Annotated in this window: 57 protein-coding genes and 1 pseudogene (1 of these 58 cut by a window edge); 25 read left to right on the plus strand and 33 right to left on the minus strand. The window is 63.7% G+C overall.

Going from position 1 to position 55,333, the window contains the following annotated elements:
* Positions 1-421 precede the first annotated feature (421 nt).
* Together leuB and NKI99_RS27680 are read left to right on the plus strand one after the other, a co-directional pair.
* A complete protein-coding gene (gene leuB, locus NKI99_RS27675; protein ID WP_023814440.1) occupies positions 422-1,525 on the plus strand; it encodes a 3-isopropylmalate dehydrogenase in 1,104 nt (367 codons plus the stop codon).
* 4 nt (positions 1,526-1,529) lie between these two features.
* Complete coding sequence (locus tag NKI99_RS27680; RefSeq protein WP_023814441.1) at positions 1,530-2,006, plus strand: GNAT family N-acetyltransferase; 477 nt, start codon at positions 1,530-1,532, stop codon at positions 2,004-2,006.
* Here the strand turns inward: NKI99_RS27680 and NKI99_RS27685 are convergent.
* Together NKI99_RS27685 and NKI99_RS27690 are read right to left on the minus strand one after the other, a co-directional pair.
* Positions 2,003-2,665: a DUF805 domain-containing protein gene (locus tag NKI99_RS27685; RefSeq protein WP_023814442.1), complete on the minus strand. Its 663-nt coding sequence runs from the start codon at positions 2,663-2,665 to the stop codon at positions 2,003-2,005. The two genes, NKI99_RS27680 and NKI99_RS27685, sit on opposite strands and share 4 nt — an antisense overlap.
* Before the next feature lie 63 nt (positions 2,666-2,728).
* Entirely contained in the window at positions 2,729-3,439 is a 711-nt protein-coding gene (locus NKI99_RS27690) for a DUF805 domain-containing protein (protein ID WP_128304295.1), read from the minus strand.
* Positions 3,440-3,621: 182 nt separating this feature from the next.
* Between NKI99_RS27690 and NKI99_RS27695 the strand changes: the two genes are divergently transcribed.
* On the plus strand, positions 3,622-4,989 hold the full coding sequence (locus tag NKI99_RS27695) for a glycosyltransferase (protein ID WP_352442591.1): 1,368 nt from the start codon (positions 3,622-3,624) through the stop codon (positions 4,987-4,989).
* A 98-nt stretch (positions 4,990-5,087) separates the two neighbouring features.
* On the opposite strand, the gene NKI99_RS27700 is transcribed toward NKI99_RS27695, so the two are convergent.
* Positions 5,088-6,962 carry a DEAD/DEAH box helicase gene (locus NKI99_RS27700; protein WP_128304293.1) on the minus strand — a complete coding sequence of 625 codons (1,875 nt, stop codon included), beginning with the start codon at positions 6,960-6,962 and terminating at the stop codon, positions 5,088-5,090.
* A 457-nt stretch (positions 6,963-7,419) separates the two neighbouring features.
* Between NKI99_RS27700 and NKI99_RS27705 the strand changes: the two genes are divergently transcribed.
* On the plus strand, positions 7,420-8,454 hold the full coding sequence (locus NKI99_RS27705) for an aspartate-semialdehyde dehydrogenase (protein WP_023814446.1): 1,035 nt from the start codon (positions 7,420-7,422) through the stop codon (positions 8,452-8,454).
* Between the two features lie 174 nt (positions 8,455-8,628).
* Here NKI99_RS27705 and NKI99_RS27710 read toward each other — a convergent pair whose 3' ends face one another.
* Positions 8,629-9,036: an ACT domain-containing protein gene (locus NKI99_RS27710; protein ID WP_128304292.1), complete on the minus strand. Its 408-nt coding sequence runs from the start codon at positions 9,034-9,036 to the stop codon at positions 8,629-8,631.
* A gap of 157 nt (positions 9,037-9,193) precedes the next feature.
* On the opposite strand from NKI99_RS27710, the gene NKI99_RS27715 reads away from it, so the two are divergent.
* The 3 genes from NKI99_RS27715 (at position 9,194) to NKI99_RS27725 (ending at position 11,041) form a co-directional block, all read left to right on the plus strand.
* On the plus strand, positions 9,194-10,123 hold the full coding sequence (locus NKI99_RS27715; protein WP_352612821.1) for a bestrophin family protein: 930 nt from the start codon (positions 9,194-9,196) through the stop codon (positions 10,121-10,123).
* A gap of 109 nt (positions 10,124-10,232) precedes the next feature.
* Positions 10,233-10,643: a DoxX family protein gene (locus NKI99_RS27720; RefSeq protein ID WP_128304291.1), complete on the plus strand. Its 411-nt coding sequence runs from the start codon at positions 10,233-10,235 to the stop codon at positions 10,641-10,643.
* Between the two features lie 134 nt (positions 10,644-10,777).
* A complete protein-coding gene (locus tag NKI99_RS27725) occupies positions 10,778-11,041 on the plus strand; it encodes a YMGG-like glycine zipper-containing protein (RefSeq protein ID WP_023811331.1) in 264 nt (87 codons plus the stop codon).
* Between the two features lie 81 nt (positions 11,042-11,122).
* Here the strand turns inward: NKI99_RS27725 and rpsP are convergent, their stop codons facing one another.
* The 7 genes from rpsP to NKI99_RS27760 all read right to left on the minus strand — a co-directional run bounded on the left by rpsP (position 11,123) and on the right by NKI99_RS27760 (position 18,120).
* Complete coding sequence (gene rpsP, locus NKI99_RS27730; RefSeq protein WP_023811330.1) at positions 11,123-11,524, minus strand: 30S ribosomal protein S16; 402 nt, start codon at positions 11,522-11,524, stop codon at positions 11,123-11,125.
* A 51-nt stretch (positions 11,525-11,575) separates the two neighbouring features.
* Entirely contained in the window at positions 11,576-11,902 is a 327-nt protein-coding gene (locus NKI99_RS27735) for a chorismate mutase (RefSeq protein ID WP_023811329.1), read from the minus strand.
* Positions 11,903-11,909: 7 nt separating this feature from the next.
* Positions 11,910-13,532 carry a signal recognition particle protein gene (gene ffh, locus NKI99_RS27740; RefSeq protein WP_128304290.1) on the minus strand — a complete coding sequence of 541 codons (1,623 nt, stop codon included), beginning with the start codon at positions 13,530-13,532 and terminating at the stop codon, positions 11,910-11,912.
* A 277-nt stretch (positions 13,533-13,809) separates the two neighbouring features.
* Entirely contained in the window at positions 13,810-14,760 is a 951-nt protein-coding gene (locus NKI99_RS27745) for a CPBP family intramembrane glutamic endopeptidase (RefSeq protein ID WP_352612822.1), read from the minus strand.
* A 171-nt stretch (positions 14,761-14,931) separates the two neighbouring features.
* Positions 14,932-15,531 (minus strand): DUF1236 domain-containing protein, encoded by a 600-nt coding sequence (locus tag NKI99_RS27750; RefSeq protein ID WP_023811326.1) that lies wholly within the window; start codon positions 15,529-15,531, stop codon positions 14,932-14,934.
* A 63-nt stretch (positions 15,532-15,594) separates the two neighbouring features.
* A complete protein-coding gene (locus NKI99_RS27755) occupies positions 15,595-16,692 on the minus strand; it encodes a zinc-binding metallopeptidase family protein (protein WP_128304288.1) in 1,098 nt (365 codons plus the stop codon).
* A gap of 177 nt (positions 16,693-16,869) precedes the next feature.
* Complete coding sequence (locus tag NKI99_RS27760; RefSeq protein WP_352555592.1) at positions 16,870-18,120, minus strand: flavin monoamine oxidase family protein; 1,251 nt, start codon at positions 18,118-18,120, stop codon at positions 16,870-16,872.
* 141 nt (positions 18,121-18,261) lie between these two features.
* Between NKI99_RS27760 and NKI99_RS27765 the strand changes: the two genes are divergently transcribed.
* Positions 18,262-19,059 (plus strand): lytic murein transglycosylase, encoded by a 798-nt coding sequence (locus NKI99_RS27765; protein WP_128304286.1) that lies wholly within the window; start codon positions 18,262-18,264, stop codon positions 19,057-19,059.
* Positions 19,060-19,130: 71 nt separating this feature from the next.
* On the opposite strand, the gene NKI99_RS27770 is transcribed toward NKI99_RS27765, so the two are convergent.
* Together NKI99_RS27770 and NKI99_RS27775 are read right to left on the minus strand one after the other, a co-directional pair.
* A complete protein-coding gene (locus tag NKI99_RS27770; protein WP_352612824.1) occupies positions 19,131-19,652 on the minus strand; it encodes a hypothetical protein in 522 nt (173 codons plus the stop codon).
* Positions 19,653-19,657: 5 nt separating this feature from the next.
* The gene (locus NKI99_RS27775) at positions 19,658-20,881 is read right to left on the minus strand and encodes an argininosuccinate synthase (protein ID WP_352612825.1); all 1,224 of its coding nucleotides are present in this window, start codon (positions 20,879-20,881) and stop codon (positions 19,658-19,660) included.
* Between the two features lie 296 nt (positions 20,882-21,177).
* Between NKI99_RS27775 and NKI99_RS27785 the strand changes: the two are divergent.
* Both NKI99_RS27785 and NKI99_RS27790 read left to right on the plus strand, forming a co-directional pair.
* Positions 21,178-23,254: pseudogene (locus tag NKI99_RS27785) on the plus strand (putative bifunctional diguanylate cyclase/phosphodiesterase).
* A gap of 125 nt (positions 23,255-23,379) precedes the next feature.
* Positions 23,380-24,021 carry a LysE family translocator gene (locus tag NKI99_RS27790; RefSeq protein ID WP_127296353.1) on the plus strand — a complete coding sequence of 214 codons (642 nt, stop codon included), beginning with the start codon at positions 23,380-23,382 and terminating at the stop codon, positions 24,019-24,021.
* A gap of 6 nt (positions 24,022-24,027) precedes the next feature.
* Here the strand turns inward: NKI99_RS27790 and NKI99_RS27795 are convergent, their stop codons facing one another.
* The 6 genes from NKI99_RS27795 to NKI99_RS27820 all read right to left on the minus strand — a co-directional run bounded on the left by NKI99_RS27795 (position 24,028) and on the right by NKI99_RS27820 (position 27,937).
* Positions 24,028-24,507 (minus strand): hypothetical protein, encoded by a 480-nt coding sequence (locus NKI99_RS27795; RefSeq protein ID WP_352612829.1) that lies wholly within the window; start codon positions 24,505-24,507, stop codon positions 24,028-24,030.
* Positions 24,507-24,956: a hypothetical protein gene (locus NKI99_RS27800; RefSeq protein WP_023811318.1), complete on the minus strand. Its 450-nt coding sequence runs from the start codon at positions 24,954-24,956 to the stop codon at positions 24,507-24,509. Before NKI99_RS27800 ends, NKI99_RS27795 begins: the two co-directional genes overlap by 1 nt.
* Positions 24,953-26,188, minus strand: a complete 1,236-nt coding sequence (rlmN, locus tag NKI99_RS27805; RefSeq protein ID WP_023811317.1) for a dual-specificity RNA methyltransferase RlmN — start codon at positions 26,186-26,188, stop codon at positions 24,953-24,955. The genes NKI99_RS27800 and rlmN overlap by 4 nt, the downstream gene beginning before the upstream one ends.
* Before the next feature lie 192 nt (positions 26,189-26,380).
* Positions 26,381-26,884: an invasion associated locus B family protein gene (locus NKI99_RS27810; protein ID WP_352612830.1), complete on the minus strand. Its 504-nt coding sequence runs from the start codon at positions 26,882-26,884 to the stop codon at positions 26,381-26,383.
* Between the two features lie 270 nt (positions 26,885-27,154).
* Complete coding sequence (locus tag NKI99_RS27815) at positions 27,155-27,517, minus strand: YkvA family protein (protein WP_352612831.1); 363 nt, start codon at positions 27,515-27,517, stop codon at positions 27,155-27,157.
* A 123-nt stretch (positions 27,518-27,640) separates the two neighbouring features.
* The gene (locus NKI99_RS27820) at positions 27,641-27,937 is read right to left on the minus strand and encodes a 4a-hydroxytetrahydrobiopterin dehydratase (RefSeq protein WP_023811314.1); all 297 of its coding nucleotides are present in this window, start codon (positions 27,935-27,937) and stop codon (positions 27,641-27,643) included.
* Positions 27,938-27,987: 50 nt separating this feature from the next.
* On the opposite strand from NKI99_RS27820, the gene NKI99_RS27825 reads away from it, so the two are divergent.
* Positions 27,988-28,506, plus strand: coding sequence for a low molecular weight protein-tyrosine-phosphatase (locus NKI99_RS27825; protein WP_352612833.1), 519 nt, complete (start codon positions 27,988-27,990; stop codon positions 28,504-28,506).
* On the opposite strand, the gene thpR is transcribed toward NKI99_RS27825, so the two are convergent.
* Both thpR and NKI99_RS27835 read right to left on the minus strand, forming a co-directional pair.
* Complete coding sequence (gene thpR, locus NKI99_RS27830) at positions 28,410-29,006, minus strand: RNA 2',3'-cyclic phosphodiesterase (RefSeq protein ID WP_127382293.1); 597 nt, start codon at positions 29,004-29,006, stop codon at positions 28,410-28,412. The two genes, NKI99_RS27825 and thpR, sit on opposite strands and share 97 nt — an antisense overlap.
* Positions 29,007-29,131: 125 nt before the next feature.
* Positions 29,132-29,776, minus strand: a complete 645-nt coding sequence (locus NKI99_RS27835) for an arylesterase (RefSeq protein ID WP_128304279.1) — start codon at positions 29,774-29,776, stop codon at positions 29,132-29,134.
* A gap of 84 nt (positions 29,777-29,860) precedes the next feature.
* Here NKI99_RS27835 and NKI99_RS27840 point away from each other — a divergent pair, with 84 nt between their 5' ends.
* From NKI99_RS27840 to NKI99_RS27855, 4 genes are all read left to right on the plus strand, one after another.
* Entirely contained in the window at positions 29,861-30,556 is a 696-nt protein-coding gene (locus NKI99_RS27840) for an ABC transporter ATP-binding protein (RefSeq protein WP_023811310.1), read from the plus strand.
* Entirely contained in the window at positions 30,556-33,105 is a 2,550-nt protein-coding gene (locus NKI99_RS27845; protein ID WP_023811309.1) for an ABC transporter permease, read from the plus strand. Before NKI99_RS27840 ends, NKI99_RS27845 begins: the two co-directional genes overlap by 1 nt.
* 228 nt (positions 33,106-33,333) lie before the next feature.
* Positions 33,334-34,113 carry a Bax inhibitor-1/YccA family protein gene (locus tag NKI99_RS27850; RefSeq protein ID WP_023811308.1) on the plus strand — a complete coding sequence of 260 codons (780 nt, stop codon included), beginning with the start codon at positions 33,334-33,336 and terminating at the stop codon, positions 34,111-34,113.
* Between the two features lie 110 nt (positions 34,114-34,223).
* A complete protein-coding gene (locus NKI99_RS27855) occupies positions 34,224-34,796 on the plus strand; it encodes a GNAT family N-acetyltransferase (RefSeq protein WP_023811307.1) in 573 nt (190 codons plus the stop codon).
* Positions 34,797-34,943: 147 nt separating this feature from the next.
* Here NKI99_RS27855 and NKI99_RS27860 read toward each other — a convergent pair whose 3' ends face one another.
* Positions 34,944-35,330: a DUF2794 domain-containing protein gene (locus tag NKI99_RS27860; protein WP_023811306.1), complete on the minus strand. Its 387-nt coding sequence runs from the start codon at positions 35,328-35,330 to the stop codon at positions 34,944-34,946.
* Positions 35,331-35,934: 604 nt separating this feature from the next.
* Complete coding sequence (locus tag NKI99_RS27865; RefSeq protein WP_352612834.1) at positions 35,935-36,735, minus strand: DUF1223 domain-containing protein; 801 nt, start codon at positions 36,733-36,735, stop codon at positions 35,935-35,937.
* A 172-nt stretch (positions 36,736-36,907) separates the two neighbouring features.
* Here NKI99_RS27865 and NKI99_RS27870 point away from each other — a divergent pair, with 172 nt between their 5' ends.
* Positions 36,908-37,579 (plus strand): ceramidase domain-containing protein, encoded by a 672-nt coding sequence (locus NKI99_RS27870; RefSeq protein WP_352612835.1) that lies wholly within the window; start codon positions 36,908-36,910, stop codon positions 37,577-37,579.
* Positions 37,580-37,651: 72 nt separating this feature from the next.
* On the opposite strand, the gene acnA is transcribed toward NKI99_RS27870, so the two are convergent.
* Complete coding sequence (gene acnA, locus NKI99_RS27875) at positions 37,652-40,342, minus strand: aconitate hydratase AcnA (protein ID WP_352612836.1); 2,691 nt, start codon at positions 40,340-40,342, stop codon at positions 37,652-37,654.
* A 280-nt stretch (positions 40,343-40,622) separates the two neighbouring features.
* Here acnA and ccmA point away from each other — a divergent pair, with 280 nt between their 5' ends.
* The 4 genes from ccmA (at position 40,623) to NKI99_RS27895 (ending at position 42,788) form a co-directional block, all read left to right on the plus strand.
* The gene (ccmA, locus tag NKI99_RS27880) at positions 40,623-41,228 is read left to right on the plus strand and encodes a heme ABC exporter ATP-binding protein CcmA (protein WP_352555580.1); all 606 of its coding nucleotides are present in this window, start codon (positions 40,623-40,625) and stop codon (positions 41,226-41,228) included.
* 25 nt (positions 41,229-41,253) lie between these two features.
* Positions 41,254-41,919, plus strand: coding sequence for a heme exporter protein CcmB (ccmB, locus tag NKI99_RS27885; RefSeq protein WP_352442575.1), 666 nt, complete (start codon positions 41,254-41,256; stop codon positions 41,917-41,919).
* A gap of 123 nt (positions 41,920-42,042) precedes the next feature.
* Positions 42,043-42,210 (plus strand): heme exporter protein CcmD, encoded by a 168-nt coding sequence (gene ccmD / locus NKI99_RS27890; protein ID WP_013528831.1) that lies wholly within the window; start codon positions 42,043-42,045, stop codon positions 42,208-42,210.
* Positions 42,207-42,788, plus strand: a complete 582-nt coding sequence (locus tag NKI99_RS27895) for a DsbE family thiol:disulfide interchange protein (protein ID WP_352612838.1) — start codon at positions 42,207-42,209, stop codon at positions 42,786-42,788. Before ccmD ends, NKI99_RS27895 begins: the two co-directional genes overlap by 4 nt.
* 103 nt (positions 42,789-42,891) lie before the next feature.
* Here NKI99_RS27895 and NKI99_RS27900 read toward each other — a convergent pair whose 3' ends face one another.
* Positions 42,892-43,059, minus strand: a complete 168-nt coding sequence (locus NKI99_RS27900) for a hypothetical protein (protein WP_013528833.1) — start codon at positions 43,057-43,059, stop codon at positions 42,892-42,894.
* 364 nt (positions 43,060-43,423) lie between these two features.
* Between NKI99_RS27900 and NKI99_RS27905 the strand changes: the two genes are divergently transcribed.
* Complete coding sequence (locus NKI99_RS27905; protein ID WP_352612840.1) at positions 43,424-44,344, plus strand: SMP-30/gluconolactonase/LRE family protein; 921 nt, start codon at positions 43,424-43,426, stop codon at positions 44,342-44,344.
* 73 nt (positions 44,345-44,417) lie between these two features.
* Positions 44,418-44,624: a tautomerase family protein gene (locus NKI99_RS27910; RefSeq protein WP_352612841.1), complete on the plus strand. Its 207-nt coding sequence runs from the start codon at positions 44,418-44,420 to the stop codon at positions 44,622-44,624.
* Between the two features lie 276 nt (positions 44,625-44,900).
* On the opposite strand, the gene NKI99_RS27915 is transcribed toward NKI99_RS27910, so the two are convergent.
* From NKI99_RS27915 to NKI99_RS27950, 8 genes are all read right to left on the minus strand, one after another.
* On the minus strand, positions 44,901-45,431 hold the full coding sequence (locus tag NKI99_RS27915) for an NADPH-dependent FMN reductase (protein WP_352612843.1): 531 nt from the start codon (positions 45,429-45,431) through the stop codon (positions 44,901-44,903).
* Between the two features lie 39 nt (positions 45,432-45,470).
* On the minus strand, positions 45,471-46,091 hold the full coding sequence (locus NKI99_RS27920; protein ID WP_352612845.1) for a pyridoxamine 5'-phosphate oxidase family protein: 621 nt from the start codon (positions 46,089-46,091) through the stop codon (positions 45,471-45,473).
* Between the two features lie 51 nt (positions 46,092-46,142).
* Positions 46,143-46,817, minus strand: coding sequence for a septation protein A (locus NKI99_RS27925; protein ID WP_352612846.1), 675 nt, complete (start codon positions 46,815-46,817; stop codon positions 46,143-46,145).
* Positions 46,818-46,878: 61 nt separating this feature from the next.
* The gene (gene ftsY, locus NKI99_RS27930) at positions 46,879-48,690 is read right to left on the minus strand and encodes a signal recognition particle-docking protein FtsY (protein ID WP_023811293.1); all 1,812 of its coding nucleotides are present in this window, start codon (positions 48,688-48,690) and stop codon (positions 46,879-46,881) included.
* A gap of 12 nt (positions 48,691-48,702) precedes the next feature.
* Positions 48,703-50,016 carry a tRNA (N(6)-L-threonylcarbamoyladenosine(37)-C(2))-methylthiotransferase MtaB gene (gene mtaB / locus NKI99_RS27935; protein ID WP_352555106.1) on the minus strand — a complete coding sequence of 438 codons (1,314 nt, stop codon included), beginning with the start codon at positions 50,014-50,016 and terminating at the stop codon, positions 48,703-48,705.
* Positions 50,016-50,900 carry a diaminopimelate epimerase gene (gene dapF, locus NKI99_RS27940; RefSeq protein ID WP_023811291.1) on the minus strand — a complete coding sequence of 295 codons (885 nt, stop codon included), beginning with the start codon at positions 50,898-50,900 and terminating at the stop codon, positions 50,016-50,018. The genes mtaB and dapF overlap by 1 nt, the downstream gene beginning before the upstream one ends.
* Before the next feature lie 94 nt (positions 50,901-50,994).
* Entirely contained in the window at positions 50,995-51,156 is a 162-nt protein-coding gene (locus NKI99_RS27945) for a DUF1328 family protein (RefSeq protein WP_023811290.1), read from the minus strand.
* Positions 51,157-51,234: 78 nt separating this feature from the next.
* The gene (locus NKI99_RS27950) at positions 51,235-52,254 is read right to left on the minus strand and encodes an MBL fold metallo-hydrolase (protein WP_352612848.1); all 1,020 of its coding nucleotides are present in this window, start codon (positions 52,252-52,254) and stop codon (positions 51,235-51,237) included.
* 262 nt (positions 52,255-52,516) lie between these two features.
* Here NKI99_RS27950 and NKI99_RS27955 point away from each other — a divergent pair, with 262 nt between their 5' ends.
* The 3 genes from NKI99_RS27955 to mdh form a co-directional block, all read left to right on the plus strand.
* Positions 52,517-53,056, plus strand: coding sequence for a protease inhibitor Inh/omp19 family protein (locus NKI99_RS27955; RefSeq protein WP_023811288.1), 540 nt, complete (start codon positions 52,517-52,519; stop codon positions 53,054-53,056).
* A 53-nt stretch (positions 53,057-53,109) separates the two neighbouring features.
* Complete coding sequence (gene zapE / locus NKI99_RS27960) at positions 53,110-54,312, plus strand: cell division protein ZapE (protein ID WP_023811287.1); 1,203 nt, start codon at positions 53,110-53,112, stop codon at positions 54,310-54,312.
* Positions 54,313-55,060: 748 nt separating this feature from the next.
* Positions 55,061-55,333, plus strand: partial view of a malate dehydrogenase gene (mdh, locus tag NKI99_RS27965; RefSeq protein ID WP_013528846.1) — the start only. 696 nt of this gene lie beyond the right edge of the window; the window shows 273 of its 969 coding nt (coding positions 1-273); the start codon lies at positions 55,061-55,063; the stop codon falls past the right edge of the window.

Below are 55,333 nucleotides of genomic sequence, written 5' to 3' on the forward strand. Positions count from 1 at the left end.
TACGGGCGACTTCGCCAAGCCAAGGTCCGGGCGGCCGCCCGGACCTTGGCTCAATCGCTCTAATCCCACGAAATCTCTCTCGTGTTGATCAATGGGGCCCGCGACGCGGTCGGAGAGGGGGACTGGCGCTACGGTAGCCAGACCAGCGATTGCCGCGGGCTAAGCCAGCGCCCTACGAAAGCCCCCTCTCCGGCCGCGTCGCCGCCCCCACACCCCCCCCCCGCCCGCCCCCCCCCCCCCCCCCCCCCACCTCTCCCCCGCCTTCGGCGGGGGCGAGGAACCCAGGTTCTGAGAAGCCTGGCGCGGCGGCATGCGGCATAGCTGCGCCTGTTCTGCGCCGCAGTGTTTTTCCTCCCCTTGCATGCAACTCACTTGGCGTTTAGCAAAGCGCCGGTTCAAATTCTTTCTGGGACGGTTCTCCATGGCAACGAAGCATCTTTTCCTGCTCCCCGGCGACGGCATCGGTCCGGAGGCCATGGCCGAGGTCAAGAAACTGATCGCGGTCATGAACGACAAGCTCGGCAGCGGTTTTGCCACCGATGAGGGGCTGGTCGGCGGCTGCGCCTATGACGCGCATGGCGCGGCGATCTCCGATGCCGACATGGAAAAGGCGATGGCGGCCGACGCGGTGCTGTTCGGCGCCGTCGGCGGTCCGAAATGGGATGCGGTGCCCTACGAGGTGCGCCCTGAGGCCGGCCTGCTGCGCCTGCGCAAGGACATGGAGCTGTTCGCCAATCTGCGCCCGGCCATCTGCTATCCGGCGCTGGCGGCGTCCTCCTCGCTCAAGCAGGAGGTGGTCGAGGGTCTAGACATCCTCATCGTGCGCGAGCTGACCGGCGGCGTCTATTTCGGCGAGCCGAAGCAGATCATCGATCTCGGCAACGGCCAGAAGCGCGGCATCGACACGCAGGTCTACGACACGTTCGAGATCGAGCGCATTTCGGGCGTCGCCTTCGAACTGGCACGCACGCGCAAGAACCACGTCACTTCGATGGAAAAGCGCAATGTGATGAAGTCGGGCGTGCTGTGGAACGAGGTCGTCACCCAGACCCACAAGGCGCGCTATTCCGACGTCAAGCTCGACCACATGCTGGCCGATGCCGGCGGCATGCAGCTGGTGCGCTGGCCAAAGCAGTTCGACGTCATCGTCACCGACAATCTGTTCGGCGACATGCTGTCCGACATCGCCGCCATGCTGACCGGCTCGATCGGCATGCTGCCGTCGGCCTCGCTCGGCGCGCCTGACGTGAAGACCAAGAAGCGCAAGGCGCTGTACGAGCCGGTGCACGGCTCGGCCCCCGACATCGCCGGCAAGGGCATCGCCAACCCGATCGCCATGATCGCGTCCTTCGCCATGTGCCTGCGCTATTCCTTCGGCATGGTCGAGGAAGCCGACCGCGTCGAAAGCGCGATCGCCGCTGTGCTCGACGCGGGCCTGCGGACGAAAGACATCATGTCCGATGGCATGACCGAGGTCGGTACGGTCGAGATGGGCGACGCGATCATCGCCAAATTCCTGGGCTGATATCGTGACGGTCGACGTCCGCTGGGCGACGATCGAGGACGCGACGGCGCTCGCGGCCATATTGTGCGAGATGGCGGTTCACTACCGGCAGCCACCTCTCGATGCCGGCCGGGCCGTGTCTGCCGCACGAAAATGGCTTGGCGAGGAAAGCCCGGCCTATCTGCATTTCGCGCTTGCCTTCGTCGACGGCGAGGTCAGCGGCCTGGCGTCGGTGGCGATCGCGCACCCCGGTATCGATCTCGAGCGGCTGCTGTTCCTCAAGGACCTGTTCGTGCGCGACAAAGCCCGCAACGCCGGCGTCGGCCGGGCGCTGATCGGCTTTCTCGCCGATCATTGCCTGCGCGAAGGCATCGGCCGCATCGACCTGACCACCGAGGACTGGAACGAGGGCGCGCTGCGTTTTTACGGCCGGCTTGGCGCCGAGCGCCACGGCCAGAAGGTCTTTCTCAGGCTTTCGGGTGAGGCGTTGAAAAGCGGCTAGATCCTGACGCCTGCCGGCACTGGTCCCCAAGGATTTTCGCCCACCTGGGACGGCAGAAGTCCGAAGACCAGCAAGGCAATGCTGCCAATGGGAGTGATGAAGCCCAGCAGTGCAAACCAGCCGCTCAGACCCGCGTCATGCACACGCCGCACGACGAGGGCAATCGACGGCAGGATCAATCCCGAAAAGAAAACCAGGAAGGGTATGAGCCCTATGGCCCTCATCGTCGTCCTGTCCGCATTGGTTTTGAAGCCATTGAACGCTAGGTCAACGAGTATTCCGAAGCCTAGAAGCGCCAATATCCCGAGGGTGTAGAATAGCCAGAAGGCCCAGAATTCCTTGCGGCGGGCGCGACCTTTGAAATTGCTATAGTCCGCAATTATCGCGCGCCAGAAGTAAGCCCACAGACCCATGGAATAGGCGGGCCTGCTCTCGGCCGAACGGCGTGGCTGGCCCGTGCTTGGCGATGGCGCTGTCGGGGTGACGGCGACTATATCGTGCGCCGTACCGTCATCCGGTTGAAACTCGACAAGGGTGCCCCTGGCGAGGGTCACTTCATGGCTCACATCGTCACGGGCAAAGATATAACGCTTGCTGTCGATTCCGTCGATGTAGCCGTAGTCCTGATCCTGATCGTAGTGGAATATCGTGCCACGCATGTTTCTCCCCCGCGTTGCGCAAATACTACCCAGGGTTGTTTGTGATTGCAATACACGTGGCGGCTAAATCCTGACACCCGCCGGCACCGGCCCCCACTGGTTTTCCCGGGCCTGCGTCGGGATCAGCGCGAAGACCAGGATGATCAGGCTGCCGATGGTCGGGATCAGGATCAGCAGGCTGAGCCAGCCTGACAGGCCGATGTCGTGGAGCCGGCGCACGATCATGCCGAGGCTAGGGAGCAGTGTCGCCAGCAGGAACGTGCCGCACAGCCCGACCGTTATCGCGCCCGAAATATCACTGTCGAAACCGCCCATATCCATATCGGTGTACAGGCCGATGCCGCCGATGATCAGCAGGCAAACCGTCCAGAACAGGCAGTAGCCCCAATATTCCTTGCGGCGGGCGCGGCCGGCGAAATTGAAGTAGTTCTGCGTCACGCCGCGCCAGAAATAGCCCCAGAGATCGCTGGGTTCGGCCGGCTCGGAGGAGCGGCCGAAATGCTGTGCCGGGGGCGGGGTTGCCGCGGCCTTGCTGCCGGCTTGAGTCGGTGCGGGGTTCGTGCCGGCGTCAGTGGCCGAAGTAGCGGTCGGAGCAGCGATCGAAAAGACGTCGCGCGCCTGGCCGCCACCCGGCTGGAACTCGACGGCCGTGCCTTTGGGCATGGCGGTCTGCCGGCGCAGGTTCTCGCGGGTGAAGGTGTAACGGTTGCCGTCGGCCCCGGATATGAAGCCAAAGCCTTGGTCCTCGTCATAGTGAAGCACTTCGCCCCGCATTTGCCACCCCCCCCGCTCGCCACGTCCAGCCGAAGGTTGCACAGGCCCGAGCCGATGGGCAAGCCAGCATAGCTACCCTCTTCGCGGCAAATGAAGCATAAGGCATCGAGTGCAACCGCCTTCGGCAGAAGCAGAACATGACAGTCGAGAGTCCTGACAGTAAAACCGTGATTGAAGATGGAGTGGAAAGACCTCCCAGGCTGGCCATCGACGCCACCGGCCTAACGTTCTGGCCGTCCGGCCAGGGACTTGTCGGCATCCCGCGGGTGGAAAGCTTTCTCGTCAGCGCAGCCCTGGCCGATCCCGACCCTTGCGTAGAGGTGGTGGCGTTCCGACCGTGGGAAGGCCGGTTTCGCCCCCTCGCTCCTTTCGAGCAGGACCATGTCGCGACGGGCGAGATTTCACCCTGGCGCCTCAAACGATGGCCTGGGAGACGCACGGCGATGTCGCAGGCCCTCGAAGCGGTGAGGCAGCAGCCATGGGGCAAGCGCGACGCCGACCGCCATCTCGCAAAGACGGTGACCCATGGCCGCAAAGGGATTGCCTATCAGGCGACCAGGCTGCTGATCCGGGCCTATCGGCTGTACCAGCGGGCGCGGACCCGGTCGGCCCCGCGTCAGGTTCCAAGCCAACCGGACGAGACTGAACGCGGCTTTGTCCTGATCAGCCATCACATTCTGACCGGGGACGACCGAGCCGCCGTCTCCGGGCGCGCCGGTGGCCTTGCGTTTCTTTGCCACGACCTCATCCCGACACTGCGCCCCGACATGGTTGGTATGAGCCCTGGCGAGGCTCGCTACGGGTCATATCTCGAGCACCTCGTGCGTTCCGGCGCGCCGGCATTTTGTGCATCCGACGAAGTTGGTGCGACGCTGACCGATCATATGCAACAGGCAGGCGTCACGCAGCCGGTGGTATATCGGTTTCCGATGCCGTCCATCCTGTACGAAACGGCTTCGCGCATGGGCGAGACTTCGCGCATCGAGGCCGACGAGCCGTTCGTGCTCTATTGCTCGACCATCGAAGTGCGCAAGAACCACATCCTGCTGGCACGGATATGGCAGCAGGCGCTCGACGAGGGCGTCACGCTGCCGCGGCTCGTCTGCGCCGGGCGCTGGGGCTGGATGATCGATCCGCTGCGCGCCTATCTCAAGGCCCATCCGAGATTGCTTGAGCGGGTTACGTTCACCGGAGCGATCAGCGATGAGGAGCTCATCCGATATTATCGCAGCGCTTCCTTTGGCGTCTTTCCCTCGCATATCGAGGGCTGGGGCTACGGCGCCTCGGAATGTCTCGATTTCGGCGTTCCCGTCATCGTCTCGACAGCGCCGGCGTTGATCGAGGCGAGCGGCGGGCTGATGCCGGTGGTCGATTCCAATGACCAGGCCGGCTGGTACGCTGCAATCCGCAGGATGGCGGAAGACCCGGACTGGCGCTCGTCGCTGACGGAACGCATCGCAAAGCAGCATCGCCCGACGGCGGCATCGGCCAGCTGGGCTGCCATCAAGGCTGGCCTGCAGGCAAGCGCGTCGCTCCGGCCGAAGTCCTAGAGCAATTCTAGGAAAAGTGTGAAGCGGTTTTCCGTCTAGAATTGCGTCAAAACAAAGAGTTAGAGCAGATCGCCGTTTCCGTGAAACGGTGAAATGCTCTAGGTGGGCCGCTTCTTCGCCTTCTTGTGCTTGGGCGCGCCGGTGGTGTCGAATTTCGGCTTGCCCGGCTTCTTCGCCCATGGCTTTGCCTCATGCGCGGTGGCCGGGCGCTGATCGACTGCTGCTGGTGCACGTTTTTCGAATTTGCGCTTCGGCGCGTTGGGGTCGAACGGCGCCTTGCCGCGATGCGGCTTCTTGTCGGGGCTTGGCGGCTGGTAGCCGGCGCGCGACAGATCGGGCGTGCCCTCGAGCCGCTTCACCAGGATGTTGCCTTGCAGCTTGCGATCGGGACCGATCGCGGCCAGGAAGCGGTCGGCCCAGTCGGCTGATATCTGCACGTAGGTCTCTTCCGGCTGCATCTTGATGGCGCCGATCTCGCGCTTCGAGATGCTGCCGATGCGGCACAGCATTGGGATGAGCCAGCGCGGCTCGGCATTTTGCCGGCGCCCGATCGACAGCGAGAACCAGACGCTGTCACCGAAATCGTCGCGGCGGCTGGGCGCCTCGTCGCGGCGCGCGAAACCTTCGCCTGCCGGTCTTTCACGCGACGGCGTGAAGGGCGCGATCTCCATGAGGTCCTCGGGCGCCGAGCGGCTGGCGCGGCACTGGCGCACGAAGGCGGCAGCCACTTGCTCGGCGCCATGTCTTGCGAGCAGCGCGTCGATGAAACCGCGCTCGTCTTCCTTCACCGGCTCGTCGAAAACCGGATCGGCCAGGATGCGCTCGTCGTCGCGCCGCATCACGTCGTCGGCCGAGGGCGGGCTCGCCCATGTCGCCTTGAGGCCGGCGTTCTGCAGCAGCCGCTCGGTGCGCTTGCGGGCGCTGTTGGGCACGATCAGCGCGCTGACGCCCTTGCGTCCGGCGCGGCCGGTGCGGCCGCTGCGGTGCAGCAGCGTTTCGGGGTTGGTCGGCAAATCGGCGTGGATGACCAGTTCGAGGTTGGGCAGGTCGATGCCGCGCGCCGCGACATCGGTGGCGATGCAGACTTTTGCGCGGCCGTCGCGCATTGCCTGCAGCGCATGGCTGCGCTCGTTCTGGCTGAGCTCGCCGGAGAGGGCGACGACGGAGAAGTTGCGGTTGTTGAAGCGCGCGGTCAGATGATTGACGGCGGCACGCGTGTTGCAGAACACCAGCGCGTTCTTGGCTTCGTAATAGCGCAGAACGTTGATGATGGCGTTTTCCCGGTCGGGCTGGGCGACGCTCAGCGCCCGGTATTCGATGTCGAGATGCTGCTTCTCCTCGCCGGCGGCCGAGATGCGCACCGCATCGCGCTGATAGCCCTGCGCGAGCGTGGCGATCGAGCGCGGCACCGTGGCCGAGAACATCAGCGTCCGGCGTTCGGCAGGAGCGGCGTCGAGGATGAATTCGAGGTCTTCGCGAAAGCCCAGATCGAGCATCTCGTCGGCCTCGTCGAGCACCACCGCCTTCAGCGCCGACATGTCGAGCGAGCGCCGGGTGATGTGGTCGCGCAGCCGGCCGGGCGTGCCGACGACGATATGGGCGCCGCGCTCCAGCACACGCCGCTCCGAGCGCATGTCCATGCCGCCGACGCAGGAAGCCACGGTTGCGCCGGTCAACTCGTAGAGCCATTCCAGCTCGCGCGTCACCTGCAAGGCGAGTTCGCGCGTCGGCGCCACCGCCAGCGCCAGCGGTGCGGCGGCGTGGCCGAAGCGCTCCGCGCCCTCAAGCAGGGTCGGCGCCAGAGCGAGGCCGAAGGCCACCGTCTTGCCGGAGCCGGTCTGCGCCGAAACCAGCGCATCGGCCTCGCCGAGTTCCGGCGCCACAACCGCCTTCTGGACGGGCGTCAGCTCGGAATAGCCGCGTTTTTCCAGCGCCCTTGCCAGCGCGGGAACGAGTGCATCGAAGTTGGACATCTTACTCTTTCGGAATTCGGATTCTTATATGCCCAGCAATGGGCCTGTCTTCGGCGGGCGTCGGGACGCTCCATGAGCCGGATGGTCATGCCGTTCGTACTTCGTGCCGCCGCGATTGTACAGGGCAACAGGACGCTCATCGCAATTGACTCTTGACGCAAACCGCGTAAAAGCCCGCTTTGAACGGGATCGTTTTTTCGATGCGCGGCCTTTTGATGGCTCTTCTTGCATTCGATGCCCCCAGCCTCAATGCACATCATTGGGCCGGGCGCGTCGGCGCGTCCCCTCGTTCCAGCAAAACCCCATTCTTGGCCAAAAAAACTACCAAAACCACCACCAAAACGGTGTGACTCCCTTGGCCTAACCACCCTCTCCCGGGTTCGGCCCGGGGGACGGAACCCGCATCGGCCAGCGGGTTTCTCCAAAAACCAAGCGGAGAGGGACAGGAGATTTTTCGATGAGTTTCAAGGTAGCGATCGTCGGCGCCACGGGCAATGTGGGCCGGGAAATGCTCAACATACTGGAAGAGCGCGGCTTTCCGGTAAGCGAAGTCGTGGCGCTGGCGTCGCGGCGCAGCCAGGGCACGGAAGTGTCGTTCGGCGACCGCACGCTGAAGGTGAAGACGCTCGACCAGTATGATTTTTCCGACACCGACATCTGCATCATGTCGGCTGGCGGCAGCGTCTCCAAGGAATGGTCGCCGAAGATCGGCAAGCAGGGCTGCGTCGTCATCGATAATTCGTCGGCCTTCCGCTACGATCAGGACGTGCCGTTGATCGTGCCGGAAGTGAACCCGGACGCGATCTCGCTGTTCACGCGCAAGAACATCATCGCCAATCCGAATTGCTCGACGGCGCAGCTGGTAGTGGCATTGAAGCCGCTGCATGACTTCGCCACCATCAAGCGTGTCGTTGTCGCCACCTACCAGTCGGTGTCGGGCGCCGGCAAGGAAGGTATGGACGAACTCTTTACCCAGACCCGCGCGGTCTTCGTCGCCGATGGCGTCGAGGTCAAGAAGTTCACCAAGCGCATCGCCTTCAACGTCATCCCGCACATCGATGTCTTCCTTGATGACGGCTCCACCAAGGAAGAGTGGAAGATGGTCGCCGAGACCAAGAAGATGCTCGACCCCAAGATCAAGCTGACGGCGACCTGCGTGCGCGTGCCGGTGTTCATCGGCCATTCGGAAGCGGTCAACATCGAGTTCGAAAAGCCGATCACCGCCGACGAGGCGCGCGATATCCTGCGTGAAGCCCCAGGCTGCCAGGTCTTGGACAAGCGCGAGGACGGCGGCTACATTACGCCGCTGGAATCGGCCGGCGAAGACGCCACCTTCATCTCGCGCATCCGCGAGGATTCGACCATCGACAACGGCCTGTCGATGTGGATCGTCTCCGACAATCTGCGCAAGGGCGCCGCACTCAACGCGGTGCAGATCGCCGAGCTGCTGGTCGAGCGTGGACTGATCCAGCCGAAGAAGAAGGCGGCTTAGTTTTCGCTCACGGGCCGTATCGCCGCTGCCGCGGCGGGCCCTCCGCGGGGGCGCCGGACGACCGGCGGCCCGCAGTCGCGGGCTCGGCCTTCGGCCGGGTGCTGAAGGTTAGCGAAGGCATTGATGGATGCCGATCTCCCCACGAGGGGGAGATCGGCAGCTCTGGCCGATGCGCTACGCTCTGTTCTCCCTGGCCAGCTGGTTCAACAGCCCCAGCGCCTCCTCCGCCCGGTCGACCGGCACGAACAGATGGTCGTGGTAGAAGGCCGAAACCGGGTTCACGCCCATGCCGGCGGCGGCGAGGCGCGTGGTGATGGCGGCGAGAAAGCCGACGGCTTCCAGCGACGAATGGATGTTGAGCGTGACCATCCGGCAGCGGAATGACGCGGTCAGTGCCGCAGCGATGGCCTTCTCCTCGTCTACGATCAGCGTCATGCCCCCGCGCTCACGAAACACCATCACCGGCTCGAGGCCTTCCGGCTGAACGACGCCAGGCGCCAGCGTGGCGAAGACATAGGTGCATGCCAGCAGCTCCGGCGTCATCGATGCCAGCAGTGTCTTCAGATCGGTCTCGCCGGTCATTTTTCTCTTCTCTCGACTGAAGTGGTGGGCCGCAGCCCGCAACTCCTCAATATCCACGCCCGTCGGGTGCCGATAGCCTGCAAGGACGACATGGCGGTGTCGCTGGCGGCTGGGCTTGCAGAGCTGTCGCATCGCACAATAAAGGAGGTGAGGGCCGATGGCGGTCCGTGAAAGGCCTTCGATGATCGTTCGCCCGCGCCCCACATTCCTACAGCTGTTCTTCATCATGCGCGGTTCGGTCGTGCCACGCATCCTGCCGCAGATATTGGGCTTCGCGCTTTATTCCGCGATCATCCTGGCCGTGGCGCGCCGGTTCCAGCTTGATTTCAGCGTCTTCAACATCACGCCTTTCGGCCTGGTCGGCGTGACATTGTCGATCTATCTCTCGTTCCGCAACAACGCCGCCTACGACCGTTGGTGGGAGGCGCGCAAGCTGTGGGGCGCGCTGGTCTTCGAAATGCGCAACCTGGCACGCGCCACCACCAGCCTCATACCGGACCAGACCGAACAGCGCGCCTTGCTGATGGAAGCGCTCGCCTTCTGTCATTTCCTGCGCGGGCAGTTGCGCAAGATCGACAGCATGAAGGATGCCCGTGCCTTCATCGACGCCGAGGCGGACAAGGCAGCAGCCTTTTCCAATCCGGCGGATGAGATGGTCAGGCGCATGGGCCGGCGTGCCAATGCCCAGCGCCGGGCGGGCGACGTCGACACGATCGGCTTTCGTATCCTCGATGAGAGGCTCGCGTCGATCGCCGCCATCCAGGCTGGCTGCGAGCGGATCGCCGGCACGCCCTTGCCGTTCGCCTACACGCTGTTGGTGCATCGCACGGCCTATATCGTCTGCCTGCTGCTGCCGATCGGCCTGATCTCGACCGCCGGCTGGGCAACGCCGCTGTTCACGGCGCTGATCGCCTACACCTTCTTCGGCCTCGACGCGCTTTCGGAAGAGCTCGAGGATCCGTTCGGCACCGAGGCCAACGACCTCGCCCTCGACGGTCTCTGCCGCGTCTGCGAGATCTCGGTATTCGAGGCGCTGGGCGAAACGCCGCCGAAGATGATCCCGGCGGAAAAGTTCTATTTTTCGTAGGCGAAGGCGCGCGGGTTTAAAAGAATCCGCCCCGCTGTCGGATCGCGGCCCCATGCCACGTCCTTGGGTCGACCCCTGCGAAAGGGCTCGACCATCAGGAGGGACCACCATGAGCATTTCCGAAACCGCGCCCGTCTCGCCGGGCGCTTTGTGGACCGGCCGCGTGCTCAGCGGCGTCATCGTGCTGTTCATGATCTTCGACGGCGTCATCAAGCTGCCGCCGCTCGATGTCGTCACCCAGACGATGGTGCCGCTCGGCTGGCCGGCCGATGCCAATGTCGCGCGCATGCTTGGCGTCATCGGCCTGATCTCGACCGCGCTCTACGCCTTGCCGCGCAGCGCGGTGCTCGGCGCCATCCTGCTCACCGCCTATATGGGCGGCGCCATCGCCACCAATGTCCGCGTCGATAACCCGCTGCTCTCGCACATTCTGTTCGGCGTCTATCTCGGCATTATCCTGTGGGGTGGCCTGTATCTGCGCGATGCCAGGGTCCGCGCGCTGATCCCGTTCAGCCGATAGATCCGCTCGAAGCATCGCTTTCAACTCGAAGCCTGGAACCCTTTGCCGGGCAATGTCTTAGGGATCGAATCGCCGAGTTGCGAGTTAGAGATTCGCTTGGCGGCGGAGGCGGCTCCTATCGGAGAGGAACGACGATGAAGAAAACGATGCTTTTGATGGCGCTTCTGGTGCCGCTCGCCGCTTGTTCGCAAACGGAAAAAGGCGCGGCCGTTGGCGGCCTCGGTGGCGCTGCCGTCGGTGCGGCGGTCGCTGGCGATCCGGTTGAAGGCGCCGTCGTCGGTGGCGCCGTCGGCGCCGTTGCCGGTGCGCTGATCGGCCGGGCAAGCGAGAGCGGCGAATGCCGCTATCGCGATCGGCGGGGCCGCGTCTACATCGACCGCTGCCCGAGCGGTTATTGATAGGCAGCTCTTACAGACAGAACCGGACAGCAAAACGGCGGGCCTTGGCCCGCCGTTTTCCTGGATGCGATAGGGCAATACTTATTCGGCGGTGGCGGCTTCCGCCTCGGCCGGTGCTGCTGCGGCGGCCGCAGCCGCGGCAGCGGCGTCTTCCTGCGCCTTCTTCAAGAGCGAAGCACGTTCCTGCGCCTTCTTGCCCGGCTCGGCCTTCTTCGGGTTGGAGCGGGCGTCGCGCTTGACGAGGCCGGCTTCGTCGAGGAAGCGCAGCACGCGGTCGGTCGGCTGGGCGCCATGCGCCAGCCAATGCTTGACGCGGTCGGCGTCGACCTTGACGCGTTCGCCGTCCTTGGGCAGCAGCGGGTTCCACGAGCCGATCGATTCGATGAACCGGCCGTCACGCGGCGAACGGGCGTCGGCAATGACGACGTGGTAGTAAGGACGCTTCTTCGAGCCCGCACGGGCCAGTCGGATCTTCAAGGGCATTTATTTTCTCCTAAAAAGGCTGATTTGGTTGATCGGTTGGTGGCTGGTTTCTCAGCCGGCTTTCATCACGCCGTTGGAAGCGGCGATCTGTTCGTGGTGGCGGATCACTTCGCGGACGACGAAGTTGAGGAATTTTTCCGCGAAATCCGGGTCGAGATGGGCATCCTTCGCCAGCTGGCGAAGCCGGGCGATCTGCTGCTGCTCGCGTGCCGGGTCGGCCGGGGGCAGGCCATGCGTCGCCTTCAGCACACCGACCGCCTTGGTGCAGCGGAAGCGCTCGGCCAGCATGTGGATGAGGGCCGCGTCGATGTTATCGATCGAGGCGCGGTAATCGGCCAGGAGAGCGCGGGCGTCGGCCATGTCCTTCTCTTCGTTCATGGCGTCCTCACTTCTTCTTGCCAAGGCCGGGCAGCCCGCCACCGCCGAGGCCGGGAAGCCCGGGGAGTTTCATGCCGCCGGGCAGACCTGGCACGCCGCTGGGCAGGCCACCGCCGCCGGGAAGGCCTTTCATGCCGCCGCCAAGGCCGGCTGCCTGTGCCTGCTTCTGCAAGGCTTCGAGCTGCTTAGGGTCCATCTTCGACAGGTCCGGCATGCCGCCGCCCATCATGCCGCCACCCATGCCCCCGGGGCCGCCGGGCATCATGCCGCCGAGGCCCATCTTGGAGGCGAGGCCGCCCATCATGCCGCGCATCAGGCCGCCGCCTTTGCCCTTGCCGCCCATCGCCTTCATCATGTCGGCCATGCCGCGATGCATCTTGAGCAGCTTGTTGATTTCGGCCGCGTCGGTGCCGGAACCGGCGGCGATGCGCTTCTTGCGCGAATGCTTGAGCAAATCGGGATTGGCGCGCTCGGCCTTGGTCATCGACGAGATGATGGCGAGCTGGCGGCCGAACATCTTGTCGTCGAGACCGGCGGCGGCCATCTGGTCCTTCATCTTGCCCATGCCGGGCATCATGCCCATGATGCCGCCCATGCCGCCCATCTTCGACATCTGCTGAAGCTGGCCGGCGAGATCGTTCAGGTCGAACTTGCCCGACTGCATCTTCTTGGCCATCGCCGCCGCCTGTTCGGCGTCGATGTTCTCGGCGGCCTTTTCGACGAGCGAGACAATGTCGCCCATGCCGAGGATGCGGTCGGCGATGCGCTTGGGGTGGAATTCCTCCAGCCCGTCCATCTTTTCGCCAGTGCCGATCAGCTTGATCGGCTTGCCGGTGACGGCGCGCATGGAGAGTGCAGCACCACCGCGGCCGTCGCCGTCCATGCGGGTCAGGACGAGGCCGGTGATGCCGACGCGCTCGTCGAAGCTCTTGGCCAGGTTGACGGCGTCCTGGCCGGTCAGCGAATCGGCGACCAGCAGGATTTCGTGCGGGCTCGACACCTTCTTGATGTCGGCCATCTCGACCATCAGCGGCTCGTCGATATGGGTGCGGCCGGCGGTGTCGAGGATGACGATGTCGTGGCCGCCGAGCTTGGCCGCCTGCACGGCGCGGCGGGCGATGTCGACCGGCGACTGGCCGTCGATGATCGGCAGCGTGGCGACCTTGACCTGTTCGCCGAGCTGGCGCAGCTGCTCCTGCGCAGCGGGGCGCCGCGTGTCGAGCGAGGCCATCAGGACCTTCTTGTTCTGACGCTCGGAAAGACGCTTGGCGATCTTGGCCGAAGTGGTCGTCTTGCCGGAACCCTGCAGGCCGACCATCATGATGACGACCGGCGCCGGGGCATTGAGATCGATGGCGACGCCTTCGGCGCCGAGCATGTCGACCAGTTCGTCATGGACGATCTTGACGACCATCTGGCCGGGCTTGATAGACTTGACCACGGCAGCGCCGACGGCCTTCTCGCGCACCTTGTCGGTGAAGGAGCGCACCACTTCCAGCGCCACGTCTGCTTCGAGCAGCGCCCGGCGCACCTCGCGCAGCGCCGCCGAGACATCAGCCTCCGACAGGGCTCCGCGGCCGGTCAGGCCGTTCAGGATCGAACCAAGACGTTCCTGTAGCGATTCAAACATTCGTTTTCCTTTTCCCTGGCATCCGGATGATGCCCGAGAGGTAATGCGTTCGCGCCCAGTGTCCAACCAAAAGCCAAAACCAAAAAGCACCCGGGGGCGCTCAGCGCTGCCGGGTGTTGGCCTCCAGGATCGATTTACAGCACTTCACCTCAAAGAGGCTTCGGCGTCCTGGTCGGCTTGCTCGGAGGGATACTCGTCGCGGAATTCGGGGCGTGTAGACAGGAAATCGGACACGGAGTCAAGACAAAGACCGGATTGCGTCGTTCCCGGCCTGCAATCAGGCCGTGCTCGCCCGGTCCGGAAATTCGGCGGCAACCCTGAGCGGCGAACGCGGATGTAGAAGCAGCACGATGGTCAGCAGGCTGCAGGCGATGCCGATGAAGGCGATGAGAACCGCATCCGACGTCGCCCAGCCCGGTCCTTCGAGCGGCCTGGCATTGAACAGGGCGAAGGAATTGTAGCTTTCCTGATGCGAGATCAAGAGAAACCCGGTCAGGTTGTTGCCGAGATGAGCACCCAAGGCGGCGCCGAGATTGCCGGTTGCGTAGACGACAAGTGTCAGCAGCAGCGCGAAAGCGGCGATCGACGCCAGCACGCAAGCATTGATGGCTGGTGACGAACTCGCACTCCAATGCAGCGAGGTGAACAGCAGGGCCGGCAGCAGGGCCCAGACGAATGGGCTCGTGAACCGGCTGGCGAGACCGCGCAGCAGGTAGCCGCGAAACAGCAGCTCTTCCGAAGAGGTCTGCACCAAGGTAAGCGCGGCGATCGGGATCGCAAACACCAGCCAGGATGACAGGCTGATCGGGCCACGCGTGATCTGCGGCTGCAGCAGATAGAGCAGGATTTCGGATATGAACGACGTGATCAGCACCGCGATCAGCCCTTTGAGGAAGCCGGGCCATGAAACTCGTCGGCTGTTGCCGAGCAGCGCCGACAGCTTCTCGCCATGCACCCAGCGCATCGCGACCCACAGGCCGATCCAGATGCCGGCAAACGAGACGAGCGCGGTGAGGATGCCGAGGGGCGAAGCGAGGAAGCCCTGAATGCCGGATGATGGGGTCGCCTGCCAGGCGATGAAGGCATAGGTGCCGCCGACCAGCACGGCCACGGTGGTTGCTGCCCAAAAAAGGACCACGATCCCCGTTCCGAGCAACAGGCGCGGTAAGGTCGTCCTGGAGTTCGGCGAATGCCTGTAACGCTCGAAGGCGGCCGGATCGATGGTCACGCGGGCTCCCTTCCCAAAGTCATCGCCTGTTGACTAACCGATGGCCGGGAAAATCGGAATGGTTTTCCGCAAAGACTAAGCCAGAGCAAAGTCGGCGCAGGAGAGCGCCGCGCGGCAGCGCCGCCTGCTGGCGGCCGCTGCTGTCGCTGCGGCCGCTTGTGCCGCTTGTCGTCAGCGAACGACGTACATGATGCGTCGGGTCTGCGGATCGATCAGCGCCCGCTGGCCGTTCACATAGACATAGCGGTAATTGTAGTCCGGAATCTCGCGCAGCTCGACGGTGTCGGGCAGGGTCGCGCCGGTCACCACTTCGCCTTCGAGATAGATGGGATCGAGGCGATGCGTGTCGACATAGGTGCGGACTTCAGCCGGGGGCGAAGGGAAGTCATCCACGACCGGATCGCTGGCGATGATCGCGCCGGTATAATCGGTCGAGTAGTTGCCGATGTCCTCCGGCGGCGAGACGACAGCAACGCTAGAGCGCCGTTCCGTCAGCACCACCCGGCTGCCGCCTATATCGGCCGTCACATAGTCGGAATAGACCCAGCCCTGGCCGCCGGCCTCGGCTATGGTGCACCATTTGCTGTTTTCGATGCAGCCATTGAGCGTTGCCGACTGACCGGCGGCGAGCACGCCGATCACAGGATATTGCGGGCCAGGCCCGGCGCGCACGTTAAGATCGGTGACGGCTGAGACGGCGGTATCGGCAAACGCGGCGCCCGACATCACGGTCAGCATTCCGGCTACCGCAGGAAACAATAGGGATTTCATGGTTTCTCTCCGTTTTCATGGTCCCTCGGCAGCGAAAACGGGGCAGCAGCTCATGCGTTCCCGCTAAAGCGCCTGCGCCAACTCACGATTTGTTCCGTGTTCTTTCGGCAAATCGGTCAGAAGTTCGTGAACGAATTCCAATTTCCGCGCCGTGACGTCCGAAATGACAAAGGGGTAGAGGTCGGGCAGACCCATGCAGCGGTTGATCGAATTGGAGGCCTCCGACAGCACCAGCCAGCGGGCAAGGATCTTTTCGAAAGGCTCCGGCGCGGCCGCCGGCTCCGAGGGTGCCGCCTGCAATTCGCCGCCGGTGTCGCCGCGCGGCAAGTCGTTGGCCTCCACCGTCTCCAGCCGGCCGAGTGGAAAGTTCAGTGCGTGCACCATTTCCAGCGTATCGGTGATATGCAGGTGGTGAGCCCAGGTCTCGGCCCAGTCCTCCCAAGGATGCGAGGTCGCATAGGCCGAGATGTGGCCCTGCTGCCAGTCGGGCGGCGCACCATCGGCATAATAGGCCTTCAGCGCTTGTTCGTAATCGGCGCGGTCATCGCCGAACAGTGCGCGGAAAGCTTCGAGCCTGTGCGGATCGTCGCGGATGAGGCGGTCCCAGTAATAGTGCCCGAGCTCATGGCGGAAATGGCCGAGCAAGGTGCGGTAGTTCTCGCCCATCTCGACGCGCCGCTTCTCGCGCTCGGCCGAATCCGCCTCGGCGACATTGAGCGTGATCAAACCATTGTCGTGGCCGGTGAGGATCCGCTCGCCACCAGGGCCGCCGCCGATCGGATCGGCGAGGAAGTCGAAGGCCAGGCCGACCTCGTCGGCAGGAGTCTGCTTGGGGACTACCGGCAGCCCGAAGGCCAGCAGCGAGTAGATGGCGCGCTTCTTCGCCGCTTCGACACGGATCCAGCGGCGGCGGTTGCCGTCGACGGAGAGATCCGGGATCAGCTGGTTCAGCACGCAGGCGCGGCAAAAAGCGTGACCCGGTTCCGCCATCCAGTTGCAGGCGCATTCGTCGGCGTTGGTGCACTGGAAGACGCCGTCGACGCCCGCCAGCGCAAAGCGCGCGTGCTCGGGATCGTAGAGCACCGGGTTCCCGCAGTTCAGGCACTTGGCGTTCTCGAAATAGATGCGATGGCCGCAATGGGGGCAGTCGAAGAGTTTCATGTCGGTCTCAATTCACCGGAGGTGACATAGATGTTCACGGCGGCCCGTGCCCAACGCGAACAGCCGCGCGGCGTTCCGCATTTTGTCGAACTTGTTGGAACATAATCTCTGCAGAACGAGGTTTCGCAAAGCGAAGACCAGGTTCCACCTGTCGTTGGTTCCGTCCTTCGGTTCGGATCATGTCCTCGCCGCAAGCTGGGTGACAACCTGTCTTGCCACCGCTTCGCCCGACAGCCGTGCGCCGCCGCAGGTCTGCATCAGTGGACCGGCCAGGTGCTCGCCGGCGAAGAAGATCTTGTCGGCCACCGGCTGCATGAGTGCGGCGCGCGCCAGTGAACGGCCGGGGCGAGCGGCGGCATAGGCACCGCGTACGAAGCGCTCGCCGCCCCAATTGGTCATCATGGCGCGTCCGACATGTTTGCGCGTATCGCCGCCGAAGATGCCGCACAGCCGGTCGACGACGAAGTCGATGCCGGCCGCCTCGCCGGCCGCCGACATTTCCCAGGCGAAATCGCCGCCGACGAAGCCGACCATCAGATCGAGGTCGAACGGGAAGCACAGGAAATAGATGTCGTGCCTGGCCATCCGTTCGATCAGCAGGTCGTCGAAGGGCTGCAGCCCGAGCCTGGTGCCCGATATTTCGACCGGCAATTTGGTCAGCATGCCCATCGGCAGGTCGAAGAAGGCGCCGAAATGCGTGTCTGGCAAGGCCGGCGAGAACGCGATCTCCTCGAAGGCGAGCACCGCCGGCGAAGCGGTGACGATCACCGCCTTGGCGCGGACGGTGCCGCGATCGGTGACGCAGGCGACGCCCGGCACGTCCCACAGGATCTTGCGCACCGGCGTCGAAAGTTCGACCGGCACGCCGGCGCCGAAACGCGCCACCAGCGCGCCAAGGCCCTCCTTGCTGAAGTAGTTCGGGTCGAGATCGGCAGCGGCCTGGAAGTCGAGGATCGAGATTTCGTCCTCGTCGGCACCGAAATCCATCGGCCCGGCGAAGGTGGCGGCGGCGCGCGGTGCATGGCCTTTGGCCAACAGCGCCGAAAGACGATCGTCATCTCCGTCCTTCACTTCATGCTTGGCCAGCAGTTCGAACAGCTTTGCGTCGGCGGCCTTCATGTCGGCTTCTTCCGCTTCGCTCGCCTTGCGCTCGCGGTAGTAGAGATGATCGACGTTCATGTCGTGATGATGCAACGTCCAGCCTGCCGCCTGGGCTTCGGGAAAATAGGGATTGCGGTCGGCCGCATGCAGCCAGGCGCAGCCGATGTCGAAAGGCACGCCGAAATGCTGGTCGCTGGTCCAGGCTCGCCCGCCGATTCGGTCTATCGCTTCGAGCAGCGTGAAGGAAAGCCCCGCCGCCTGCAAGCTCCTGGCGGCGGCAAGACCCGCCGAGCCGGCACCGATGATGACGACATCAACGTCTTGCATGCAGCCCCCCTGCCACAATAATCACTTGATCCTAGGCAAATTCCACGGCATTCGCCAGCATTGCAGCGGTGACAGTGACAAGTGCGCGTTTCGCTGGCAAGTTCGCAATTGGGACGTGATTCAGGCAACCAGGAGATCAACATGGCAATTCTTGCCAAGGGAAAGATGTTTGCAGCGGCCGTGGTGGCGGTGCTTGCGCTGGCGACGGGCGCACAGGCGGCAGCCAGCTGCGGCAAGACCGGCGCCGGCTTCGACGCCTGGAAGCAGGACTTTGCCGCGCAGGCCAGGTCGGAAGGTGTAGGCGCCAAGGGGCTGGCCGCTCTGGCCGGGGCAAACTACGCGACAAAGACGATCTCAGTCGACCGCGGCATTCACAAGGCCTTCAGCGGCTCGGTGGACGATTTCATGCGGCGTCGTGGTGGTGCAGCGATTATTTCCAAGGGCCGGTCGCTGAAAAAGTCGAATGCGGCGCTGTTCTCCAAGATCGAAGCGAATTACGGCGTGTCGCCGGGCGTGTTGCTCGCCATCTGGGGTATGGAAACCGGCTTCGGTTCGGCCATGGGCAACCAGAACACCGTCTCTGCCATTTTGACGCTTGCCTATGATTGCCGCCGGCCGGGGTTCTTCTACCCGCATGCCATCGCAGCCCTGAAGCTGGTTGATCGCGGGGCGTTGACAGCCTCGTCGGTCGGGGCCGCGCATGGCGAGATCGGACACACGCAGTTCCTGCCCGGAAACGTCCTGAAATATGGCGTCGGTGGCGGAAACCTGCGCGACAAGAGCACGGCGCTGGCTTCCACCGCCAACTTCCTCAAGGGGCATGGCTGGCGGGCGGGCGCGAGCGCGAGTGCGAATATGGGCGCGATTGCCGGCTGGAATTCCGCGAGCGTCTATCAGCAGGCCATCGCCCGCATTGCCACGGCGATCGACGGCGATTGACGGATCATGCTCCGGGCAGAAGGCCCCGGCTATTTTTGACTTGATCGGAAACCCGGCGCGAATGTCGGGTTTCATTTGATTTCGAGCGTGTAGGAGCAGCCCGCCAGCGTCTTGCCGGGGTGCGACTCGACGGTCGAGACGTTGAGCTTGATGCCCGTGGAGAAGGTCAATCCTTCCGACTCTTCGGTGCTTTGGACAACGACCTTCTCGCCAAGGAATTTTTCCGGCGTCGAAAAAACGGCAATGACATTGAGCTCCCTGGCAAGCTCTGGCGCCGCAATGCCATCGAGCACGGCCATCGGCCCGGCTGCGGTAAACACGATCGATCCCGTCTCGCGGTTGAACACGCGGATTTTGGCCGGCAGTTCGTATTGGCTGAGAAACGGATTGCCCGAGGCAACCTCCTTCCAGCCAAGCGTTTCAACGGCACCTGGTGCGCTGGACAGCCACAGGGCAAAGTCGTTGTAGGTCGGAACGTCCGCCCTGCACTCGATCAGGGCCGGAAGGTCGAGAGAGGCGGGGTCGAACTCCTGGCCGGTGGCCGGCGTCGCCAGAACAACCAGCGGCGCCAAGCAGCGACCGAAACCGCGCATCCGCGCTACTTGGTGCGGCTGCGCGCGGCCAGCGTCCTTAGCCTCAGCGCGTTGAGGCGGATGAAGCCGGCGGCGTCCTTCTGGTCGTAGGCGCCGCGGTCGTCCTCGAAGGTGACCAGCGCATCCGAATAAAGCGTCTTCTTCGACTTGCGGCCGGTGACCATGACATTGCCCTTGTAGAGCTTGAGGCGCACCGTGCCTTCGACGTCTTCCTGGCTCTTGTCGATCATCGCCTGCAGCATCAGCCGTTCGGGCGCGAACCAGAAGCCGTTGTAGATCAGCTCGGCGTAGCGCGGCATGAACTCGTCCTTGAGGTGGGCGGCACCTCGGTCGAGCGTGATCGATTCGATGGCGCGATGGGCGGCGATCAGGATGGTGCCGCCTGGTGTTTCGTAGACGCCGCGCGATTTCATGCCGACGAAGCGGTTCTCGACCAGGTCGAGCCGGCCGATGCCATTGTCGCGGCCAAGATCGTTGAGTGCCGCCAGCATGGTCGCCGGCGACAGGTTCTTGCCGTTCAGCGCGATCGGATCACCCTTCAGGAACTCGATCTCGATCTCGGTGACCTTGTCCGGCGCGTCCATCGGCGAAACGGTGCGCTGATGAACGAATTCCGGCGGCTCCACCCACGGGTCTTCCAGCACTTTGCCCTCGGAGGACGAATGCAAGAGGTTGGCGTCGACCGAGAAAGGTGCGTCGCCCTTCTTGTCCTTCGGCACCGGGATCTGATGCTGCTCGGCGAAATTCATCAGGTCGGTACGCGACTTGAACGTCCAGTCGCGCCACGGCGCGATGACCTTGATATCGGGGTTCAGTGCGTAAGCTGAAAGCTCGAAGCGAACCTGATCGTTGCCCTTGCCGGTGGCGCCATGCGCGATCGCGTCGGCGCCGGTTTCCCGGGCTATATCGACCAGATGCTTGGAGATCAGCGGCCGCGCGATCGAAGTGCCAAGCAGATAGGTGCCTTCATAGACGGTGTTGGCGCGGAACATCGGGAAGACGAAGTCGGCGACGAATTCCTCGCGCACGTCGACGACGCGGATGTCCTTGATGCCCATCATCTCGGCCTTGCGACGGGCCGGCTCGAGTTCGCCGCCCTGGCCGAGATCGGCGGTGAAAGTCACGACTTCGGCGCCGAGTTCAGTCTGCAGCCATTTCAGGATGATGGATGTGTCGAGACCGCCGGAATAGGCGAGCACGACCTTCTTGACGTCTTTGGCCTTGGACATTTCTACTCCGTCGATGGCGGACGCCCCAGCCTGGGCGTCACGGATTGTCGCAGCGCCTTTTAGCAGGAACGGCAGAGCGAGCAAGCACGCGTGCATGCATGGCTTCTGGTCCAGCGCATGGCCGGTGGCCGCCGGCAGCGGAAACAACCTGCTGCAATCAAAGGCTGCATTTGCCGGAAGGACTTAATCAAGTTTTCACGCCGTGCCGCTAACATTCGCGACAAAGCCGTCTCGACCATTTCGGGCGGCTTCTTGCCTGCCTTGTCGCGGGTGTCCTCGGGCTCGGGCCGTTCTTGATGCGCGTTATATCATGCATCGCCATGGAGCATAATCTGTGGCTTGTCCTGCTGGCGGCACTGATGTGCGTCACCGGCTGCTGGGTGACGATCGGCCTCTTCGACCGTTCGAGAAAAACCACCGGCGTGCAGATGAAGGGCTGGCTGTTCCTGACCGCGGTCGCCGCCGGCTCGTCGATCTGGTGCACCCATTTCATCGCCATGCTAGCCTACCAGCCCGGCGCGCCGATCACCTTCGATCCGGTCCTGATCATGGCATCCCTGGTCATCGCCATCGCCGGCACCGGGCTGGGTTTCACCCTCGCATCCGGCAAGAGCCGGCGCCTGGCCCCGGAATGGGGCGGCGTCGTCGTCGGCCTGGCGATCTCGGCCATGCACTACACCGGCATGATGGCCTATCACGTTGCCGGCATCGTCGAATGGGACGGCCCCTATGTCGTGGCCTCACTGGTCATCTCGGCGGTGTTCTCCGCCCTGGCCGTCGGCCATGCCGTGCGCCGGCCATACCGCTGGTCGCACTATCTCGCCATCGGGCTGCTGGTGCTGGCGATCGTCGGCCTGCATTTCACGGCTATGGCCGCGGTGGCGGTGACGCCGCTGTCCTTCATCAGCACAGGCACCAATCCCGATATTCTGGTGGCAATGGCGGTCGCCGTCGCCGTGGTGGGCCTGATCGTCGCGGCTACCGGCTTCGCCAGCTATCTGATCGATGAGCGTGGTCGTTTGGAGAGCTTCGAGCGGCTTCAGCATCTCGCCCTCAACGACGCCCTTACCGGCCTTCCCCAACCGGGTCTCCTTCAACGACCGCCTTGACCATGAAATCGACCGGGCATGCGAGGGCGAGGACACTATGACGGCGGTCATCGTCATCGATCTCGACCGCTTCAAGGAGATCAACGACCTCAGGGGGCATGCGGCCGGCGACCAGGCGCTCAAGATCGTCGCCCGCAGGCTATCGAAACTCATCGGCGAGGGCGAATTCGTCGCCCGGCTCGGCGGTGACGAGTTCGCCGCGATCAAGCGCTTCAAGGATCAGAAGGACCTTCTCGGGCTGGTCTCGCGGCTGGAGAAATCCCTGTTCGAGCCGTTGCGGCTCGACGATTTCGAAATCGCCGCCGGCGCCAGCATCGGCGTCGCCGTCTATCCGCGCGACGGGGCCGACCGCGAGCGGCTGGTCAGCAATGCCGATCTTGCCATGTACCGGGCGAAGAACGACGTCACGCGAGCCGTCTGCTTCTACGAATCCGCCATGGACGAGACGGCGCGGGCGCGCCGTGCCTTGGCCACCGACCTTCGCCAGGCGATCGACCGCGGCGAGCTTTCGCTTCACTATCAGGTGCAGACCTCGGTCCCGACCGGCGCTACCTGCGGCTACGAGGCGCTGCTGCGCTGGACCCATCCGGTGCACGGCATGATCCCGCCCGCCGAATTCATCCCGATTGCCGAGGAGAACGGCTCGATCATGGCGATCGGCGAATGGGTGCTGCGGACCGCGTGCCGCCAGGCGGCCTCGTGGGACAATGGCCACAAGATCGCGGTCAATCTGTCGCCGGTGCAGTTCGCCCATGCCGATCTCGCCAAGCTCGTCCACCAGATACTGGTCGAGACCGGGCTGTCGCCGAAACGCCTGGAGCTGGAGCTGACCAAATCGACGATCGTCGCCGACAAGGTGCGGACGCTGCATGTCCTGCGCCAGATCAAGGCGCTGGGGGTGACCATCGCGATCGACGATTTCGGCACCGGCTATTCGTCGCTCGATACGCTGCGCTCGTTTCCGTTCGACAAGATCAAACTCGACCGTTCATTCATGGCTGACGTCGAGCGAAGCCCGCAGGCCAAGGCCATCATCCGGGCGGTGCTGACGCTGGGCCGCAGCCTCGACATTCCGGTGCTTGCCGAAGGCGTCGAGACGCATGTCCAGCTCACCATCCTGCAGGTCGAAGGCTGCAACGAGGCGCAAGGCTATTTCCTCGGCCGGCCCAAGCCGATCGACCAGATCACCGGGGACGCCGATGTCCGCAACGATCAACTCGTCGCGGAGGAGCCGGCGAGGATGCGGCTGAGCAGGCAGGCATAGGACGCCGCGGCCGGCCGTCCAGCGAATGCCGTGCGGACGCCTGCTGGATCGAGATCGGGTCGCTGCTGTGTCTGGCATCGTCATGGCGCATCCTGTATAGGCCTCGCAATCCCTTGGGGCCGCTCATGTCGTTCATTCCAGACACCACCACGCTGATCCAGTTCGCCATCGCCACGGTCATCCTGGCGATCACGCCGGGGCCGGACATGACCCTGTTCGTCTCGCGCACGCTGAGCCAGGGCCGTGCCACCGGCTTTGCCTCGATGGCTGGCGCGCTGTGCGGCACGCTCATCCACACCACGCTGGTGGTGGTCGGCGTCTCGGCGCTGATCGTCGCCTCGCCGATGGCTTTCTTCGTGCTGAAGATCTTCGGCGCCGGCTATCTCGTCTTCCTGGCCTGGCAGGCAATCACCAGGGGCTCGGCATTTTCGCCGGAGAAGAAGACAGGCCCCGAGATTTCGCTGTTGCGCAGCTGGGCGGCGGGCCTCGGCGTCAATCTGCTCAACCCGAAGATCATCCTGTTCTTCATGACCTTCCTGCCGCAGTTCGTCTCCGCGCATGATCCGAACGCACCGGGAAAGCTGTTTTTCCTTGGGCTGATGTTCATCGTGCTGTCGGTGCCGGTGACGGTGCCGATGGTGCTGGCGGCGGAAAAGTTTTCGGCGGCGATGAAGGCCAGCCCGCGCGTCACGCGGGTGGTCGACTATCTGTTTGCCGGCGTGTTCTCCGCCTTCGCCCTCAAGATCCTGACGGCCCAGGCGAAGTAGGCGCCGTCATCCTGTCCGGCCATCCTCTTTTGAGCCTGGTTCGCCTTGCCACCAGCTTGCGGCCCAGCGCCCGGCGCTGAGCCAGTAAAAGATACCACCGACCATGCCGCTGCCGATCACGGCCATGATGGCGCTGGTGTCCCTGACGATGAAGGCGGTGTCATCGCTGCGGTCGGCAAGCCCGAGGAAAACACCGGCAACCACCGCGCCTGCCAGCGCATAGAACAGCCAGTCGCGCCGGCCCAGGATTTCGGCAAGCAGGATGACGACAGAGGCCGGCATCAGGGCGAAATAGGCGACGAACAGGGCGGCGAAGGGAATTGAGAAATACAGGGAAGCCGTCGCCGTCGGGTGCGCATGTTCCGGCGTGTAGCCGAGCGATGCCAGGAACAGGATGTTGAGGAAGGCACTCGCCGCCAGCGAGGCGACGGCATAGCCGAACAGGATGACAGTGAAACGGACGAGGTAGCCGACGAGACGCGCCATCAATCCCGGCCCAGATTCTGTCGCGTGCCGGACCTGCGTCCAGCCAGAAGCCAGTAGACCGAACCGGCGGCGATGCCGGCGGTGGCGAGAAAACCCAGAAAGCCCGGATTGAAGACAAAGCTGCTGGCCGAGCGCGGCATGGATACGCCAAAGGCGATGGACGTGATCGCACCGGTGGCGGCGAAGTAGAACCATCCCCGAAGTGAAAACCGTTCGGCGACAAAGAGCGCCGGGCCGACGATCAACAGCGCGCCGATCGTTACGGTCAAGACGGCGAGCGGGAACGAGCCCAGCCAGTCGAAAGCGAAAATGATGGACCAGTTGCCGTCTTCGATGCCTTCCAGGAGAGCGATCAGCAGCACCGGCACCAGGATCGAGGTCAGCACCGCGGCGACATAGCCGACCGCCATGATGGCGAAGCGTTTTAGCCAGGCGAAGGGGCGGCTCACGCCTCGCCGTGCCCCGCTATCATCATCGCTTCCAGCGCCAGCCGGTCGACCTTGCGCATGCGCTCGGAGTCGGATTTGAGCTGGCCGCAGGCGGCGAGAATGTCGCGGCCGCGCGGCGTGCGGATCGGCGAGGCATAGCCGGCATTGTTGATGTAATCGGCGAATTTCTCGATCGTCTCCCAGTCCGAGCACTGGTAATTGGTGCCCGGCCACGGGTTGAACGGGATCAGGTTGATCTTGGCCGGAATGCCCTTGAGCAGCTTGATCAGGCCCTTGGCGTCCTCGATGGAATCGTTGACGTCCTTCAGCATCACATATTCGAAGGTGATGCGCTTGGCGTTCGACAAGCCGGGATAGGCGCGGCAGGCGGCGATCAGCTCGTTGAGCGGATACTTCTTGTTGATCGGCACAAGCAAGTCGCGCAGATCGTCATTGGTGGCGTGCAGCGAGATCGCCAGCATGACGCCGATCTCCTCGCCGGTGCGGAAGATTTCCGGCACGACGCCGGAGGTCGACAGCGTGATGCGCCGCTTCGACAGGGACAGGCCGTCACCGTCGGAAGCGATCAGCAGCGCCTTCTTCACCGCTTCGAAATTGTAAAGCGGTTCGCCCATGCCCATCATGACGACGTTGGACACTTTGCGGCCCTCGGCCGGCACGATGGCGCCGTCGGGCGTGTCGCGGTCGGGAAAATCGCCGAGCCGGTCGCGGGCGGTGAGCAGCTGGGCGAGGATCTCCTCAGCCGTCAGATTGCGCACCAGCTTCTGCGTGCCGGTGTGGCAAAACGAGCAGGTCAGCGTGCAGCCCACCTGTGACGAGATGCACAGCGTGCCGCGACCCTCTTCGGGAATGTAGACAGTCTCGATCTCGACCGGCCGGCCGGCGCCGCGCGGCGGAAAGCGGAACAGCCACTTTCGCGTGCCGTCGGCGGAAATCTGCTCCTCGACGATCTCGGGCCTGGCGACGGTGAAATGCTTGTCGAGCTCGGCGCGCAGATCCTTGGAGATGTTGAACATGCCGGCGAAATCGGAGACGCCGCGCACATACATCCAGTGCCACAACTGCTGGGCGCGCATTTTCGCCTGGCGCTCGGGCACGGTGCCTGATGCAACCAGAGCCTCGGCGAGCTCGACCCGCGTCAGGCCGATCAGCGACGGCTTTTCGGGCTGTGCCGCGCGGGCACGCAACGCGTCGCGGGCGCCGTCAGTGGTGAGATCGAATGAAAGGGTCATGGTTGCACTGATATAAGCGGTTTGCGGCCGATTTCACGCATCGTGCCGGAAAGGAAGCGCGGCGCATAGCACAGGTTGAAGGCAGAGTCATGCGGAGTGCGATGATGCACCCTCGCCAGAGATCCACCAACAGACCCAAAAACGAAAGGCCGGGCTTTGCGGCCCGGCCTTTCACTCAAAACAAAGCCTAGCCTATTTGCACTTGGCAATCGACGTCAGCGCCGCCGAAATACCTTTCAGGGAGAAGACATAGGAGGTGGGATTGCCGCGGCCGGACTTCGCCGTCACCTTCATGTCGGTGGCGGTCTTCATGGCGGCGATCAGCACCGGCTCCTCGGCGGCATTCTCGACCCAGGCCGATTTGCCGCGGGTGAACATCGAAAACGTCTTCTTATCGATGGTCACGGTGGCCTTGGAGCCGTCCTGGAAGTTGTAGCCGGCAATGAATTGCGGCTCGTACGACACTTGCTGGCCGGGCCGCTGGCTGACGAAGAAGAACATGTCGCCATGGTCGAGCGTCGGCGGCTGCTTGTCGGTCGGCACGGTCAGGACATAGCAGACCTTGCCGCCCGACGCCTGGTAGCTGTAGGTGCCCCAGGCATTGTGCTGGCCGATCTTGGTCGCCGACTGCGCCAGTGCCGGCGCTGCCACGGCCACCAGGGCCAGACTCGAAACTATAGCAATCAATCCGCGCATCGCTTTTCCCGTATTCCAAATGGTGCGGAGGCAGGCCGGCTTGGCGTCCTGCCCGTCGCTTCATTTTGATTTAATCTGGGTTACCAAACGGTGAATTTCCGAAGAGAAAAGGACCCTCACCCCGAGGAAACCGCCGCCATTCCCGCGCCGCCGCCTTGCGAGCGGCTGGCGCGACATCCCTTTGGCGACTTGGAGGCCACGAAAGCGGCAAGAGTTTGACTTTTTACGCTGCCGCGGAAAGCCGGCTTCAACGGCGTTCCGTGCGCGAGTTCAGCCCTTGTCGGCCATGGCGTCCCTGGCGGCCTGCCGGTGCGCAGTGGTGATGTGGGCACTGACGGCGGTCATCGCGGCGGTGAGCACGGCGATGTCGTCGGTGAAGCCAAGCCCGAAGACGAAGTCGGGGATGACATCCACCGGCAGCACGAAATAGCCGAGCGCGGCCAACAGAATGCCTTTGGCGCGCAGCGGCGTGTTCTTGTCCATGGCGCAGTAATAGGCGGCCACCACCTCTTCCATGAAGGGGATCTGCCGCGCGGCCTTCTTGGCTGTGCGCCAGAATTTCTCGCGCACTTCGCTCTCGTCCGCCAGCTTGCCGCCAAAGCCGAAGAAATTAAAACCGGATTGTCGCGCCATCAGTCTCTCCTTGCAGAGCCCGTGCGCATCCCGGCGCATGCCCGCGGGGCAAAATGTGGTGAAACCCGACCCCCGCTACAAGATGCCGGTGCCGATTTGGGCCCGCCGAGGCGATACCAGGCCTCAGGCGCCGGCAAAACGGTTCATTTTCTTGGCCAGATCGATATCGAGCGCGGTGACGCCGCCGGCGTCGTGAGTGTTCAGCGTCACGTCGACTGTCTTGTAGACATTCGACCAGTCGGGATGATGGTCCATCGTCTCGGCGGCAAGCGCGACGCGGGTCATGAAGGCGAAAGCCTCGGAGAAATTCGCGAAGGTGAATGTGCGCTTGATGGAGGCGCCGTCTTCCGCCAGCGCCCAGCCGTCGAGACCGGTCAATGCGGCTTCAGCGGCTTGCCTGCCCAGTTTCTCTCTCGCCATGTCCATATCCCGTGCTATTCGAAAACGACCCTCACCATAGCGACGGATCGATGAGCGCGAAGCCCATAAACTCCATTCTCTTCGTCTGCCTCGGCAACATCTGCCGGTCGCCGCTGGCGGAAGGTGTCTTCCGCGCCGTTTGGGCCGAGCGCGGATCGGCCCGGGATATCCTGCTCGATTCAGCGGGAACCAGTGACTGGGAGGCCGGCTCTGCCCCCGATCGACGCGCGATCGCGATCGCGGTGCGGCACGGCGTAGACATTTCCGGACAGAGGGCGCGCAAGGTCACGCCGCAGGACCTCCACCGTTTCGACCTGATCCTCGGCATGGACCGGTCGAATGTCGCCGACCTGAAGGCGCTGGCGCCGGCGGCCGTGCAGGACCGCATCCATCTGTTCCTGGAGTTCGCGCAGGGAAAGTCACGCGACGTGCCGGATCCTTATCATGACGAGGCAGAAGCCTTCGCTTCCGCCTATCGCATGATCCGCGAGGCGTCGGAGGCGCTGGCGACAAGGCTGGAGGCGCGGGCGTCCGTGCCTGACAGCGGCCAGGCTTCCTCGACGATGTAGGGTCCGCCGCCGACCGAATCGCGCGACGACATCAGCACGAAACGGCCGATGCGGAACGGCAGCGTCGAGAAATTGCCGCGCGCCGACAGATATTGGGCGACGTCCAGCGGAGTCGAATTGCGTAAGCGCGCCAGCGTCACATGCGGCATGAACTTGCGCGGATCGGCCGGGATGCCTAGCCGCTGGCAGATGCGGTCGATCTCGCCCTGAAGGGCAGCCAGACCGGGCGAGGCGGAAGCACCCGCCCACACCGCATGCGGCTTCTTCTGGCCGAAAGCGCCGACGCCGGACAGCGCCAGCGAGAAGGAAGGGCGGTGGACGCGGTCGAGCGCGTTGGCGATCTCGTCGGCGACATGGCCGGGGACATCGCCGATGAAGCGCAGCGTCAGATGGTAGTTTTCGACATCGATCCAGCGGGCTCCCGGCAAGCCGCCCCGCAGCAGGGACAGCGAAAGGGCAGCGTCACGCGGAATTTCGAGGGCGGTGAAAAGACGCGGCATGAAGAGCCTCCCTTCCTCGAATCGAACTGTCACCTATAGCGAATCATCGATAGTCAAACGGAGCAAGAGGTTTGTTGGCCACAGTCCCTGTTAAAAGCTTGCCGGGCGGAAACAGTTCCAATCCGCTAGGAATCGCCCGGCACTGCCGCGATCACCTTCTCTACCGTCGGCAGGATGCGTTCGACCATCTGGTCGACGCCTTTTGCGCTCGGATGCAGGCCGTCCTCGAGTTGCATGCCGGGCTGGCCGGCGACGCCGTCGAGAAAGAACGGGTAGAGCACGACTTCGTATTTCTTCGCCAGGTCCGGAAAAATGGCGTCGAACGCATTCTGGTAGTCGGGACCGAGATTGGGTGCGGCACGCATGCCGGCCAGAAGCACGGCAATCTTGCGCTGCTTCAGCTTGCTCAGCATCTCGTCGAGGTTCTTCCTGGTGATGTCGGGCGAAACGCCGCGCAGCATGTCGTTGGCGCCGAGTTCGAGGATGACAAGCTGCGTGCCGTCCGGCACCGACCAGTCGAGCCGAGCCAGGCCGCCGCTCGTCGTGTCGCCGGAGACGCCGGCATTGGCGACGATCACATCCTGGCCCCTGGCGCCAAGCGCGGCCTGCAGCCTGTCGGTAAAGCCCTGGTCCGGGCCAAGACCGAAGCCCGCCATCAGGCTGTCACCGAAGCCGACGATCTTGAACGGCTCGGCGCTCGCCGACGACATGGCGCCGCTGATGGCGAGGAAAACCATCAAGCCTGCGGCAATACTGCGTTTGAAAGACATGCGGCAGGCCCCATATGAGCTAGGAATTCTTCAGTCGACGGCTTCCGGCAAGCAGAGCCTTTCCAGATATAGGACGATTTCATTTTGACAGAAGCCGTCATCGCGCTGAAAGATGTATCCCTGACCCTTGGCGAGGGCGCTTCATCGGTCCATGTGCTGAAGGGTGTCAGCCTTGATGTGGCGACGGGCGAGGCGACCGGCATCGTAGGGCCTTCGGGTTCCGGCAAGTCGACATTGCTGATGGTCCTGGCAGGCCTGGAAAGGGTCGATTCAGGTACGGTCCGAATCGCCGGTGAGCTGCTCAACGGCAAAAGCGAGGACCAGATTGCTTCGTTTCGTGGCCGAAACATTGGCATCGTGTTCCAGTCCTTTCATCTCATTCCCAACATGACGGCGCTGGAAAATGTCGCGGTGCCGCTGGAACTGGCCGGCCATGCCGATCCGTTTTCGGTGGCGGCGCGCGAGCTGGCGGCGGTTGGCCTCAGCGACCGCGTCACCCACTATCCCGGCGAATTGTCGGGCGGCGAGCAACAGCGCGTGGCGATCGCCCGCGCATTGGCGCCGTCGCCGCGCATCCTGATCGCCGACGAGCCGACCGGCAATCTCGACCAGGCGACCGGGCGGCAGGTCGCCGACCTCTTGTTTGCCAAGGCGGCCGAGCGCGGCATGACGCTGGTGCTGGTGACCCATGATCCGGCGCTCGCGGCGCGCTGTTCGCGCCAGGTTTCGATGCGCTCGGGCCGGATCGAGGCACCGGCCCCCGTCAAGGTGACGGCCTGATGCCGCTGTCCCGGACGTTGAGGCTCGCGGTCCGCTTCTCACTGCGCGAGATGCGCGGCGGCCTGTCCGGCTTCCTGATCTTCCTCGCCTGCATCGCGCTCGGCGTCGCGGCCATCGGCGGCGTCAACTCGGTGGCGCGTTCGATCACCGCCGGTGTCGCCAATCAGGGCCAGACGCTGCTCGGCGGCGATCTTCGCTTCCAGATCAACCAGCGTGACGCCAGCCGGGCGGAGCGCAGCTTCCTTGACGGGCTCGGCACAGTTTCCCGGACCGCCAGCATGCGTTCGATGGCGCGTCTGGCCGACGGATCCGACCAGGCGCTGGTCGAGGCCAAGGCGGTCGACCATGCCTATCCGCTCTATGGCACGCTGGAGACCGAGCCGGCACTGTCGAAACAGGAACTGTTCGGCGAAGAGTTCGGCGTCTTCGGTGCGGCGGCACCCGATCTTCTGTTCGAGCGGTTGCACGTCAAGATCGGCGACCGGCTGAAGCTCGGCACCGCCACTTTCGAACTGCGCGCCAGGCTGGTCGCCGAACCGGACGCCGTGTCCGACGGTTTCGGCTTCGCCCCAAGGCTGATGATCTCGACCGACGGACTGGCGGCCACTGGACTGATCCAGCCGGGCAGCCTGGTCGAGAATGCCTACAAGATCCGGCTGCCGGCAGACGCCGACGAGGTGCGGCTGAAAGCCGTCCAGGACAAGGCCGCCACGGATTTCCCCGAAGCAGGCTGGTCGATCCGCACACGCAGCAACGCGGCGCCCGCGCTGTCGTCCAACATTGAACGTTTCTCGCAGTTCCTGACCCTGGTCGGGCTGACGGCGCTGGTGGTCGGCGGCGTGGGCGTCGCCAATGCGGTACGCGCCTATCTCGACGGCAAGCGCGGCGTCATCGCCACCTTCAAGAGCCTGGGCGCTTCGGGCGGCTTCGTCTTTGCCGTCTATCTCGTGCAGATCCTGATCATAGCCGGATTGGGTATCGTGCTGGGCCTTGTGCTCGGCGCACTGATGCCGTTCGCGGCGAGTGCGGCCTTGCAATCCGTCATTCCGGTGCCTGCCGAAGGCGGCTTCTATCCCGGCGCGCTCGGTATGGCGGCGCTGTTCGGCCTGCTGGTGACGTTGGCTTTCGCGCTGCTGCCGCTCGGCCGCGCCCGCGACGTGCCGGCAACCGCGCTGTTTCGCGAAATGGGGCTGGAAGGCCGCGGCTTGCCGCGCCCCGCTTATGTCGCGGCCGCCATAGGCATCGCGCTGTTGCTTGCGGCGCTGGCCATTCTGTTCTCGGGCGACCAGCGCATAGCCTCGATTTTTGTCGGCGCTACCGTCTTCGCCTTCCTGGTGCTGCGCGTGGTCGGCGCACTGGTGCAATGGGCGGCCAGGAAAAGCCCGCGCGTGCGCTTCGTGGCGCTCAGGCTCGCCATCGGCAACATTCATCGGCCAGGCGCCCTGACGCCATCGGTGGTGCTGTCCCTGGGGCTTGGCCTGACGCTGCTGGTGACGCTGGCGCTGATCGATGGCAATCTCAGGCGGCAGATCTCCGGCAGCCTGCCGGAACGGGCGCCGAACTTCTTCTTCGTCGACATCCAGAGCGCCGATGTCGCGTCTTTCTCGGCGCTGATCGGCAAGGAGGCCCCGCAGGGCGTGCTGGCCAAGGTGCCGATGCTGCGCGGCCGGGTGATGGCGCTGAACGGTGTCGATGTCGACAAGGTGAAAGTGCCGGCGGAAGGCGCCTGGGTGCTGAGGGGGGACCGCGGCCTGACCTATGACACCAGGCAACCGGAGAACGCGACGTTGACCGAGGGCAGTTGGTGGCCCGAAAATTACAGCGGCGAACCGCTGGTTTCGTTTTCGGCGCAAGAAGGCAAGGAGATCGGGCTGAAGCTCGGCGACACCATCACCGTCAATGTGCTGGGCCGCAATGTCACCGCCAGGATCGCCAATTTCCGCCAGGTCGAATGGGAGACGATGGGCATCAATTTCGTCATGGTCTTCTCGCCCAACACATTCGCAGGCGCCCCGCATGGCTGGATGGCGACGCTGACCGAAAAGAGTGCCTCGACGGCCGACGACGCCCGCATCCTCAACGCCGTCACCCGCGCCTTCCCCGCGGTGACGACGGTGCGGGTCAAGGACGCGCTCGATGTCGTCAACCGGTTGGTCGGGCAACTCGGCACGGCGATCCGGGCCGCCGCTGGCGTGGCGCTGATCGCCTCGGTGCTGGTGCTGGCCGGCGCGCTTGCAGCCGGCAACCGGGCGCGCATCCATGATGCGGTGGTGTTGAAGACGCTGGGTGCGACACGCACGACGCTGATATCGGCCTTCTCGCTCGAATATATGCTGATCGGGCTGGCCACCGCCATCTTCGCGCTGGCAGCGGGCAGTGCTGCCGCCTGGTTCGTCGTCGCGCGCATCATGACATTGCCGTCGCATTTCATGCCGGAGGTGGCGGTGGCAACCATTCTGTTTTCGCTGGTGGTCACGGTCGGCATTGGTCTCGCCGGCACCTGGCGGGTGCTCGGCCACAAGGCAGCACCGGTGCTGCGCAATTTGTGACGACAGGCCCGGAAATGGGCATCCTGGATTAAATCTTGGTAAGAAAGCCCTCCGAAAAGCCGAGGAATCGGCACTTCGCCCTCTCACGAACCGTTACATCCGGTTACGGTCTTGTTCTTGACGCGAATAACCATCATATTTCGCCACAGGCATGCTGGAGCCCTGCCAGCGGCGCCTGGGTCCGGAAGGACCTGACACCGGACGGGGTAGAAGCAATAGAGGACTACAATGGCTGATCCCATTCGCAACTACCAGACGCGCGCCGTGCCCGGCGTCAGCGTCGGTGCCGACATCGATCAGGGCCTGCGCGCCTACATGATCAAGGTTTACAATCTGATGGGGCTTGGCCTCCTCATCACTGGTCTTGCCGCTGTCGGCACGATCATGCTGGCCACCACCACCGATCCGGCTTCGGCTGTCGCGACGCTGCCAAGCGGCGAGATGCTGACCTCGTTCGGCTACGCGATCTTCGGTTCGCCGCTGCGCTGGGTGGTGATGCTGGCGCCGCTGGCCGCCGTGTTCTTCCTGTCGTTCAGGATTCAGTCGATGAGCGTCGCTGCCGCGCAGACCACGTTCTGGGTCTATGCCGGTCTCGTCGGCCTGTCGCTGTCGTCGATCTTCCTGGTCTACACCACGGCAAGCATCTCGCAGACCTTCTTCGCCACCGCCGCCGCTTTCGGCGCGCTGTCGCTGTTCGGCTACACCACCAAGCGCGACTTGACGGCAATGGGCTCGTTCCTGATCATGGGCGTGTTCGGCATCATCATCGCGTCGGTGATCAACATCTTCCTGCAGTCGTCGGCGCTGTCTTTCGCCGTGTCGGCGATCGGCGTGCTGGTCTTCGCCGGCCTCACCGCCTATGACACGCAGAAGATCAAGGAGATGTATTTCGAGGGCGATGCTACCGATGTCGCCGGCCGCAAGGCGATCATGGGCGCGCTGAGGCTCTATCTCGACTTCATCAACCTGTTCATGTTCCTGCTGCAGTTCATGGGCGACCGCCGCTAGTACAGCAGCGCTTGGACCATCGAGTTCCAGAAGGGCGGCCCAACGGCCGCCCTTTTCTTTTGTCTTGGCCTTTGCTGTTATTGCGAGCAGAGAAACGACATGCATAAACAATGAGCAATATTACGATCCGGCCTGTCACGGTGGCCGACCTCGACAGCGTCACGGCCATCTATGCCGACGCGGTGACCCAAGGCACGGCGAGCTATGAGCTGGAGCCGCCGAGCCGCGCGGAGATGGGTGTTCGATTCGACAGCCTGATGGCCGGCGGCTTTCCTTACCTGGTGGCGGAGAAGGACGGCACTGTTCTCGGCTACGCCTATGCCGGCGCCTTCCGGCCGCGCCCGGCCTATCGCTTCATCGTCGAGGATTCGGTCTATGTCGCGCCCGAGGCCAAGGGCCAGGGCGTCGGGCTCAAGCTGATGCAAAGCCTGATCGAGGCAGTGACGACGGCGGGCTTTCGCCAGATCATCGCGGTGATCGGCGATGGCCGTCCCGACAGTGCCTCGGTGCGGCTGCACGAAAAGCTCGGCTTTCGCTATTCGGGACGCCTCGAAGGTTCCGGCTACAAGCATGGGCGCTGGCTGGACACGGTGTTCATGCAGCTGTCGCTGAATGGCGGTGCCTCGGCGCCGCCCGATCCGAGCTCGCTGCCGGAGCGGAAGTTTCGTCTTAAAGGGGACTGAAGCGAGGAATCGGGGAACTGAAGAACTGAACAACTGAAGAACTGAAGAACTGAAGAACTGAAGAACTGAAGAAGAAGGCGGTTACATCAGGCGTCGAGTGCCCAATTCTTCAATTCTTCAATTCTCCAGTTTCTTCAATTCCGTAGCTCAAGCCTCTACAACCTTGAGCTTGCTGTCGAACACACCAAGCACGCGGCCAAGTTCCTGACCGCGTTTCAGGATGCGGCCGCCGGCGGCGATGACGGCAAAAGCGCCCTGCTTGCGGGCCAGTTTCGGATCCTTGACGATCTGGAACAGCGGCACTTCACTGGTGCGGCGGAATACGGAAAACACGGCGCGGTCCGCAAGATGATCGATGGCGTAGTCGCGCCATTCATTGGCAGCGACCATGCGTCCGTAGAGCCTGAGGATCTGGTCCAACTCGCGGCGGTCAAACCGTACCGGCTGATCGAGACGTTCGCGTCGTGCCTCGTGCAGCGGGATCAATATCGCGGATGCGTCCCCATCCCCCGTCCCGCCGCTGTCATCCGTCATGCCTCGATCCTTCAAAATGAATCTTTGCCAACCAAAGTTGGCGTGTTCGCGACTGAATTGCAAGGCCTAGCGAACCGAGCCCCGCGCCGCGCCGTTTTCGTCACGTCCAGTCACTTTTATGAAACGCCGTGTTGGAATTGGTGATGTTCCGCCACATTTCTGCCTTTTTTTATCCGCGCTCATGCCCCAATGTCCGACGAATTTACCGGTGTTGCCTGAGACGGTTCGGTCCGGCACCGGCTCGTAAACCCCAAGCCCCCCGCCCACGGGTCTGCGTCGGATCGAACCAACCTCGGCTCTTCCTCGGAAGAACCGGGTGCGACGATCCCAAAACCTAAATGACCGACGTCAGAAGCAAGCTGACGTCGGTTTTTTATTGGGTGGTGAGTCGAGTGCGGTTTCACCGAGCGTCGCGTCCCCCTCACCCGGATTGCCAACCGAATTGCGAAGGGGCAATTCGGGACAATCCGACCTCTCCCCGAGGGGAGAGGAGATCGCGGCGGCGCTTTACCTCTTCTCCCCTCGGGGAGAAGGTGGCCGCGAAGCGGCCGGATGAGGGGCCTCCCATCCACAGTCCTAGCGAAGATGGGGGCGCCGGCGTCCGTTACGGCTTGTGGATGAACGCGGCGCCGAGAATAGGACCGGGCATGCCGTCCTTGCCGACCGACTGCAGCAGCACGGCGCAGCCGCCCTTTTTGGCAATCTCGCTCATCGGCAGCTCGTAGCGCTGTGCCTTGCCATGCCACATGCCAGCGGTCTGAATCCCGGTGACGGCGTTCCAGTAGGTCATCTTGCGGCCGGTATTCTCGCCCTCGCCGACCTTGACCGTCTGCGGCGGGTCGAAATAGACGATGACGACATGGGCGTCGCTGGGGCCGTTGCCGGCATCACCGGCGTCGATCGTCACACGGTCGCTGGTGCGGCTGACCTTGACGGCGACGCGCATGCCTTCGCCGTTCTTGGCCATGCGGGCGAGCGCGCCATCGACCTCGCCGCGGCTGGCGCCGTTGACGTGGACACGGCCGTTGATGACGGCCTGCGGCGTATAGACGGAGCGGCTGCCGAAGGCGCGCATGTAGTCGTATTGCCGCTCGGTGTTCTCCTTGCGTGCCAGCGTGTCCTGCCAGCCGAGATAGTCCCAATAGTCGACGTGATAGGCGAGCGCGACGATATCTTCCTTAGCGGCAAGTTCGGAGAACAGCGTATCGGCCGGCGGGCAGGAACTGCAGCCCTGGCTGGTGAACAGTTCGACCACGCCCAATGGCCTGTCGATCTGGAGCCTGTCGATCTGGACCCGGTCGGCATGGGCGCGATCGGATTCGCCGGCATGCCCGGCGCCGGCAGACGCCGAGAAGGCCAGCGCAAGAGCTGCCAGCCACAATGATTTTCGCGAGGCCATGGCCATTCCGATTCCCGCCGGTGGTGCCGGCTTTATCTTGATTGCTAAAATATGTGGCAGAACCGGAAGTCAACGGGAAGTCACGTTGCGGTGAAATTTTGCCATTGCAGCCGACCGCAACCCCGCAATAGGAAGGATCTGCGCTTCAGGATAGAAACCGATTCGGGCGGCAATCACGATGTGGCAAACGTTTTTGGCGACGGTCGACCTCTATTGCGAGCGGACCGGCCCGGAATTCTGGTCCGAACCCGTCAACGCCCTGACCAACCTCGCCTTCATCGCCGCCGGCCTGTGGGGCGTGCGCGAGGTGCGAAGGCTGGGCACCGGCGCCTTCGCCGAGGTGCTGGCCTGGTGGGTGGTGGCGATCGGCATCGGTTCGACGATCTTCCACACCTTTGCCACCAAGGGCACGGTCTGGGCCGACGTGCTGCCGATCGCCGGCTTCACGCTGGCCTACACGCTGTTCAATTTACGCCGCTTCCTCGGCATGCGATGGGGCAAGGCCATCGCCATCTTCATTGCCTTCTATGTGCTTGCCGGGGCGATAACCCTTGCCGTGCCGGACTGGCTGCGCCAGGCGTCGAACGGTACGACGGGCTATCTGCCGCCGTTCCTGGCGCTCGCCTTCTTCGGTGTCTGGGTGACGGTGAGCGGCAATCGCGCCGGCTGGTATAATCTGGCGGGCTCGGCGATCTTCGTCGTGTCCGTCATCTGCCGGATGATCGACCCGGTGGTCTGCGGCAGCTTTCCGCTCGGAACGCACTTCCTCTGGCACATCCTCAACGGCGTGATGCTCAGCGTGCTTTTGGCGGCAGCGGCGCGGTTTGGGAAGCCGAAGGTAGGGGAATAGGGGAATAGGGGAATAGGGGAATAGGGGAATAGGTCTTCACCTTCCCTACTCCCTTACTGCCCTACTCCCTTACTAAGCAGCAAGATCGCGCAGCACGTATTGCAGGATGCCGCCGTTCTTGAAGTAATCGAGCTCATCCAGCGTATCGATGCGGCAGATGATCGGCACATTCTTCACCGTGCCGTCGCCATAGGTGACCTTGGCGATCATCGTCTGGCGCGGTTTGATGGTGCTCAAGCCGTCGATCTCGACCAGCTCGTCTCCCTTGAGGTTGAGCGATGCCCATGAGGTGCCTTCCTCGAAGACGAAGGGGATAACGCCCATGCCGACCAGGTTCGAGCGATGGATGCGCTCGAAGGACTGGGCGATGACCGCGCGGACACCGAGGAGATTGGTACCCTTGGCAGCCCAGTCGCGCGACGAGCCGTTGCCGTATTCGACGCCGGCGAAGACAACCAGCGGCACGCCTTCCCTTTTGTACTCCATCGCCGCGTCGTAGATCGATTCCTCTTCCTTCGACGGGTAGTGGATGGTGTAGCCACCCTCGCGGCCGTTCTCGCCCAGCATGTGGTTGCGGATGCGGATGTTGGCGAAGGTGCCGCGCATCATCACCTCGTGATTGCCGCGCCTTGTGCCGTACTGGTTGAAGTCGGCGACGCCGACACCGTGATCGGTGAGGTATTTGCCGGCCGGCGAGGCCGCCTTGATCGAACCCGCCGGCGAAATGTGGTCGGTGGTGATCTTGTCGCCGAACAGGCCAAGCACGCGGGCGCCCTTGATGTCGCCGATCTTGCCGAAACCTGATGTCATGCCAGCGAAATAGGGCGGGTTCTGCACATAGGTCGAGTTGTCGTCCCAGGCATAGGTCTGGCCTTCCGGCGCCTTGACGTTCTGCCAGTACTCGTCGCCCTTGAAGACGTCGGCATATTTGCGGGCGAACAGCTCGCGGGTGACGTTCTTCTCGATGAACTCCTGGATCTCGGCCGAGCTCGGCCAGATATCCTTGAGGTAGACCGGCTCGCCGTTCTTGTCCTCGCCGAGCGGCTCGGTGGTCAGGTCCTTTGTGACGGTGCCGGCCAGCGCGTGCGCGACGACCAGCGGCGGCGAGGCCAGATAGTTCGCCTGCACGTCGGGCGAGACGCGGCCTTCGAAGTTGCGGTTGCCGGACAAGACCGCGGCAGCGATCAGGCCCTTGTCGTTGATGGTCTTCGAGATCGGCGCCGGCAGCGGGCCGGAATTGCCGATGCAGGTGGTGCAGCCGAAACCGACCAGGTTGAAGCCGATCTGATCGAGTTCCTTCTGCAGGCCGGATTTCTCCAGATACTCGGCGACCACCTGGCTGCCCGGCGCCAGCGAGGTCTTCACCCATGGCTTCTGCTTCAAACCGAGGCGGTTGGCGTTGCGGGCCAGGAGGCCGGCGCCGATCAGCACACTCGGGTTCGAGGTGTTGGTGCACGAAGTGATGGCGGCGATGACGACGTCGCCATGACCGAGATCATGGTCGGCGCCTTCGACTGCGTAGCGTTTGGAGATTTCGGCGGCCTTCTTGTATTCGGTCTCCATCGCCTTGGCGAAACCTTCCGGAATGCCTTCCAGGGCGACGCGGCCCTCGGGCCGCTTGGGTCCGGCCATCGACGGCACGACGGAGCCAAGTTCCAGCTCGAGCAGATCGGTGAACACCGGATCGGTCGAGCCGGTCTCACGCCACATTCCTTGAGCCTTGGCATAAGCCTCGACCAGCGCGATGCGGTCCTCGCTGCGGCCGGACATTGTGAGGTAGCGGATGGTTTCCGAGTCGACCGGGAAGAAGCCGCAGGTGGCGCCATATTCGGGCGCCATGTTGCCGATGGTGGCGCGGTCGGCCAGCGTCATGTTGGAGAGGCCCGGCCCGAAGAACTCGACGAACTTGCCGACGACGCCCTTCTTACGCAGCATCTGGGTGACGGTGAGCACGAGGTCGGTGGCGGTGACGCCTTCTTTGAGCTTGCCGGTGAGGCGGAAGCCGATCACCTCAGGCAAAAGCATGGAGACAGGCTGGCCGAGCATGGCCGCCTCGGCCTCGATGCCGCCGACGCCCCAGCCGAGCACGCCAAGGCCGTTGATCATGGTGGTGTGCGAATCGGTGCCGACGCAGGTGTCGGGATAGGCTGTCGTTTCGCCGTCCTCGGTGTTGGTCCACACCACCTGGCCGAGATATTCGAGGTTGACCTGATGGCAGATACCGGTGCCGGGCGGCACGACGCGGAAGTTGCGGAACGCCTGTTGGCCCCATTTGAGGAATTTGTAGCGCTCCTCATTGCGCTCATATTCCAGCTCGACATTGCGGGCAAAGGCCATCGGCGTGCCGAATTCGTCGACGATGACGGAATGGTCGATGACGAGGTCGACCGGCACCAGCGGGTTGATCTTCTGCGGATCGCCGCCGAGCGAAGCCATGGCGTCGCGCATCGCGGCAAGGTCGACCACGGCCGGAACGCCGGTGAAATCCTGCATCAGCACGCGGGCCGGGCGATAGGCGATCTCGACACCGGCGGTGCCCTTGTCGGTCAGCCAGCCGGCCACCGCCTGGATCGATTCCTTGGTGACGGAGCGGCCGTCTTCGTTGCGCAGCAGGTTTTCCAGCAGCACCTTCATCGAATAGGGCAGCTGCGAGATGCCGGTGAGGCCGTTCTTCTCGGCCTCGATGAGGTCGAAATAGGCATACTCCGCGCCGCCTGCGGTCAGCGTGCGGCGGCAATTGAAACTGTCGAGGGATTTTGACACGTGCGATCCTTGTCTGTTCAGCCTGAAAGGGAACGGACGCCGATGGCATGCAATCACGCGCAAAGGTGCGGGTACGGCCATTTCCGCTGTCCGTTCCCAAGCAACCCGAGCCGTTCAAGGCGGCGCGTGCGCTGGTTCGGCGCTAATTCTGTTCCCGTGCCGACCGCTGGCACGGATGCACCGCATATAGAGAATTTTCTGGAATAGTTCTAGACAGTTGGAAAGCAAATTTGTGCGATGCGGCAGCGGCCGCGACACATGGTTTCAGGGCAGGCGAGGAATGCGGCTGATCGCCGAAAATCTGTGCGGCGAGCGAGGCGGCGAGGCGGTGTTTTCCGGCATCGATTTTGCCTTGGAGGAGTGTCGGGCGCTCATCGTCACGGGGCCGAACGGATCGGGCAAGTCGACCCTGCTGCGGGTCATCGCCGGGCTGCTGCCGGTGGCGCAAGGCAGCGTGAGGATCGAGGGTGGCGGCGAAGCGTTTCCGTCTGTTGCCTCGGCCTGTCACTACCTTGGCCACCAGAACGCAATGAAACCGGCGCTCAGCGTGGCGGAGAATTTGCGCTTCTGGCGCGACTTCAACGGCGACGGACAGCTCGGCGTCAAAGAGGCGCTGGAAACGGTCGGGCTCGGTGGCATCGGCCACCTGCCATTCGGCTATCTATCGACCGGGCAACGGCGCCGGGCGGCGATCGCGAAACTGCTGGTCAGCCACCGGCCATTGTGGTTGCTGGATGAGCCGACAGCAGGGCTGGACAAGGCGTCGGAGGCGCGGTTTGCGGGGTTGATGGCCAAGCATTGCACGGATGGCGGGATGATTGTCGCGGCGACGCATCTGCCGCTGGGGATCGAGGGGATGGAGTTGAGGATGGGGGAAACGGGTTGATGATGGCGCGCGAGCATCTCATACCATGCTAGCCCTCTTCCTGCGCGACATCCGCCTCAACATCCGTGCGGGCGGCGGGGCGCTGACCGGGGTCATCTTCTTTCTCGCCGTCATCGCCACCATCCCGTTCGGAGTAGGGCCGGACCTGAAGCTGCTGGCCCGCATCGGGCCGGCCATCCTGTGGATCGGCGCGCTGCTGTCCTGCCTGCTCGGTCTCGACCGGCTGTTCCAGGCCGACCGCGAGGATGGCTCGCTCGATCTCCTGGTGCTCGGCAATGATCGCCACATGCTGGCCTTGACGGTGCTGGTGAAATGCCTGGCGCATTGGGCGGGCAGTGTGCTGCCGCTGGTGGTCGCCGCGCCCCTGCTCGGGCTGTTCATGAACATGGAGCCGCTCGGCATCGGCGCCACGGCGCTGACGCTGCTGGTCGGCACCCCGGCAATCACGTTCATCGGCGCCGCCGGTGCTGCGGTGGCAGTGGCGCTGCCGCGTGGCGGGCTGCTGATCTCGGTACTGGTGCTGCCGCTGACCATTCCGGTGCTGATCTTCGGCGTTTCGGCAAGCTATGGGGCGACCGCCAATCCCGATCCGTTTCTGCAGCCCTTCCTCATTCTTGCCGCGCTAACCCTGTTTCTTGGCGTGCTGGGTCCGGTCTCGGCGGCGCTGGCGCTGCGCCATGGCACGGATTGACGCGGCGTATGACTGCGGCGCGGCGACCGATTGCGAAGCCGACGGAGCGAGGCTAAGGAAAAGCATGTCTAGACTGGGCGACATGATCGGCTTGGAAGGCCGCACTTCAGCGGGGCCTGCCGCGTGAGCGCGCATGCACTCTACGTGACCGCCGCCTATGGCATCACTGCCGTGGTGCTGGCCGGATTGATCGGCTGGATCCTGCTCGACCAGCGGGCGCGCAAGCGTGAGCTTGCCGAACTGGAGGCGTCCGGCGTGAGGCGTCGCTCCGACAAGGTCGCAAAGCCATGAGCATCGAAACGGAAACGCCGCCCCCGCGCACTCGTCGCCTGTTCGTGCTGTTGCCGCTGCTGATCTTCCTCGGCCTGGCCGGACTGTTCCTGTCGCAGCTGCTGTCGGGACGCGATGTTTCGGAAGTGCCGTCGGCCCTGATCGGCCTGCCTGCACCGCAAACCAGCCTGCCGGCGCTGGAGGGGTCAAACCTGCCGGGGCTCGATTCGAAAACCTTCGCCGGCAAGGTCACATTGGTCAACGTCTTCGCGTCGTGGTGCGCGCCATGCCGCGAAGAGCACCCGGTGCTTCTGGCGCTGTCGCAGGACAAGCGTTTCACCATGGCGGCGCTGAACTACAAGGACCGGCCCGAAAACGCACGCCGGTTCCTCGGCGATCTCGGCAATCCGTTCCAGGCGATAGGGGTCGACGAAGCGGGCCGCGCGGCGATCGACTGGGGCGTCTATGGCGTGCCGGAAACCTTCGTCATCGGCAAGGACGGCAAGATCGCCTACAAGCATGTCGGCCCGCTGACGCCCGAGACGGCGAGGGATCTCTTACTGCCACAGATCGACAAGGCGCTGGCGGCGTCGAACTGACGTCGCGACGCGCCTATACGCGTAGCTTCGTCATCCTTGGGTCTTCGCAACGCTACGCGTCGCTACGCCCAAGGATGGCGAACGTGATGAGGCGATCGAATACTCAGCCGTAGATCTGCTTGTGGATCTGGTAGAGCATTTCCGAGCGGTCGGCGCGCATGTCGGCCAGATCGCGGCTGGAAAAGCTGTCGATTTCGGCGACCAGGCGGTTGTAGTGCTTGCGCTTGGCAATGCTGTTGCGAGCGCGGGTCATGAGACTGTCGAGGATCATAGCAAGGTTCCTTTTTGGCGCCGCGTTTCGGCGGCCGTTTCTTCCTCCCTTGATCGATACGAAGCATGACATAGTAATTGTGCATTGCAAAAAGAAGATGTTGCAATGCACCATTGCGCTGAACGCATAGCCGGTTAATGCGGCGCTAAAGCGCGTCGCGTTTGAACGGATTCAGGCGACGCGCTTCAGGTCTTTGTTTTTATGCATGTCGTTCTCCCAAAACCGGGGCCACTTTTGGGCGACATGCATTAACGTCATGCGCAGAGCCGGCAAGCGATCTTTTGCATGACACTGTGCGTACCCACATTGCCTTCTGTCCCTCCGGCTGTCTTGATCCGGTGTCATTGATGCCGGGAGGAAAAGCATGGCGGCTGCGGACTATTATGAAATTCTCGATCCGCGCTTCGCGCGCCTGTTCAACGGCAACGCGCAGGTCGAGAAGCTGTTCACCGGATGCCAGTGGGCGGAGGGGCCGGCCTGGTTCGCCGCCGGCCGCTATGTCGTCTGGTCCGACATCCCCAACAACCGCATGCTGCGCTATGACGAGACCGACGGCAATGTCAGCGTCTTCCGGCAGCCGTCCGGCAATTCGAACGGCAACAGCGTCGACCGGCAGGGCCGGCTGATCACCTGCGAGCATTCGGGCCGCCGCGTCAGCCGCACCGAGTTCGACGGCTCGGTCACCACGATCGCGGCCAAATGGAAGGGCAAGCGGCTGAATTCGCCAAACGACGCGGTGGTGAAATCCGACGGTTCTATCTGGTTCACCGATCCGAGCTACGGCATCGATACGGATTATGAGGGCGACAGGGCCGAGAGCGAAATCGGCGCCTGTCATGTCTACCGGGTCGATCCCGGCACCGGCGAGGTCGAAGCCGTCATCACCGACATGGTCCGGCCCAACGGCCTGGCTTTCTCGCTCGACGAGAGCAAGCTTTATGTCGTCGATACCGGCCGCACGCATGGCGCGCAGAATCCGGCGCATATGCGGGTGTTCAATGTCGGCAAGGGCGGCAAGAAGGTTTCGGGCGAAAAAGTCTTCGCCGACTGCACGGCCGGCCTGTTCGACGGCTTCAGGCTCGACGAGGACGGCCGCATCTGGACCAGTGCCGCCGACGGCATCCATTGCTACGATCCGGACGGCACGCTGATCGGCAAGGTCAAGGTGCCGGAAGTCACCGCCAATTGCGTGTTCGGCGGCAACAAGCTGAATTGCCTCTACATCGCCGGCACCACGTCGCTCTACATGGTGCGGCTCATGGTCAACGGCGCCAAGACATACTGAGACTGGAGCACTGGTGGCCGTTCGACGGTTTCATCGAAGCGGGTCGCGAGCACGAACATCCCGGGAGGAAAAAATGCCATTCGTCAACATCCGCATCGTCAAGGAAGTGATATCAGCCGATCCGGCGGGCAAGAAGGCGGACATCGCCAAAAAGGTCACGGCGGCCATCATGGACGCCACCGGGCTGAGCAATAACGATGTCTGGGTGGTTTTCGAGGAGGTCAATGCGCGTGATTGGTATGTTGGGAAGACGGATGTGGAGAAGCTGCGAAAGGGTTGATTTCGAAGGCATGGCGAAGCCCCTTTCCTTCGTCATCCTAGGGCGAAGCAGTCGCGAAGCGACGTCGCGGAGACCCTAGGATCCATGCCGCGACTTTCGAGCAGGGCACAACGGTGCAATACTGTCTTTGGCGGTCCGTGTAGTATCCAACGTTAGGCTGCCCTTCTTGGACCGATGCATTCTCGGCAAAGGTCGCGGCATGGATCCTAGGGTCTGCGCCGCGTCGCTTCGCTCCTTGCTTCGCCCTAGGATGACGAATGCGTGGTGGGTCGGCACTCAACGGGCGCGGATAAAGTCCGCGAAAGCATTCAGCGCATCGCGCATCGCTTGCCGGTTCGCCGGCTCCGCCAGGATGCTCTCGACCTCCGGCGGCTTCTTGCCGAGCAGGGCAATCTCCAGCACATCGTCGCAAAGCGCGAACGACATGGTGCGCATGATCTCGGCCAGTGCGGCGCGGGCGAACAGCGAGCGCGGCGAGGCGTGCACCAGCATGGCGGGCTTGGCGACGGCGGCGTCGCGCGAGACCAGCCAGTCGAGGGCGTTCTTCAGCCCGCCCGGCACGCCATGGGCATATTCCGGACAGGAGACGATCACGCCGTCGGCTCGGGTGACGGCATCGATCAGCTTGGAGGCTTCGAGCGGCGTCCGCTCGCCCTCATCATCGGGATTGAAGATGGGCAGACGGCCAAGCCCGTCATGGACGGTGACGCGGCAGCCGGACGGCGCTTCGCGGGCCAGTGCGGCGATCAGCGCCGAATTGGTGGAAGCCGCGCGCAGGCTGCCGGAAATGGCAAGGATGTTCAGCAAGGTATGGAATCGGTCCAGACGCGAATCGCGTCCGGAAACCTACCACATCGTCTTCTTGTATTCCTCGTCGAGCCAGCGGTCGGTCGCCTCGGCGGAATCGGCAACCGCCAGCTGATCGCGCATGATCTGGCCGAGCGTCGGCAGCGTCGCACGGTCGTACCAGGTTTCCGGCTTCCACAGGTCCGAGCGCATGAAGGCTTTTGCGCAGTGCATGTAGGCGGCCTTGACGCTGACCACGACGACGCTTTGCGGCTCCCTGCCGTCGACGGCGAGGCGTTCGCGCAAATTTGCGTCGACGGTGATGTGGGCATCGCCGTTGACGCGCAGCGTCTCGTTCATGCCGGGAATGAGGAAGAGCAGCCCGACAGAGGGATTGAGGAGAATGTTTTCCAACGTGTCGAGCCGGTTGTTGCCGGGCCGATCGGGAATGGCGATGGTGGTGTCGTCGAGAACGGTGGCAAAGCCCGGCTTGTCGCCCTTCGGCGTCACGTCGGCATTGCCGGCACCGTCGGACGAGCCGATCAGCACGAACGGGCTCTTGCCGATGAAGGAGCGGCAATGGCCGTCAAGTTTTTTCAGCTCCTTGCGGATAGAACCGTCGGTCGGCCGTGGCGTCTTGTAGATCGTCCTCAACTGGTCGCGCGTGGTGATGAATTCCATGTCCCTCTCCCCAGAACGGTTCATTGTTTCACGAACGCAGAACCGCTTTTTCTACTTTCCGGTTCTCTCTTCTTTGCCGGCCTTGTCCTCGAGTGAATGACGCAGGATCAGCGGCATCTGGCTGAAGGTGAACAGAAGCGTGATCGGCATGATGCCCCAGACCTTGAAAGTAACCCAGGCGTCGGTGGAAAAATTGCGCCACACCACCTCATTGACGATGGCCAGGAACAGGAAGAACAGGCCCCAGCGGAAGGTCAGTTTCCGCCAGCCTTCGGCGTCGAGGCTGAAGGCCGAATCGAAGACATAGCCAAGCAGCGACTTGCGGAAGTAGAGCCCGCCGAGCAGCACGCCGCCGAACAGCGTGTTGACGATGGTCGGCTTCATCTTGATGAAGATGTCGTCCTGCAGATAGAGCGTCAGCGCGCCGAAGATGAAGACGACGACGCCCGACACCATCGGCATGATCGGCAAGGTGCGGGTGAGCAGCCACGAGGCGATCAGGGCGATTGCCGTGGCGGCCATGAACAGCCCGGTGGCGACGAAAATCGGCCCGCCGAACTCGGCCAGAACAGGGAATTTCTGCACCAGCCATCCGCCGCGCGCATTGGCGAAGAAGAACACCATCAACGGACCCAGCTCCAGCACCAGCTTGAGCAGCGGATTGACGCCTTCCTTCTTCTGCTTCTGCGGGTCCGACGGATCGCGTTCGAGAATGGGTGGGTTCATGGAATCTCTTTCTTGCGCATGATCTGATCCAAAAAGTCTGCAACTTTTTGGGACATGCTTGTTAAGCTACTCCAGCGATCGCCCTGGCGAATTCGCTTGCCGAGAAAGGTTCGAGGTCGTCGACCTGTTCGCCGACGCCGATGAAATAGACCGGCAATTTGTGCTTTGCCGCGATCGCCACCAGAATACCGCCGCGCGCCGTGCCGTCCAGCTTGGTCATCACCAGGCCGTTGACGCCGGCGATATTGCGGAAGATCTCGACTTGGTTGAGCGCGTTCTGGCCGGTGGTGGCGTCGACCGTCTGCAGCACGGTGTGCGGTGCTTCCGGGTCGAGTTTGCCAAGCACGCGGACGATCTTTTCGAGCTCCGCCATCAGTTCAGTCTTGTTCTGCAGGCGGCCGGCGGTGTCGATGATCAGCACGTCGGAACCGGCCTCCTTGGCCTTCTCGAAGGCGTCATAGGCCAGTCCCGCGGCATCGGCGCCGATCTTTGAGGCGATCACAGGCGATTTCGTCCGCTCGCCCCAGATCTTCAGTTGCTCGATCGCGGCGGCGCGAAAGGTGTCGCCGGCGGCGAGCATCACCGACAGGCCACCATCGGTGAGCTTGGCGGCCAGCTTGCCGATAGTTGTGGTCTTGCCGGTGCCGTTGACACCGACCACCAGGATGACATGCGGCTTGTGTGAAAGGTCGAGCTCCAGCGGCATGGCGACATGGGCCAGCACTTTTTCCACCTCGGCCGCCATGATGGCGCGGACCTCGGTGTCGGAGACGTCCTTGCCGTAGCGGCTGGCGGCCAGCGCGTCGGTAACGCGCAAGGCCGTCTCCATGCCGAGATCGGCACGGATCAGCACATCCTCAAGGTCCTGCAAAGTCTCTTCGTCCAGCTTGCGCTTGGTGAAGACGCCGGCAATGTTGCCGGTGAGCTCCTTGGAGGAGCGGGCAAGCCCGTCCTTCATGCGCTGGAACCATGAGCGCCTCGGTGCCGGCTCCGGCGCCTTCTGTGGCTCGGCCTTCTGCTCGACCTTCTTGGTGACGGTCACCTTGCCGGGTGCGGCTTTTGGCTCCGGCGCGGGTTGTGGAAGAGACTGCGGCTCGGGCGCAATTTCCGCAATGACCGGCTGCGATTCGATCGGCGCCGGCTGGCGAATGGGAGGTGCGATTTCGGCAGGCGGGGCTTCGGGCGTCGGTGCTGAAACTTCTTCCTTCTCCCCGTCTTCAGACGGAGAGAAGGTGCCAGCAGGCGGATGAGGGGCGGCGCTGACCTCTGATAATGGCTGAGCAGGGGCCGGCCCCGGTGTCGGCACCTCGATCGGGGCTGGTGTCTCGGCCGGAACCTCGGCAGGCGTCGGCACTTCGACCGGTTCCGGTTCCGGCTGCTGTTCCGGGCGTGACGGGACGATCTCCGGCTCGGCCGGCGCGGGTGGCGGGACCTCCTGCGGCTGCGGTTCGGGAGCAGGCTCCGGAACGGCGGGAGGTGTTGGTATCTCCTCGGGCGCCGGCGGCTCGGCAGGCGTCTCGGGCGCGGGTTCTTCTTCCGGCTCGGGCTCCGGCAGGGGTTCCGGCTCGGAGGGAATAGTCGGCTCCGGTGCTGGCGGAATGGCCGGTGCCGGCTCGGGCACCGGCTTCTCGACAGGCGCCGATTCCGGCGCGGGGATCACTTCCGGCTCGACCGTCGTCGGCGTCGGCGCAGTTTCCGCCTCGCGCTCCAGCTCGTCACGCTTCAAGAACTCCGGAACGACCTGCTCGGCCGCCGGCTTCAGCGCCTCGAGCGCTTCCCATTTGATCGGCGGCAGCGGGGCGGTCTCGTCGACCCGCTCCTCGACCACCTCTTTCTTGCCGAACGAAAATATCTTCTTGAAAAAACCAGCCATGCTTTGCGTTTCTCAGGCCGCGCGGGCGGCGAGGGGCGCCGCGATCAGCCTGCTACCATCGTGGCCTGATATATCGGCCTCGACGATCTCACCCGGTGCGCCCGTGCCGAGTGCGGCAAGCGTAAAACCCTCGGTGCGGCCAAGGCCGTCGCGCTCGATCAGGATCGACTGACGCGTACCGGTGAGCGACGACAGATGCCTGATATACGCAACTTCACCGGCGGCGCGCAGCCGGGCGGCGCGCTGCTTGACCAATTCGCGGCGGAGCTGGGGCATGCGCGCGGCAGGCGTGCCTTCGCGTGGGCTGAACGGGAAGACGTGGAGATGGGTCAGGCCACACTCCTCGACGATTTTTTCCGAGTTCTCGAACATTTCGTCGGTCTCGGTCGGGAAGCCGGCGATGATGTCGGCGCCGAAGACGATACCGGGGCGCAGCTTGCGCACATCCTCGCAGAAGCGGATCGACTGGTCGCGCAGATGCCGGCGCTTCATCCGCTTCAGGATCATGTCGTCGCCCGACTGCAGCGACAGATGCAGATGCGGCATCAGCCGCGGCTCGGTGGCGATGGCGTCGAGCAGATCGTCGTCGGCCTCGATCGAATCGATGGAGGACAGCCGCAGGCGCTTCACGTCCGGCACCTGTTTCAGGATTGTTTTCACCAGCCTGCCGAGCTTCGGCGCGCCCGGCAGATCGGCGCCGAATGATGTCATGTCGACGCCGGTCAGAACGATCTCGGCATAGCCGTTGCCGGCGAGCCGCTTGACCTGCTCGACCACGGCGCCCATCGGCACCGAGCGCGAATTGCCGCGGCCGTAGGGAATGATGCAGAAGGTGCAGCGGTGGTCGCAGCCATTCTGCACCTGGACGAAGGCGCGTGCCCGGCCCTCGATGGCGTCGACCATGTGGCCTGCGGTCTCACGCACCGAAAAGATATCGTTGACGCGTGCCTTTTCGGTGTCGTTGACGCCGAAATCCGGCAGTGCGCGATAGGAGTTGGCCTTCAGCTTCTCTTCATTGCCGAGCACGAGATCGACCTCGTCCATGGCGGCGAATTTTTCAGGCTCGGTCTGCGCGGCGCAGCCGGTGACGATGATGCGCGCCTGCGGGTTGTCGCGGCGCGCCTTGCGGATCGCCTGCTTGGCCTGGCGCACTGCTTCGCCTGTCACGGCGCAGGTGTTGAAGATCATGGCGCCACCTTCCAGCGCGCCCAGACCGGCACTTTCAGCCTCGCGCCGCATCACCTGCGATTCATAGGTGTTGAGCCGACAGCCGAAGGTGACGACATCGATGCCCTGGGACATCGGGCTCTTGGGCAGAGCGGACATCAGGCCGCGCTTTCGGTGTCGCGGGCCCATGTCCCGTTCGACGGGTCGAAGCTGCCGGAAAATTCCCATTCGGCGGCGCCCGTCAGGACCACGTGGTCATCGTCGCGCCATTCGACATGCAGCATGCCGCCGCCGGGGGTCAACAGACTGACGCTGCGGCCGGTCCGGTTGGTGCGGGCAGCGGCCACGACGGCGGCGCAGGCGGCCGAGCCGCAGGCCTTGGTCAGTCCGGCGCCGCGCTCCCAGGTGCGGATGATCATCGTTTCGGGCGAAGTAACCTGAGCGATGGTGATGTTGGCGCGCTCGGGGAACATCGGGTGGTTCTCGAGCAACGGGCCGAAGCGGTCGAGCTCATAGGACCAGACGTCATTGTCGACCCAGAAGATGGCGTGCGGATTGCCCATCGAGACGACCGAGGGTGAATGCAGCACCGGCGCGTCGATCGGGCCGATCTGCAGCTCGATCATCCGGGTGTCGCGGAACTCCTCGGCCAGCGGGATATCCTGCCAGCCGAAGCGCGGCGTGCCCATGTCGACCGAGATCGAACCGTCGGCATGTTCGCGCGCATTGAGGATGCCTGCCACGGTTTCGAAGGTGAAGATCTTCTGGCCGGTCTCGGCGGCGAGCGCCTGGACGACGCAGCGCATGCCATTGCCGCAGGCCTGGGCGCTGGTTCCATCGGAATTCAAGATGTCGATGAAAAAGGCGGTGCCCGGCGTCCTGGCGTCATGGATCGCCATGATCTGGTCGAAGCTGGTCGCGGCATCGGCATTCAGCGCAATCGCCGCCGCCGCCGTCACCCGATCGGCACGGCCACGCATATCGGCAACGATGATCTCGTTGCCGATGCCGTTCATCTTGGCGAAAGGGGCGGTGCTGGCCATTGCTCCGAAAAATTCCGTATCCGTTTGGCGCTATATGGCGGAAACGGGCAGGAATTACCAGTGCGCAGCCGCTTGGTCACGGCGAAAGCCGGACTTACGTGACGGCGAAAATGCCCAGCACCATCAGCAGGAAAATGATCAGAACGATGCCGATAAGGATGCGCGCACCGGTGGCGGCGGCACCTGCCAGCGCCGGCATGCCGAGCAGACTCGCCGCCGCGGCGACGATCAGGAGAACGACGATCCATTTGAGCATGGCAATGCCTCGCAAACCGGCAGATTTTTCAACCACATGAAAACGCGGTTGCCGCGTTGGGGTTCCGTCGAAACCGGATCAGGGCGCTATGTGCTCCGGCACATCCCAGACCTCGCCCGGCCGCAAGGCGCGAAAACGCTCGCGTGGGATGCCTTGATCGTCGAGCGCCTCGGTCAATTTACGCGCCGGCTCGTCGATCGGTTCGTCGGTGAGCTGGAATGTGCCCCAGTGACAGCCGGCGGCATGGGCGGCATTGCATAGCGTCATGCCTTGCACCGCTTCCCAGGGATTCTGGTGCTGCGACGCCATGAACCAGCGCGGCTCATAGGCGCCGATCGGCAGGATGGCGAAGCGGAAGCCGCCATGTTTCTCGGCCATCAGCCGGTAGTTGACGCCATTGTGAAAGCCGGTATCGCCGGCGAAATAGAGCTTGCTGTCAGGCGTTTCGACGACGAAGCCGGCCCACAGCGCCATGCGCCGGTCGCGGGCGCCACGCGCCGACCAGTGATGCACCGGCTCGACATGGACGGCGGCGCCATTGCCGATCTCGACCCTGTCGCCCCAGTCATGCGCCGACAGTCGCATGCCGGGCACGGCGGCTTCGATGATGGCGTCGTTGCCGAGCGGGGTGAGCACCAGCGGGTCGTGGCCGGCCTTCAGCCGCTTCAACGTGGCGAGGTCGAGATGGTCGTAGTGGTTGTGGCTGACCAGCACGAAGTCGATCGGCGGCAGGTCGTTAAAGGCGATGCCTGGCGCATTGATGCGTTTTGGTCCGGCGAAGGAAAGCGGCGACGCGCGCAGCGACCACACCGGATCGGTGAGGATGTTCAGACCGGCCGTCTGGACCAGCAAGGTGGAATGACCAACCATGGTCACTTCCAGCGCAGCGCCCTCGACCCGAGCCGTCGGTTTCGCCTGCGGGAATGGGCTTGCATCGCTTGCCGGCCATTTCGAGCGCTGGCCATTCAACTGCCATTTCAGCAGGTCGGCGAAACCGCCGGGTGGCTGGCCGTCGGGATTGAAGAACAATGCGCCGTCGAAATGGTCGCTGGGCGGGCCGCTGTAATAGCGATTGGCGGCAGTCTTTCTCGCGGCCAATTTGCGGCTCCAGCAGGGTTTCGTTTTCCAGACATAGGCGCTAAGGCGGTTCGCGCAAGCGTCCACCGACGAAGTGTTGACCGGAACTCCCAAGCGACGCGCGACAAGCGGTCAGCCGTCGCGATTGCGATAAATTTGCAACACTTCTGGCTGCAAACTGTATTTTAACCATATCGGGTTGAAATTTCGCCACCTTCTCCATCTTGGTGGGGGTGAGATTGTGCGGACGGCTTCCCCCCAGCCGGATCCGACGGAGGTTGGAATGACTTTTTCGAAAACCGGTCTGGTGGCCGTATCGCTGGCGGCGCTCGTTGCGAGCGGCTGTTCGACCTCACGTTTTTCCTCGATGGATGACCAGCAGCCGGCACCGCTGGAGGCCGCGCCCGCCGGCAAGGTGACGGCGAACCAACTGCCGCCGCCGGCATCGCCCGGCACCACCGACCCTTCGCAATTCCCGACCGCTCCGGCGAACACGCAGGTCGCCGCGCTGCCTTCGGATGGTTCGGCGCCGGCCGGCGCTTCGGACGTGACCGCCGCCAGCGTCGCCGGTGTCTGGAACGCCAGCGTTGCGGGCCAGAGCTGCAAGGTGGCGACACCGCAGACCAAATTCGGCGCCGGCTTCCGCGCCGGTCCGCTGCATTGCCCGGCGCCGATGGACGGCATCAAGTCGTGGAACGTCGCCGGCAAGCAGCTGACGCTCTATGACGAGAGCGGCGGTGCGCTGGCGCGGCTCTATTCCTCGGGCGGCTCGAAATTCGACGGCCAGACTTCCAACGGCCAGCCGATTTCGCTTACGAGATAGTTTTTGTTTTACGCAATTCCGGTTCCCGGAATCGCTCCAGAACGACGTGACCGATGCATCTGCGTGACGGCCTCCAGACCCATGCGACCGTTAGGCAGCGCTACGACCATCTGGTGGAAACCGGTACGATCGACCGCGATCCGGCGCAGGAACGGATCGTTGCGGCGCTCGACCGGCTGACCGATGAGATCTCGGCCAAGCGGCTGGCGCATAAGTCGAGCGCGCTGGGCTGGCTGTTCGCCCGCAAGCGCGAGACGCATGAGGCCGTCAAAGGCCTCTACATCCATGGCGGCGTCGGCCGCGGCAAGACCATGCTGATGGACATGTTCTTCGACTTGCTGCCGGTGCGGCGCAAGCGCCGCGTCCACTTCAACGACTTCATGGCCGACGTGCAGGACCGTATCCAGAAGCACCGGCAGGCGCGCAAGAATGGCGACGTCAGGGAAGACGATCCGATCCCGCCGGTGGCCAAGGCCCTTGCCGAGCAAGCCTGGGTGCTGTGCTTCGACGAGTTCTCGGTCACCGACATTGCCGACGCGATGATCCTGTCCAGGTTGTTTTCGGCGCTGTTTGCCAGCGGCGTGGTGCTGGTCGCCACCTCGAATGTGGCGCCGGAAAACCTCTACAGCGACGGGCTGAACCGCCAGCTTTTCCTGCCCTTCATCGGCATATTGGAGCGGCACACACAGGTGCTGGCGCTCGATGCCGACAAGGACTACCGGCTGGAAAAGCTCGCCCGGACACCGGTCTATGTGACGCCGGCCGACGCGGCGGCGGACCAGCTACTCGACGAGGCCTGGCAAGCCATGACGCGGGGCGCGCCGACCGCCGAGACGTCGCTGGCCCTCAAAGGGCGGCAGGTGATCGTGCCGCGTGCGGCGGGCGATGCGGCGCGGTTCTCCTTCGCCGATCTCTGCGAGAAGCCGCTTGGCGCGCGTGATTTCCTGGCGATCGCCGGGCGCTTCTCAACCATTTTCATCGACCACGTCCCGGTGCTCGGCGAAGGCAAGCGCAACGAGGCCAAGCGCTTCATCCTGCTGATCGACACGCTCTACGACCATCGTATGCGGCTGGTGGCGAGCGCCGAAGCGCCGCCGCAAGCACTTTATGCAGCCAAGCGCGGCGTCGAAGCCTTCGAGTTCGAGCGCACGGCATCGCGGCTGATCGAGATGCAAAGCCGCGACTGGCTGGAGGATTGGGCGGAGCGGCAGAAAGGAAAGCCGGCGGTGTCGGAAGCGTCGCAGGCGCAGGCCTAAAGAAAGCAATTGGCAGCTTAGGCGCCCCGCTCATTCCTGCTTCGTTGAAGATTGGCGAAATCGCGTGGCAATCGATCTCCCCCCTTGAGGGGGGAGATGGCCGGCAGGCCAGAGGGGGTTGGTTCGACCGGGCGCGGCACAGATGGCGCCAGCGCTTCACGCGCGGCGACCCCCTCTGTCGCCTTCGGTGACATCTCCCCCCTTGCGGGCAGGGCTATCGCACATGGATTCTTGCGAAGAAGAACCCCCACCCTAACCCTCCCCACAAGGGGGAGGGAACGCTGCCGCGTGCCTTTAATTCTTCTTGGCGCCGAAAAGACAGGCGATGCTCCTGGGCCAGCGCCAACGGAAGTCTCCCTCTCCCTTGTGGGGAGGGGTTAGGCGTGGGGTCCGTGCCGGGCAGACATCTCAGGAATTCCATATGCGATAGCCCTGCCCTCAAGGGGGAGATTTGGCGACCGCCATCACAAGGGCGTCATCGCCTGCATCCAGCCTTACGATTTCCATCTCCGTCGGCTATTTCTTCCCAAGTCGGCTTACAAACTTTGACGTTTACGTAAATCCCAAATGATCTAACCGATTGAAAATACTGACACCAAAATAATCGTTTGAATTTTTTGCGTGCCGGGGCTATTGGGTGCGGCGAAAATTCGCGGTTCCCCGCAGCATTCCGGCCTCTTCTTCGACGCCGCCATCAAATCACCAGAGATTTGAGACGTCGTCACCGACAAAGGGAAAACATCCTCACATGGCACGCAACAAGATAGCGCTTATCGGCTCTGGCATGATCGGCGGCACGCTCGCTCACATGATCGGCCTCAAGGACCTCGGCGACGTGGTGCTGTTCGATATTGCCGAAGGTATCCCGCAGGGCAAGGGGCTCGATATCGCGCAGTCGTCGCCTGTCGATGGCTTCGACTCCAGGCTCACCGGCATCAACGACTATGCCGGCATCGAAGGGGCCGACGTCTGCATCGTCACCGCCGGCGTGCCGCGCAAGCCCGGCATGAGCCGCGACGAC

The sequence above is a fragment of the Mesorhizobium sp. M0239 genome, from assembly GCF_040321815.1.
GTDB lineage: Bacteria > Pseudomonadota > Alphaproteobacteria > Rhizobiales > Rhizobiaceae > Mesorhizobium.

Coding starts and splice junctions, on each gene's coding strand:
- NKI99_RS27705 (WP_023814446.1), top strand. CDS start 7,420: ATGAGTTTCAAGGTAGCGATCGTCGGCGCCACGGGCAATGTGGGCCGG.
- mtaB (WP_352555106.1), bottom strand. CDS start 50,016: ATGTCCGCTCTGCCCAAGAGCCCGATGTCCCAGGGCATCGATGTCGTC.
- NKI99_RS27765 (WP_128304286.1), top strand. CDS start 18,262: ATGGCAATTCTTGCCAAGGGAAAGATGTTTGCAGCGGCCGTGGTGGCG.
- ftsY (WP_023811293.1), bottom strand. CDS start 48,690: ATGGCTGGTTTTTTCAAGAAGATATTTTCGTTCGGCAAGAAAGAGGTG.
- NKI99_RS27860 (WP_023811306.1), bottom strand. CDS start 35,330: ATGACGGATGACAGCGGCGGGACGGGGGATGGGGACGCATCCGCGATA.
- NKI99_RS27920 (WP_352612845.1), bottom strand. CDS start 46,091: ATGGAATTCATCACCACGCGCGACCAGTTGAGGACGATCTACAAGACG.
- NKI99_RS27725 (WP_023811331.1), top strand. CDS start 10,778: ATGAAGAAAACGATGCTTTTGATGGCGCTTCTGGTGCCGCTCGCCGCT.
- ccmA (WP_352555580.1), top strand. CDS start 40,623: ATGCGGCTGATCGCCGAAAATCTGTGCGGCGAGCGAGGCGGCGAGGCG.
- NKI99_RS27790 (WP_127296353.1), top strand. CDS start 23,380: ATGTCGTTCATTCCAGACACCACCACGCTGATCCAGTTCGCCATCGCC.
- NKI99_RS27775 (WP_352612825.1), bottom strand. CDS start 20,881: ATGTCCAAGGCCAAAGACGTCAAGAAGGTCGTGCTCGCCTATTCCGGC.
- NKI99_RS27795 (WP_352612829.1), bottom strand. CDS start 24,507: ATGGCGCGTCTCGTCGGCTACCTCGTCCGTTTCACTGTCATCCTGTTC.
- NKI99_RS27895 (WP_352612838.1), top strand. CDS start 42,207: ATGAGCATCGAAACGGAAACGCCGCCCCCGCGCACTCGTCGCCTGTTC.
- thpR (WP_127382293.1), bottom strand. CDS start 29,006: ATGCCGCGTCTTTTCACCGCCCTCGAAATTCCGCGTGACGCTGCCCTT.
- NKI99_RS27910 (WP_352612841.1), top strand. CDS start 44,418: ATGCCATTCGTCAACATCCGCATCGTCAAGGAAGTGATATCAGCCGAT.
- NKI99_RS27750 (WP_023811326.1), bottom strand. CDS start 15,531: ATGAAATCCCTATTGTTTCCTGCGGTAGCCGGAATGCTGACCGTGATG.
- NKI99_RS27835 (WP_128304279.1), bottom strand. CDS start 29,776: ATGTCTTTCAAACGCAGTATTGCCGCAGGCTTGATGGTTTTCCTCGCC.
- zapE (WP_023811287.1), top strand. CDS start 53,110: ATGCATCTGCGTGACGGCCTCCAGACCCATGCGACCGTTAGGCAGCGC.
- NKI99_RS27715 (WP_352612821.1), top strand. CDS start 9,194: ATGGCGGTCCGTGAAAGGCCTTCGATGATCGTTCGCCCGCGCCCCACA.
- leuB (WP_023814440.1), top strand. CDS start 422: ATGGCAACGAAGCATCTTTTCCTGCTCCCCGGCGACGGCATCGGTCCG.
- NKI99_RS27815 (WP_352612831.1), bottom strand. CDS start 27,517: ATGGCGCGACAATCCGGTTTTAATTTCTTCGGCTTTGGCGGCAAGCTG.
- NKI99_RS27720 (WP_128304291.1), top strand. CDS start 10,233: ATGAGCATTTCCGAAACCGCGCCCGTCTCGCCGGGCGCTTTGTGGACC.
- NKI99_RS27810 (WP_352612830.1), bottom strand. CDS start 26,884: ATGCGCGGATTGATTGCTATAGTTTCGAGTCTGGCCCTGGTGGCCGTG.
- NKI99_RS27700 (WP_128304293.1), bottom strand. CDS start 6,962: ATGTCCAACTTCGATGCACTCGTTCCCGCGCTGGCAAGGGCGCTGGAA.
- NKI99_RS27855 (WP_023811307.1), top strand. CDS start 34,224: ATGAGCAATATTACGATCCGGCCTGTCACGGTGGCCGACCTCGACAGC.
- NKI99_RS27690 (WP_128304295.1), bottom strand. CDS start 3,439: ATGCGGGGCGAAGTGCTTCACTATGACGAGGACCAAGGCTTTGGCTTC.
- rlmN (WP_023811317.1), bottom strand. CDS start 26,188: ATGACCCTTTCATTCGATCTCACCACTGACGGCGCCCGCGACGCGTTG.
- NKI99_RS27760 (WP_352555592.1), bottom strand. CDS start 18,120: ATGCAAGACGTTGATGTCGTCATCATCGGTGCCGGCTCGGCGGGTCTT.
- ffh (WP_128304290.1), bottom strand. CDS start 13,532: ATGTTTGAATCGCTACAGGAACGTCTTGGTTCGATCCTGAACGGCCTG.
- NKI99_RS27770 (WP_352612824.1), bottom strand. CDS start 19,652: ATGCGCGGTTTCGGTCGCTGCTTGGCGCCGCTGGTTGTTCTGGCGACG.
- NKI99_RS27825 (WP_352612833.1), top strand. CDS start 27,988: ATGAGCGCGAAGCCCATAAACTCCATTCTCTTCGTCTGCCTCGGCAAC.
- NKI99_RS27865 (WP_352612834.1), bottom strand. CDS start 36,735: ATGGCCATGGCCTCGCGAAAATCATTGTGGCTGGCAGCTCTTGCGCTG.
- NKI99_RS27710 (WP_128304292.1), bottom strand. CDS start 9,036: ATGACCGGCGAGACCGATCTGAAGACACTGCTGGCATCGATGACGCCG.
- NKI99_RS27905 (WP_352612840.1), top strand. CDS start 43,424: ATGGCGGCTGCGGACTATTATGAAATTCTCGATCCGCGCTTCGCGCGC.
- NKI99_RS27845 (WP_023811309.1), top strand. CDS start 30,556: ATGCCGCTGTCCCGGACGTTGAGGCTCGCGGTCCGCTTCTCACTGCGC.
- NKI99_RS27735 (WP_023811329.1), bottom strand. CDS start 11,902: ATGAACGAAGAGAAGGACATGGCCGACGCCCGCGCTCTCCTGGCCGAT.
- NKI99_RS27945 (WP_023811290.1), bottom strand. CDS start 51,156: ATGCTCAAATGGATCGTCGTTCTCCTGATCGTCGCCGCGGCGGCGAGT.
- NKI99_RS27955 (WP_023811288.1), top strand. CDS start 52,517: ATGACTTTTTCGAAAACCGGTCTGGTGGCCGTATCGCTGGCGGCGCTC.
- NKI99_RS27925 (WP_352612846.1), bottom strand. CDS start 46,817: ATGAACCCACCCATTCTCGAACGCGATCCGTCGGACCCGCAGAAGCAG.
- NKI99_RS27870 (WP_352612835.1), top strand. CDS start 36,908: ATGTGGCAAACGTTTTTGGCGACGGTCGACCTCTATTGCGAGCGGACC.
- NKI99_RS27685 (WP_023814442.1), bottom strand. CDS start 2,665: ATGCGTGGCACGATATTCCACTACGATCAGGATCAGGACTACGGCTAC.
- NKI99_RS27900 (WP_013528833.1), bottom strand. CDS start 43,059: ATGATCCTCGACAGTCTCATGACCCGCGCTCGCAACAGCATTGCCAAG.
- ccmB (WP_352442575.1), top strand. CDS start 41,254: ATGCTAGCCCTCTTCCTGCGCGACATCCGCCTCAACATCCGTGCGGGC.
- rpsP (WP_023811330.1), bottom strand. CDS start 11,524: ATGCCCTTGAAGATCCGACTGGCCCGTGCGGGCTCGAAGAAGCGTCCT.
- NKI99_RS27820 (WP_023811314.1), bottom strand. CDS start 27,937: ATGGCGAGAGAGAAACTGGGCAGGCAAGCCGCTGAAGCCGCATTGACC.
- dapF (WP_023811291.1), bottom strand. CDS start 50,900: ATGGCCAGCACCGCCCCTTTCGCCAAGATGAACGGCATCGGCAACGAG.
- NKI99_RS27850 (WP_023811308.1), top strand. CDS start 33,334: ATGGCTGATCCCATTCGCAACTACCAGACGCGCGCCGTGCCCGGCGTC.
- NKI99_RS27755 (WP_128304288.1), bottom strand. CDS start 16,692: ATGAAACTCTTCGACTGCCCCCATTGCGGCCATCGCATCTATTTCGAG.